This window comes from Mycobacterium sherrisii (genome assembly GCF_002102355.1).
Taxonomy (GTDB): domain Bacteria; phylum Actinomycetota; class Actinomycetes; order Mycobacteriales; family Mycobacteriaceae; genus Mycobacterium; species Mycobacterium sherrisii.
Genome location: NZ_LQPT01000020.1, coordinates 57,150 through 114,820, shown reverse-complemented (window position 1 = coordinate 114,820; position 57,671 = coordinate 57,150). Strand labels below are relative to the sequence as shown.

40 protein-coding genes and 1 pseudogene (2 of these 41 cut by a window edge) are annotated in these 57,671 nt (G+C 68.7%); 25 read left to right on the top strand and 16 right to left on the bottom strand.

Annotated features, from left to right (window positions below; translation table 11 throughout):
• The 3 genes from AWC25_RS03835 to pheT form a co-directional block, all read left to right on the top strand.
• Positions 1 to 426 carry part of the coding region annotated (locus tag AWC25_RS03835) for an integrase core domain-containing protein (RefSeq protein ID WP_142278678.1) on the top strand (this coding region is incomplete at its 5' end). Its footprint begins 24 nt before the window's first position, so 426 of the 450 annotated nt are shown.
• Between the two features lie 169 nt (positions 427 to 595).
• Complete coding sequence (gene pheS / locus AWC25_RS03830; protein ID WP_085166372.1) at positions 596 to 1,639, top strand: phenylalanine--tRNA ligase subunit alpha; 1,044 nt, start codon at positions 596 to 598, stop codon at positions 1,637 to 1,639.
• Complete coding sequence (pheT, locus tag AWC25_RS03825; protein ID WP_069400369.1) at positions 1,639 to 4,155, top strand: phenylalanine--tRNA ligase subunit beta; 2,517 nt, start codon at positions 1,639 to 1,641, stop codon at positions 4,153 to 4,155. The genes pheS and pheT overlap by 1 nt, the downstream gene beginning before the upstream one ends.
• A 40-nt stretch (positions 4,156 to 4,195) precedes the next feature.
• On the opposite strand, the gene AWC25_RS03820 is transcribed toward pheT, so the two are convergent.
• Both AWC25_RS03820 and AWC25_RS03815 read right to left on the bottom strand, forming a co-directional pair.
• Complete coding sequence (locus tag AWC25_RS03820) at positions 4,196 to 5,467, bottom strand: glycerate kinase (RefSeq protein ID WP_069400368.1); 1,272 nt, start codon at positions 5,465 to 5,467, stop codon at positions 4,196 to 4,198.
• 31 nt (positions 5,468 to 5,498) lie between these two features.
• The gene (locus tag AWC25_RS03815; protein ID WP_158089721.1) at positions 5,499 to 7,013 is read right to left on the bottom strand and encodes an SLC13 family permease; all 1,515 of its coding nucleotides are present in this window, start codon (positions 7,011 to 7,013) and stop codon (positions 5,499 to 5,501) included.
• 178 nt (positions 7,014 to 7,191) lie between these two features.
• Between AWC25_RS03815 and AWC25_RS26375 the strand changes: the two genes are divergently transcribed.
• From AWC25_RS26375 to AWC25_RS03735, 16 genes are all read left to right on the top strand, one after another.
• Positions 7,192 to 7,539, top strand: a complete 348-nt coding sequence (locus AWC25_RS26375; RefSeq protein ID WP_069400367.1) for a hypothetical protein — start codon at positions 7,192 to 7,194, stop codon at positions 7,537 to 7,539.
• A complete protein-coding gene (locus AWC25_RS03805; protein ID WP_211281015.1) occupies positions 7,529 to 9,004 on the top strand; it encodes a sensor histidine kinase in 1,476 nt (491 codons plus the stop codon). The genes AWC25_RS26375 and AWC25_RS03805 overlap by 11 nt, the downstream gene beginning before the upstream one ends.
• Positions 9,001 to 9,669 carry a response regulator transcription factor gene (locus AWC25_RS03800; protein ID WP_069400366.1) on the top strand — a complete coding sequence of 223 codons (669 nt, stop codon included), beginning with the start codon at positions 9,001 to 9,003 and terminating at the stop codon, positions 9,667 to 9,669. The genes AWC25_RS03805 and AWC25_RS03800 overlap by 4 nt, the downstream gene beginning before the upstream one ends.
• Before the next feature lie 122 nt (positions 9,670 to 9,791).
• A complete protein-coding gene (gene argC, locus AWC25_RS03795) occupies positions 9,792 to 10,835 on the top strand; it encodes an N-acetyl-gamma-glutamyl-phosphate reductase (RefSeq protein ID WP_085166371.1) in 1,044 nt (347 codons plus the stop codon).
• A gap of 5 nt (positions 10,836 to 10,840) precedes the next feature.
• Positions 10,841 to 12,070 carry a bifunctional glutamate N-acetyltransferase/amino-acid acetyltransferase ArgJ gene (gene argJ, locus AWC25_RS03790; protein WP_085166375.1) on the top strand — a complete coding sequence of 410 codons (1,230 nt, stop codon included), beginning with the start codon at positions 10,841 to 10,843 and terminating at the stop codon, positions 12,068 to 12,070.
• Positions 12,067 to 12,957 carry an acetylglutamate kinase gene (gene argB, locus AWC25_RS03785; RefSeq protein WP_069400364.1) on the top strand — a complete coding sequence of 297 codons (891 nt, stop codon included), beginning with the start codon at positions 12,067 to 12,069 and terminating at the stop codon, positions 12,955 to 12,957. The genes argJ and argB overlap by 4 nt, the downstream gene beginning before the upstream one ends.
• A gap of 26 nt (positions 12,958 to 12,983) precedes the next feature.
• Complete coding sequence (locus AWC25_RS03780) at positions 12,984 to 14,201, top strand: acetylornithine transaminase (protein WP_085166374.1); 1,218 nt, start codon at positions 12,984 to 12,986, stop codon at positions 14,199 to 14,201.
• On the top strand, positions 14,198 to 15,124 hold the full coding sequence (gene argF / locus AWC25_RS03775) for an ornithine carbamoyltransferase (protein ID WP_069400363.1): 927 nt from the start codon (positions 14,198 to 14,200) through the stop codon (positions 15,122 to 15,124). Before AWC25_RS03780 ends, argF begins: the two co-directional genes overlap by 4 nt.
• Positions 15,121 to 15,618, top strand: a complete 498-nt coding sequence (locus AWC25_RS03770) for an arginine repressor (protein ID WP_069400362.1) — start codon at positions 15,121 to 15,123, stop codon at positions 15,616 to 15,618. The genes argF and AWC25_RS03770 overlap by 4 nt, the downstream gene beginning before the upstream one ends.
• 27 nt (positions 15,619 to 15,645) lie before the next feature.
• A complete protein-coding gene (locus AWC25_RS03765; protein ID WP_085166370.1) occupies positions 15,646 to 16,866 on the top strand; it encodes an argininosuccinate synthase in 1,221 nt (406 codons plus the stop codon).
• Positions 16,863 to 18,287 (top strand): argininosuccinate lyase, encoded by a 1,425-nt coding sequence (argH, locus tag AWC25_RS03760; RefSeq protein WP_069400360.1) that lies wholly within the window; start codon positions 16,863 to 16,865, stop codon positions 18,285 to 18,287. The genes AWC25_RS03765 and argH overlap by 4 nt, the downstream gene beginning before the upstream one ends.
• 144 nt (positions 18,288 to 18,431) lie before the next feature.
• The gene (locus AWC25_RS03755; protein WP_069400359.1) at positions 18,432 to 19,493 is read left to right on the top strand and encodes a type III polyketide synthase; all 1,062 of its coding nucleotides are present in this window, start codon (positions 18,432 to 18,434) and stop codon (positions 19,491 to 19,493) included.
• A 60-nt stretch (positions 19,494 to 19,553) separates the two neighbouring features.
• The gene (locus AWC25_RS03750; RefSeq protein ID WP_085166369.1) at positions 19,554 to 25,964 is read left to right on the top strand and encodes a type I polyketide synthase; all 6,411 of its coding nucleotides are present in this window, start codon (positions 19,554 to 19,556) and stop codon (positions 25,962 to 25,964) included.
• 17 nt (positions 25,965 to 25,981) lie between these two features.
• Positions 25,982 to 32,335, top strand: a complete 6,354-nt coding sequence (locus tag AWC25_RS03745) for a type I polyketide synthase (protein ID WP_085166368.1) — start codon at positions 25,982 to 25,984, stop codon at positions 32,333 to 32,335.
• Complete coding sequence (locus AWC25_RS03740; protein WP_085166367.1) at positions 32,335 to 35,403, top strand: type I polyketide synthase; 3,069 nt, start codon at positions 32,335 to 32,337, stop codon at positions 35,401 to 35,403. The genes AWC25_RS03745 and AWC25_RS03740 overlap by 1 nt, the downstream gene beginning before the upstream one ends.
• Before the next feature lie 142 nt (positions 35,404 to 35,545).
• Entirely contained in the window at positions 35,546 to 36,616 is a 1,071-nt protein-coding gene (locus AWC25_RS03735; RefSeq protein WP_069400355.1) for a type III polyketide synthase, read from the top strand.
• Here AWC25_RS03735 and AWC25_RS03730 read toward each other — a convergent pair.
• From AWC25_RS03730 to AWC25_RS03685, 10 genes are all read right to left on the bottom strand, one after another.
• Positions 36,599 to 37,912 (bottom strand): cytochrome P450, encoded by a 1,314-nt coding sequence (locus tag AWC25_RS03730; RefSeq protein ID WP_069400354.1) that lies wholly within the window; start codon positions 37,910 to 37,912, stop codon positions 36,599 to 36,601. The two genes, AWC25_RS03735 and AWC25_RS03730, sit on opposite strands and share 18 nt — an antisense overlap.
• A 4-nt stretch (positions 37,913 to 37,916) precedes the next feature.
• On the bottom strand, positions 37,917 to 39,707 hold the full coding sequence (locus AWC25_RS03725) for an ABC-F family ATP-binding cassette domain-containing protein (RefSeq protein WP_069400353.1): 1,791 nt from the start codon (positions 39,705 to 39,707) through the stop codon (positions 37,917 to 37,919).
• A 7-nt stretch (positions 39,708 to 39,714) separates the two neighbouring features.
• A complete protein-coding gene (locus AWC25_RS03720; RefSeq protein ID WP_069400352.1) occupies positions 39,715 to 40,359 on the bottom strand; it encodes a PAS and ANTAR domain-containing protein in 645 nt (214 codons plus the stop codon).
• A gap of 87 nt (positions 40,360 to 40,446) precedes the next feature.
• Complete coding sequence (locus tag AWC25_RS03715; protein WP_069400351.1) at positions 40,447 to 41,565, bottom strand: enolase C-terminal domain-like protein; 1,119 nt, start codon at positions 41,563 to 41,565, stop codon at positions 40,447 to 40,449.
• Positions 41,562 to 42,023: a hypothetical protein gene (locus AWC25_RS03710; protein WP_069400350.1), complete on the bottom strand. Its 462-nt coding sequence runs from the start codon at positions 42,021 to 42,023 to the stop codon at positions 41,562 to 41,564. The genes AWC25_RS03715 and AWC25_RS03710 overlap by 4 nt, the downstream gene beginning before the upstream one ends.
• On the bottom strand, positions 42,020 to 43,027 hold the full coding sequence (locus AWC25_RS03705; RefSeq protein ID WP_069400349.1) for an SDR family oxidoreductase: 1,008 nt from the start codon (positions 43,025 to 43,027) through the stop codon (positions 42,020 to 42,022). Before AWC25_RS03705 ends, AWC25_RS03710 begins: the two co-directional genes overlap by 4 nt.
• Positions 43,028 to 43,044: 17 nt before the next feature.
• Positions 43,045 to 44,829, bottom strand: a complete 1,785-nt coding sequence (locus AWC25_RS03700; RefSeq protein ID WP_069400348.1) for a glycoside hydrolase family 15 protein — start codon at positions 44,827 to 44,829, stop codon at positions 43,045 to 43,047.
• Positions 44,822 to 46,516, bottom strand: a complete 1,695-nt coding sequence (locus AWC25_RS03695) for a GMC family oxidoreductase (RefSeq protein WP_069400347.1) — start codon at positions 46,514 to 46,516, stop codon at positions 44,822 to 44,824. Before AWC25_RS03695 ends, AWC25_RS03700 begins: the two co-directional genes overlap by 8 nt.
• Complete coding sequence (locus tag AWC25_RS03690; protein WP_069400346.1) at positions 46,516 to 47,262, bottom strand: gluconate 2-dehydrogenase subunit 3 family protein; 747 nt, start codon at positions 47,260 to 47,262, stop codon at positions 46,516 to 46,518. The genes AWC25_RS03695 and AWC25_RS03690 overlap by 1 nt, the downstream gene beginning before the upstream one ends.
• Positions 47,263 to 47,277: 15 nt before the next feature.
• Positions 47,278 to 47,766 (bottom strand): hypothetical protein, encoded by a 489-nt coding sequence (locus AWC25_RS03685; protein WP_069400345.1) that lies wholly within the window; start codon positions 47,764 to 47,766, stop codon positions 47,278 to 47,280.
• Positions 47,767 to 48,200: 434 nt separating this feature from the next.
• Between AWC25_RS03685 and AWC25_RS03680 the strand changes: the two genes are divergently transcribed.
• Positions 48,201 to 51,167, top strand: a complete 2,967-nt coding sequence (locus AWC25_RS03680; RefSeq protein WP_232326993.1) for an acyl-CoA synthetase — start codon at positions 48,201 to 48,203, stop codon at positions 51,165 to 51,167.
• Positions 51,160 to 51,387 (top strand): Trm112 family protein, encoded by a 228-nt coding sequence (locus tag AWC25_RS03675; protein ID WP_069400343.1) that lies wholly within the window; start codon positions 51,160 to 51,162, stop codon positions 51,385 to 51,387. The genes AWC25_RS03680 and AWC25_RS03675 overlap by 8 nt, the downstream gene beginning before the upstream one ends.
• On the opposite strand, the gene AWC25_RS03670 is transcribed toward AWC25_RS03675, so the two are convergent.
• The 4 genes and pseudogenes from AWC25_RS03670 to AWC25_RS03655 all read right to left on the bottom strand — a co-directional run bounded on the left by AWC25_RS03670 (position 51,353) and on the right by AWC25_RS03655 (position 54,889).
• On the bottom strand, positions 51,353 to 51,976 hold the full coding sequence (locus AWC25_RS03670) for a TetR/AcrR family transcriptional regulator (RefSeq protein WP_069400342.1): 624 nt from the start codon (positions 51,974 to 51,976) through the stop codon (positions 51,353 to 51,355). The two genes, AWC25_RS03675 and AWC25_RS03670, sit on opposite strands and share 35 nt — an antisense overlap.
• A 1-nt stretch (position 51,977) precedes the next feature.
• A complete protein-coding gene (locus tag AWC25_RS03665) occupies positions 51,978 to 52,808 on the bottom strand; it encodes an ABC transporter permease (protein ID WP_085166366.1) in 831 nt (276 codons plus the stop codon).
• The gene (locus AWC25_RS03660; RefSeq protein ID WP_085166365.1) at positions 52,730 to 53,506 is read right to left on the bottom strand and encodes an ABC transporter ATP-binding protein; all 777 of its coding nucleotides are present in this window, start codon (positions 53,504 to 53,506) and stop codon (positions 52,730 to 52,732) included. Before AWC25_RS03660 ends, AWC25_RS03665 begins: the two co-directional genes overlap by 79 nt.
• Positions 53,507 to 53,621: 115 nt before the next feature.
• A pseudogene (locus tag AWC25_RS03655) lies at positions 53,622 to 54,889 on the bottom strand (ammonium transporter).
• A 65-nt stretch (positions 54,890 to 54,954) separates the two neighbouring features.
• On the opposite strand from AWC25_RS03655, the gene AWC25_RS03650 reads away from it, so the two are divergent.
• The 4 genes from AWC25_RS03650 to AWC25_RS03635 all read left to right on the top strand — a co-directional run.
• Positions 54,955 to 55,566: a DNA-3-methyladenine glycosylase gene (locus AWC25_RS03650; protein WP_069400339.1), complete on the top strand. Its 612-nt coding sequence runs from the start codon at positions 54,955 to 54,957 to the stop codon at positions 55,564 to 55,566.
• Between the two features lie 11 nt (positions 55,567 to 55,577).
• Positions 55,578 to 56,849, top strand: coding sequence for a tyrosine--tRNA ligase (gene tyrS / locus AWC25_RS03645; protein ID WP_085166364.1), 1,272 nt, complete (start codon positions 55,578 to 55,580; stop codon positions 56,847 to 56,849).
• A 304-nt stretch (positions 56,850 to 57,153) separates the two neighbouring features.
• Positions 57,154 to 57,552 (top strand): DUF732 domain-containing protein, encoded by a 399-nt coding sequence (locus AWC25_RS03640; RefSeq protein ID WP_069400337.1) that lies wholly within the window; start codon positions 57,154 to 57,156, stop codon positions 57,550 to 57,552.
• Positions 57,553 to 57,620: 68 nt separating this feature from the next.
• Positions 57,621 to 57,671: the 5' portion of a tetratricopeptide repeat protein gene (locus AWC25_RS03635; RefSeq protein ID WP_084229322.1), read on the top strand. 810 nt of this gene lie beyond the right edge of the window; only the first 51 of its 861 coding nucleotides appear in the window; it begins with the start codon at positions 57,621 to 57,623; the stop codon falls past the right edge of the window.

Here is a 57,671-nt window from a genome sequence, read left to right as displayed (position 1 = left end):
GGGTTCTCCCGACTGTCCTACACCGAAGCCCTTGACAACGAAAAAGCCGTCACCGCAATCGGATTCATGCACCGCGCCCAGGTATGGTTCGCCGTCCATGGCATCGACCGCATCCAGCGGATCGTCACCGACAACGGCGCCTGCTACCGGGCCAAAGACTTCGCCCACGTGCTCCACGGCGCACGCCACCAATTCATCACGCCCTACACCCCGCGCCACAACGGCAAAGTCGAGCGCTACAACCGCATCCTGGCCGAAGAGTTCCTCTACGCCAGGACATGGACCTCAGAAACCCAACGCGCCGAAGCACTCAAAGTCTGGAACATCCACTTCAACTACCATCGACCACACTCTGCCGCCGCAGGCCAGCCACCAGCATCACGACTCGCCACCGGCGTCACCAATGTCATGGCCTCATACAGCTAGCAACCACTCTTACCCGCGCGCCCCGAGCGCGCCGAAGGCAACTGCGCGCCCAGCGGCCACCGCCGGGTCACATATGATCGGCTCTCGACCCGCGCCGGGTTGTCAGAGCGGACCCACCGGCCCTGCGGGCAGCCCGTACAGCCTCGTCAGTAAGGGAGAGTGTCGCCGCGTGGGTGAGCAACCCGTCGACCTGTCGCCGGAAGCATTGGCCGAAGCGGTCAGCGCCGCCCGGGAGGCGATCCGCCGTGCCGAAACCCTCGATGCGCTGGCCCTGGTCAAGACCGAGCACCTGGGCGACCGCTCGCCGGTGGCGCTGGCCCGGCAGGCCCTGGGCGCGCTGCCTAAGGCGGAACGCTCCGACGCGGGCAAGCGGGTCAACACGGCCCGCGGCGACGTGCAGCGCTGCTATGACGAGCGGCTGGCGGAGCTGCGAGCCGAGCGCGACGCGGCGGTGCTGGTCGCCGAGAGCATCGACGTCACGCTGCCGTCCACTCGGCAGCCGCTCGGTGCCCGGCACCCGATCACGATCCTGGCCGAGCATGTCGCGGATACGTTCATCGCGATGGGGTGGGAGCTGGCCGACGGTCCGGAGGTCGAGGCCGAGCAGTTCAACTTCGACGCGCTCAACTTCCCGCCCGACCATCCCGCGCGCAGCGAGCAGGACACCTTCTACATCGCGCCGGAGGATTCCCGGCAGTTGCTGCGCACCCACACCTCACCGGTACAGGTGCGCACCCTGCTGGAACGCGAGCTGCCGATCTACATCATCTCGATCGGCCGCACCTTCCGCACCGACGAACTCGACGCCACCCACACCCCGGTGTTCCATCAGGTCGAGGGGCTGGCGGTGGACCGCGGCCTGTCCATGGCGCACCTGCGCGGCACGCTGGATGCCTTTGCACGCGCGGAGTTCGGCCCCGAGGCCCGCACCCGCATCCGGCCGCATTTCTTCCCGTTCACCGAGCCGTCCGCCGAGGTCGACGTGTGGTTCGTCGGCAAGAAGGGCGGCGCGGGCTGGGTGGAGTGGGGCGGCTGCGGCATGGTCCATCCAAACGTGTTGCGCGCCGCGGGGATTGACCCCGAGGTCTATTCCGGCTTCGCGTTCGGGATGGGCCTGGAACGCACCCTGCAATTCCGCAACGGCATCCCCGACATGCGTGACATGGTCGAGGGTGACATCCGCTTCTCGCTGCCGTTCGGGGTGGGCCTGTAATGCGAATCCCGTACAGCTGGTTACGCGAAGTCTTGAATGCCGGGGCCCTCGGGGCACCGGCATGGGATCCCGGCCCGGACGAGGTCGAACAGACGCTGGTGCGCATCGGGCACGAGGTGGAGGACGTCGTCGGGCTCGGACCGGTCGACGGCCCGCTGACCGTAGGGCGGGTCACCGCCATCGAGGAACTCGCCGGATTCAAGAAGCCCATCCGTGCCTGCCTGGTGGCTGTCGGCGCCGACGCAGATCGCGAGATTGTTTGCGGTGCAACCAATTTCACCGTCGGTGACCTGGTGGTGGTGGCGCTACCGGGGACCACCTTGCCCGGTGATTTTGTGATCACCACCCGCAAGACCTACGGCCGCACCTCCGACGGCATGATCTGCTCGGCGGCCGAATTGGGTTTGGGCGCCGACCATTCCGGTATTTTGGTGCTGCCGCCCGGCACGGCCGAACCGGGCGCCGCCGCGGCCGAGGTGCTCGGCCTCGACGACGTGGTCTTCGACCTCGCCATCACCCCGGACCGGGGTTACTGCATGTCGGTGCGCGGGGTGGCGCGCGAACTCGCCTGCGCCTACGACCTGGACTTCGTCGACCCGGCCTCCGAGGCCGTGGTGAAGCCGCTGCCGGCCGACGGCGAGGCCTGGCCGCTGACCGTGCAGGCCGAGACCGGTGTCCGCCGTTTCGCGCTGCGCCCGGTCACCGGGATCGACCCGGCCGCGGTGTCGCCGTGGTGGCTGCAGCGTCGCCTGCTGCTGGCCGGCATCCGCGCCACCTCCCCGGCGGTCGACGCGACGAATTACGTGATGCTGGAACTGGGCCACCCCATGCACGCCCACGACCGCAACCGGATCACCGGCGGTTTCGCCGTGCGGTGTGCACGGCCCGGCGAGACTGTCGTCACGCTCGATGATGTTGAGCGCAAACTCGATCCGGCGGATGTACTGATCGTCGACGACGTCGCGACGACCGCGATCGGCGGCGTGATGGGCGCGGCCAGCACCGAGGTGCGCGCCGATTCGACCGACGTGCTGCTGGAGGCGGCGGTCTGGGATCCGGCCGCGGTGTCGCGCACGCAGCGCCGCCTGCACCTGCCCAGCGAGGCCGCCCGCCGCTACGAACGCTCCGTCGACCCGGCCATCTCGGTGGCCGCGCTGGACCGCTGTGCCGCGTTGTTGGCCGACATCGCCGGGGGAACGGTGTCGCCGACCCTGACCGATTGGCGCGGCGATCCGCCGGTCGGCACCGCAGCCGACGACTGGGCCGGAGCGCCGATCACCATCGCCATCGATTTGCCGGACCGCGTTGCCGGGGTGAGCTACCCGCCGGGGACCGCGGCCCGCCGCCTGGCCCAGATCGGTGCCGCCGTCGACACATCCGGTGACGTGCTGACGGTGACGCCGCCCAGCTGGCGGCCCGACTTGCTGCAGCCGGCCGATCTCGTCGAAGAGGTGCTGCGACTGGAGGGGCTGGAGATCGTACCGTCGGTGCTGCCGCAGGCGCCCGCGGGCCGGGGTCTGACGGCGGTGCAGAAGCGCCGCCGGGCCATCGGCAAGGCGCTGGCCCAGTCCGGATTCGTCGAGATCCTGCCCACGCCGTTTCTGCCCGCCGGCGTGTTCGACCTGTGGGGGTTGCCCGCCGAGGACCCGCGGCGCACCACCACCCGGGTGCTCAACCCGCTGGACGCCGATCGCCCGGAGCTTGCCAGCACCCTGCTGCCCGGTTTACTGGAAGCGTTGAGCCGCAACGTGTCTCGCGGTCTGGTCAATGCGGCGCTGTATGCGATCGCCCAGGTGGTGCAGCCGACCGCGCACACCCGCGGCATCGAGCTGATTCCCGTCGACCGGCGCCCGACCGATGCCGAGATCGCAACCCTCGACGCGTCGCTGCCCCGTCAGCCGCAACACGTCGCGGCGGTGCTCGCCGGGTTGCGCGAACCGCGCGGACCGTGGGGCCCGGGCCGGGCGGTCGACGCCGCCGACGCCCTGGAGGCGGTGCGGACCATCGCGCGCGCCGGCGGCATCGACGTCTCGCTGCGGGCGGCGCAGCACCTGCCGTGGCATCCCGGCAGGTGCGCCGAGGTGCTGGTCGGCCAGACCGTGGTCGGTCATGCGGGCCAGCTGCATCCCGCCGTCATCGAGCGGGCCGGGCTGCCGCGGGGTACCTGCGCTTTGGAACTCAACCTCGACGCGCTGCCCGTCACCCTGTCCCTGCCCGCGCCCCGGGTGTCGCCGTTTCCGGCCGTGTTTCAGGATCTCAGCCTGGTGGTGGCCGCCCAGGTGCCGGCGCAGGCGGTGGCGGACGCCGTCCGCGCGGGTGCCGGCGAGTTGCTGGAGGACCTGCAACTGTTCGACGTTTTCACCGGCCCGCAGATCGGCGAGGGGCGCAAGTCGCTGACGTTCGCGCTGCGGTTCCGGGCGCCGGACCGCACGTTGACCGAGGACGACGCCAGCGCTGCCCGCGACGCGGCGGTCCGCCGCGCCGCCGCGGCCGTCGGCGCCGAACTGCGGGCCTAAACATCGCATTTCAGAGCAGGCGCCATGCCGTGGGCGTGACCTACATCAACCGCCGATAGTCAACGTCGGCGAAGTCTGGAACGTCGCCATTCAGTGGATAGGGATAGGCGTATTTGTTGGATGTGTTCTGGGTGGTGCGCATCTGGGCCAGTCGCATGCCGAGGAGCACGGTATGCAGCGCTCGCTCGGTGCTGTCGGTGAGGAACTCCGCCCCGCGGGCGCATGCTTCTTCGAGAGTGACTGGCGCCGGCAGGATGCATTGGATGGCGTCGATACCGACCGCCCGGAGCGAGGACGTGCGCGCACCGACGGTGCCGGTGAGTGCGAGCACGGGTTTGCCCCACCGTTTGGCACGCTGGGCGACTTCGGCAGGAACCTTGCCGTGCGGCGTCTGACTGTCGGTGGCTCCTTCTGCGGTGATCACCAGGTCGGCCTCCCGGATGGCTCCATCGAGGTCGACCCGCTTAAGTAGCAGCTCAAAGCGGGGAATGAGGATGGCGCCTATGGCCGCCAGCCCGGCGCCGAGGCCGCCGGAGGCACCGGTGCCGGGAGCGTGGCGCAGGCTGTGTCCGGACGCGCCGGGCACGTCAGCTTCCAGCACCTCGACCCAGCGTTCCAAGGCCTTGGCGAGCTCGTCCACCTGCACGGGTGTAGCGCCCTTTTGTGGTGCGAACACGCGGGCGACGCCGTGGGGACCGGTCAATACGTTGGTGGGGTTGCACACGACGCAGAGTTTGGTGTCGGCAAGACGGTCATCGAGGCCGGACATGTCGATGCGGGCCAGTCGGCGCAGATGCCGCGCCCCGTCGGCCAATTGGCAGCCCTGATCGTCGAGCAGCCTTGCACCGAGTGCCGTGAGCGCTCCGGCGCCGCCGTCGGAGGTGCCTGAGTCGCCACAGCCGACGAGTATTCGACGGTAGCCGCGGTCGAGGGCGGCGGTGATCAGCTCGCCTACCCCGCGGGTGGTGGTGTGCAGCGGGTTGCGCTGACCCCTGGGGACGAGCCGAAGTCCTGCTGCGGCCGCCGTCTCGACGACCGCGGTGGTGCCGTCGCCCAGCACAGCGAAGTGGCTGGCCACGGGCTCGCCGACGGGTCCGGTGACGCTGACCGGTACCAGCTTGCCGCCGGTGGCTGCGGCCATGGCGGCCGCTGTGCCTTCGCCTCCGTCGACCAGCGGGAGGCAGTGGGTGTGGGCGGATGGGATGACGCGCCGCACTCCGTCGGCAATCGCGCGGGCGACGGCGTCGGCGTCGAGCGACTCTTTGAAGCCGCTTGGCGCGATGACGACGTTCAGCGGGCGGGTGGCGTTCATGGGAGTACTCCTTGGTGGGGCGGGATGTGGCTTATTGCGTAGTGAGGGGGATGCCGAGCAACGGCCATAGCCAGCCAGCGGCGAGCAGGGTCGCTCCAACCATCAGGGGGGCGAGCAGCGCGGCGAAGGTGAGCAGGGTGTGGCGGTCGAAGGTGGCGACGTCCTCGACGCGCGAGAACATCGCTACCGGTTTGGCCGAGGAGATGTGGGTCAGGCAGAAGCCCGCGGCGGCGGTCGAGGCCAGGGCGGCGGCGACCGGGTTGAGCCCGGCGGCGGTCGCGGTCACCAGGACCATAGGGATAAGTACCGTTGAGCGCGCTGAGCGCGAATGCAGGGCGAGATGCGCTGCCGCCGAGACGATCACCACCACCAGCAGCGTGACCATGGGACCCGTGCCGGACAGGGTTGCTAGCGCGCCGGTCGCGATCCGGCCGGCGGCACCCGATCCGATGAGGGCGTTGCTGAACGTCATGGTGCACGTCAGCAACAGCAGCAGCCGCCAGGGCACGGCCGCCAAGGCCCGTCGCGGGGTAGTTGCACCCACCGTGGGCAGCATCATGACGGCGGCGCCGGCAATCGCGACCAGTGCCGGGTTGAGTGCGTGCAGTGGCTCGGTGAGCCAAAGGCCCGTGATCACCGCCACCGTGGCCGCCGCCCGCCGTTCGCGGCTGGTCAAGCTCGACCCGTGCGCCATGAGGTGTTGTGTTCGGACGGCCTTGGCGACGGCCCGGACGGGGTGTCGCCGATCCTTTTTGCTCAAGAACCCGACCAGGATCACCTCGGCGGCAAGATGCGAGGTGACGATTGCGACCGGCGCCCCGAGGGCAATCCACTCCAGGAATGAAATCTTCACCCCGGTGGCGGCGGTGATGAGGTGGGCGGTGATGAGGTGGGCTCCCGCGCCGAGAATGGAGGCGAACGCCGACAGCAAGATCACGGCGGGGAACAGCAAAGACAATGCGACCTGCAGGCGGCGGCTGGAAAGCGATCGGCCCACCATCCGGAAGACGGGGATGGACAGGGCGGCCCGACCGCCGGTCGAGGGTATGGCGAAGGCGGTGAGCGTGAGCGCCAGTGTTGTCCGGTGGGCCAGGCCGCGCACCGATCGTGAACCGCCGATGAGCTGCACGGCGGTGCGCTCGGCGAGCCCGGATGCCGACACCCCGGCCGCGATCACACACGAGCCGATCAGGAACCAGATCGTGGGGCCGCTGAGGGTGCCGAGCAGTTCTTCGGTCGAGACGCTGCCGGTGCCGATAAGCGCCGCGGCGGCAGCGAGCGCGACTAACGTATTGTCAAGCCGAGTGACGAGCCAGGCGGCCGTCACCAGGGCCACCACGACGGTTACGGTGTGCGGCCGGCTCGGCCAGGTTGCTGTCACCGACCACACACCCGCGCCGGCCGCGATGACCGCGGCCGCACGCAGCGTCGACCCGATGCGCTGCAGTGGCAGCGCGGCCGGTATGGCGACGGCCAGAGCACGCAGTGTCGACCCGATCCGTGGCGATGTGAAGGCGCCGAGAGTGGAGACGGTGAGCGTGGTCATATCTCCAACCATCTCGAGCCGCCGTGAGCCAGATATGAGCCGTACATGAGAGACGTCTCATCCGGGTACTCGTGATGCGATCGATCCCGGTGGGCTTTTCCGGGATGCGATGCGAAGATGAGAACTTTCTCATCTTCTGTCAATCTGAGTCTTCGCCGAGGATCACAGACTGGTGAGCATGCGTACCTCGCGGGCGATTTGCCTGGCCATCGCCGTCGTCGGCCTGGTCGCAGCGATGGCCTTGCCGGGCTGGCTCGTCCGGCGGTCGGCACCGGAGCTGGGCGGTGTGGTGATCATTCCCGCTGGCGGCCCGGCGAGTGCACCCACGGCCACACCGGTTCCGGTCCCTGCCGAGCGACCGTCACTACTCCCGCCGCCGAGCAGCAAGACGCCGGCGCCCGGCGGCGGGGCCCTGCAAATCTCACCCAGGCCACCGCTGGGCGCCGGGCACGACGATGACACTGACCACGAACCGGACGACGATCTTGACATCGGCGACCACGGCGAACACGAACATGGCGGCTGATCAGGTGCGACCACGTCTGGCGGGTCTGGCCGCAATGATTAGCCACCGGTTGGTGGTCAGCGCGCGAGTCAAGATCATCGGTTGGACGGTAGGTGTGCTGGCGCTGGCGCTGACCGTGCTGGTCATCGCCGCCTGGCAGGTGTTGTCGGCCCGCGCGGACGCGATGGTCGATGACGAACTGACCCACGAGGCTTTCAAGTTCCACTCGTTCGCGACGTCTGAGTCGGCCCGTTATCCTCGCCCGGAGGATCTGCTGACGGCCTGGTTGCGGCGCAACTTGCCGGACGGCGCCTCGGAGGAGTTCTTCACCATGGTCGACGGTGTTCCGCAGCGCCGCAGCCCCGGTGTCCCCCCGGCCCGGATGGACATCGACCAGGCATTCGTGGCGATGGCGGCGAACGCCAGGCAACCTATCCATGGCTGGGCGAACAGCAGTGCCGGAAGGGTCCGCTACGCGGTGCTGCCGGTGCGGGTCGGTGACTCACCGCCGCGGGCCTCGCTGGTGATGCTGGAGTTTCGCGACGTATTGGCCCGGCCGCTCAACCGTGCGGTCACTGCGATCGCCGCCGTGGCCGCGGCTGCCCTGTTGATGGCAGCGGTGGCGTGCTGGCTGGTTGCCGGGCAAGTGCTGGGGCCGATCCGACTGGTACGGGCCACCGCCGAGGGCATCAGCGAATCCGACCTGAAAGACCGCATCGATGTGGTCGGCAATGACGACGTGGCTCAGCTGGCCCGCACCTTCAACCACATGCTCGACCGACTGGAGACAGCGTTCATCGCGCAGCGCGAGTTTCTCGACGACGCCGCGCACGAACTACGTACGCCGATCACCGTCATCCGCGGACATCTGGAGCTGATGGGCGATGACCCGGCGCAACGCGCCGAGACCACCGCGCTGGTGCTTGACGAGCTGCAGCGAATGAACCGGTTCGTCGACGATTTGCTGCTGCTGGCCAAAAGCGCACGCCCGGACTTCCTCACTGTTGGCCCGGTGAACCTGACCGACCTGGTGGTCGACGTGGTGGCCAAGGCACGCCCCCTGGCCGATCGCCAATGGCGGGTCGACGAGGTGGCAGACGCAGTGATCGTCGCCGACGGCCAACGACTGACCCAAGCGCTGATGCAGCTCGTCGCCAACGCCGTCCGGCATACACAGAACGGTGACCGGATCGCGGTCGGAGCACGAGCTGCACACGACGGTACCCAGTTGTGGGTCTCCGATGCTGGCACCGGCGTCCCGCAAGCCGAGCGCAGCCGGATATTCGAGCGCTTCGCCCGCGGTAACGACCAGCGCCGCACCGAGGGCTCCGGACTCGGGCTTGCCATCGTCGAGTCGATCGCCCGCGCGCACGGCGGCGACGTCCGGCTGACCGACGGCCAGAGCCGCGGGGCCACCTTCGTGCTGGAACTGCCACCCGCCGCACCGGCGGTAATCGATCACGAACCGAGGAGGATAAGCCAGTGAACCGCATCCTGATCGCCGAGGACGAAGAACGCATCGCTTCCTTCCTGGAGCGCGGACTGCGCAGCAACGGCTTCGTCACCACCACGGTCGGCGATGGCGAGTCCGCCTACATCCGCGCGGTTCACGGAGACTACGACCTGCTACTGCTGGACATCGGCTTACCCCTGGCAAACGGGTTCACCGTGCTGCGTCGCATTCGCGAAGCGCGGTCCACCCTGCCGGTGGTGATCTTGACCGCCCGGGACAGCGTGCCGGACACGGTAGCAGGACTCAGCAGCGGCGCAGACGACTACATCACCAAGCCGTTTGAGTTCGAGGAGCTGCTTGCGCGAGTGCGGCTGCGGTTGCGCACCGAAAGCGCCACACCGGCGGAAGCGAACGTCCTCATCGCCGGGGACCTTCGTCTTGATCTGCGCACCCGGCGGGCCTATCTGGGAAACACCGCAATCGACCTGACCGCCCGGGAGTTCCTGCTCGCCGAGCTGTTCTTCCGACACCCGGACCAGGTGCTCTCCCGCGAACAGCTGCTATCACACGTTTGGGGATTCGATTTCGACCCCGGCTCTAACATCGCCGATGTCTACGTCCGTTACCTGCGGCGCAAACTCGGAGCGGACCGGATTCAAACTGTCCGCGGGATGGGCTACCGACTGTGCACCGGCTGATGCCGACGTGCATCACAACGGTTTTGCCGCCGCGCCGCCGCGGCCGTCGGCGCCGAACTGCGGGCCTGACACCAGGCAGCATGGATTTGCAATCGACTGCATAACCATGCAGAATTGCTGAAATGGCCGACGGAATTCGGGTGGCGGTGGCCGGTGCCACCGGCTATGCGGGCGGGGAGATCCTGCGCCTGTTGTTGGGACATCCGGCATACGCCGACGGCCGCCTCACGATCGGAGCGGTAACCGCCGCGGCGAGCGCCGGCAGCACTCTCGGCGAGCACCATCCGCACCTGGCGCCGCTGGCCGCCCGGGTGGTCGAGCCCACCGAGCCGGATGTACTGGGCGGCCACGATGTCGTGTTTTTGGGTTTGCCGCATGGACATTCCGCGGCGTTGGCAGAACAACTGGGCCCCGAGACGCTGATCGTCGACTGCGGGGCCGACTTCCGGCTCACCGATCCCGCGGCGTGGGAGCGGTTCTACGGGTCCCCGCACGCCGGCAGCTGGCCCTATGGCCTGCCGGAGTTGCCGGGCGCCCGGGATCGGCTACGCGGCGCCCGCCGCATCGCGGTGCCGGGCTGTTACCCGACCGCGGCGCTGCTGGCCCTGCTGCCCGCCGTGGCCGAGGACCTGGTCGAGCCCGCCGTCACCGTCGTCGCCGTCAGCGGCACCTCCGGCGCGGGCCGCGCGGCCAAGACTGACCTGCTCGGCTCCGAGGTGATCGGCTCGGCCCGGGCCTACAACATCGCCGGCGCCCACCGGCACACCCCGGAGATCGCCCAGGGACTGCGGGCGGTCACCGGCCGGGACGTCACGGTGTCGTTCACCCCGGTCCTGATCCCGACCTCCCGCGGCATCCTGGCCACCTGCACCGCCCCCACCCGGGCGCCGCTGTCGCAGCTGCGCTCGGCATACGAAAAGGCTTACGACGCAGAGCCATTCATCCACCTGCTGCCGGCAAGGCAGTTGCCCCGCACCGGGTCCGTCATCGGCAGTAACGCCGCACAGATCGCCGTCGCGGTGGACGAGGACGCCGCGACGTTCGTCGCGATCGCCGCGATCGACAACCTCACCAAGGGCACCGGTGGCGCGGCGGTGCAGTCGATGAACCTGGCGCTGGGTTGGTCCGAGACGGACGGCCTTTCGGTGGTCGGGGTGGCGCCGTGACGAATCTGGTCCCTGCCAGCGAATCGGCGGCTTCCGGGACCCGGCTGGTGCGCACGCAGGGGGTCACCGCGGCGGCCGGTTTCCGCGCCGCCGGTATCGCCGCCGGCCTCAAGAAGTCCGGCCGCCGCGACCTTGCACTGGTGTTCAACGAGGGACCGGACTACGCGGCCGCCGGTGTGTTCACCCGCAACCAGGTGAAGGCCGCGCCCGTGCTGTGGAGCCAACAGGTGCTCACCACCGGCCAGTTGCGCGCGGTGATCCTCAACTCCGGTGGGGCAAATGCGTGCACCGGGCCGGGCGGCTTCCAGGACACCCACGCGACCGCCGAGGCGGTCGCCGCCGCGTTGTCGGATTGGGGCACCGAGACCGGGGCCATCGAGGTCGCGGTCTGTTCCACCGGCCTGATCGGCGACCGGTTGCCGATGGACAAGGTGCTCCCCGGGGTCACCCAGGTAGTGCACGAGATGCACGGCGGCCTGTCCGGCGGCGATGAGGCCGCCGAGGCCATCATGACCACCGACACGGTGCCCAAACAGGTTGCGCTGCATCACCAGAACAACTGGACCGTCGGCGGCATGGCCAAGGGTGCGGGCATGATGGCGCCCTCGCTGGCCACCATGCTGTGTGTGCTGACCACCGACGCCGTCGCCGACGCGGCCGCGCTGGACGCCGCGCTGCGCCGCGCGTCCGCCCGCACCTTCGATCGGCTCGACATCGACGGCTGTTGTTCCACCAACGACACGGTGCTGCTGCTGGCCTCCGGCGCGAGCGGCATCGCGCCGCCGCAGGACGAGCTCGACGACGCGGTGCTGCGCGTCTGCGACGACCTGTGCCTGCAGTTGCAGGCCGACGCCGAGGGCGTCACCAAACGGGTGACGGTCACCGTGACCGGGGCCCGCTCGGAGCCCGACGCGGAACTGGCCGCCCGCGCGATCGCCCGCGACAGCCTGGTCAAGACGGCGATGTTCGGCTCGGATCCCAACTGGGGCCGGGTGGTGGCGGCCGTCGGGCTCGCCCCCCGGGTGTTCGTCGATCCCGATCGAATCACGGTGTCTTTCAACGGGTTCGTCGTGTTCACCAACGGCACCGGCACGCCGAATTCGCGCGAGGTGGACCTGTCGGGCCCCGACATCGCGGTCGACGTCGACCTGGGCCTGGGCGATGGCCGGGCCACCATCCGGACCACCGATCTGTCACATGCCTACGTCGAAGAGAACTCGGCCTACAGCACATGACGACCAACACCGGTGAACTACCCACCCAGGTCAAGGCCCAGGTGCTGGCCGAAGCGCTGCCGTGGCTTCAGCAGCTGCACGGGCGGATCGTTGTCGTCAAGTACGGCGGCAACGCGATGACCGACGAGTCCCTGCGCCGAGCGTTCGCCGCCGACATGGCCTTCCTGCGCAACTGCGGAATTCATCCCGTCGTCGTGCACGGCGGCGGCCCCCAGATCACCGCCATGCTGCGCCGTCTCGGCATCGACAAGGGCGGCTTCAAGGGCGGATTCCGGGTCACCACACCGGAGGTGCTCGACGTCGCGCGGATGGTGCTGTTCGGCCAGGTGGGCCGCGAGCTGGTCAACATGATCAACGCGTACGGGCCCTACGCCGTCGGCATCACCGGTGAGGACGCGCAGCTGTTCACCGCGGTGCGGCGCAGCGTCACGGTCGACGGCGTGGTCACCGACATCGGCCTGGTCGGCGATGTCGACAAGGTCAACGCCGCCGCGGTGCTGGATTTGATTGCGGCACGGCGCATCCCGGTGGTGTCCACACTCGCGCCGGACGCCGAGGGCGTGGTGCACAACATCAACGCCGACACCGCCGCGGCCGCGCTGGCCGAAGCGCTCGGTGCCGAAAAGCTGTTGATGCTCACCGATGTGGAGGGCCTCTACACCAGCTGGCCGGACCGCGACTCCCTGGTCAGCGAAATCGACACCGCCACGCTGGCGCAACTGCTACCGACTTTGGAGGCGGGGATGATTCCCAAAATCGAGGCGTGTCTGCGCGCCGTCTCGGGGGGCGTGCCCAGCGCCCACGTCATCGACGGCCGGGTCGAGCACTGCGTGCTGGTGGAGCTGTTCACCAACGCGGGCACCGGCACCAAGGTGGTGCCCGCGTGAGCGCGCCCGCCACCGCGACGGACGCCATGCGGCAGCGCTGGGAAGCCGTGATGATGAACAACTACGGCACCCCGGCGGTGGCGCTGGCCAGGGGCGACGGTGCCGTGGTCACCGACGTGGACGGCAGGAGCTACCTGGACCTGCTCGGCGGCATCGCGGTCAACGTGCTCGGGCATCGGCACCCGGCGCTCATCGAGGCCGTCACCGAACAGATGGCCACGTTGGGCCACACCTCCAACCTGTATGCCACCGAACCGGGCATCGCGCTGGCCGAGGAGCTGGTCGCGTTGCTGGGCGCCGACACCACCACCCGCGTCTTCTTCTGCAACTCCGGCACCGAAGCCAACGAGATGGCGTTCAAACTTTCGCGGCTCACCGGACGCACGAAACTGGTTGCGGCGCAAGAGGGATTCCACGGCCGAACGATGGGCTCGCTGGCGCTGACGGGTCAGCCGGCCAAGCAGGCGCCGTTCGCGCCGCTGCCTGGCGATGTCAGGCATGTGCCGTACGGTGACGCCGACGCGCTCGCCGCCGCCGTCGACGACGACACCGCGGCGGTCTTCCTGGAACCGATCATGGGGGAGAGCGGCGTCGTCGTCCCGCCCCCGGGCTACCTGGCCGCGGCCCGCGACATCACCGCGCGCCACGGCACGCTGCTGGTGCTCGACGAGGTGCAGACCGGAATCGGGCGCACCGGTGCGTTTTTCGCCCACCAGCACGACGGCATCACCCCCGACGTGGTGACCCTGGCCAAGGGCCTGGGCGGTGGGCTGCCGATCGGGGCGGTGCTGACCATCGGCCCCGCCGCCGACCTGCTGACCCCCGGCCTGCACGGCAGCACCTTCGGCGGCAACCCGGTGTGCACCGCGGCGGCCCGCGCCGTGCTGCGCGTGCTCGTCGACGACGACCTGCTGCGGCATGCCGACGAAATGGGAAAGGTGTTGCGGCACGGCATTGAATCGCTCGGCCACCCGCTGATCGACCACACCCGCGGCCGTGGACTGCTGTGCGGGGTGGTGCTGACCGCGCCGCGCGCCAAGGACGTCGAGGCCGCCGCGCGTGACGGCGGATTCCTGGTCAACGCCCCCGCGCCCGACGTCATCCGGCTGGCACCGCCACTGGTCATCACCGAGGCCCAGATCGATGCCTTCCTGACCGCGCTGCCCGGGGTCCTCGACACGGTGGCTGCTCATGCCCGCGTCGCGACGATGCAGGGCGGAGCCAATGAGGTGGGGCGCAAGTGACTAGACATTTCCTGCGCGACGACGATTTGTCCCCGGCCGAGCAGGCGGAGGTGCTCGAGCTGGCCGCCGAGCTCAAGAAGAGCCCGTTCAGCCGGCGCCCCCTGGACGGGCCGCGCGGCGTCGCGGTGCTGTTCGACAAGAACTCCACCCGTACCCGGTTCTCCTTCGAGGTCGGCATCGCACAGCTGGGCGGTCACGCGGTGGTCGTGGACAGCGGCGCCACCCAGCTGGGCCGCGACGAGACCCTGCAGGACACCGCGCAGGTGCTGTCCCGCTACGTCGAGGCCATCGTGTGGCGCACCTTCGGCCAGGACCGGCTCGAGGCCATGGCGCAGACCGCGACGGTGCCGGTGGTCAACGCGCTGTCCGATGACTTCCACCCCTGCCAGGTGCTGGCGGATCTGCAGACGGTCGCCGAGCACAAGGGGCCGCTCGACGGCCTGCGGCTGTCCTACTTCGGCGACGGCGCCAACAACATGGCGCACTCTTTGATGCTGGGCGGGGTGACCGCCGGGATGCACGTCACGGTCGCCGCCCCGGACGGTTTTACACCCAACCCGGCCATCGTGGCCGCCGCCGAGCGGCGCGCGTCGGAAACCGGCGCGTCGATCACGGTCACCACCGACCCCGCCGCGGCCGCCGCCGGCGCCGACGTCTTGGTGACCGACACCTGGACGTCGATGGGGCAGGAGGACGACGGACTGGACCGCCTGACGCCGTTTCGACCATTCCAGCTGAACAGTGGGCTGCTCAGCCTTGCGGATTCGAAAGCCATTGTGCTGCACTGCCTTCCGGCTCACCGCAATGAGGAGATCACCGACGAGGTGATGGACGGCCCGGCCAGCGTCGTCTTCGACGAAGCCGAGAACCGGCTGCACGCCCAAAAGGCGCTGCTGGTGTGGCTGCTGGAGCGCTCCCGATGACCCGCAACACCAAGGCCGTCTCCGACATCACCCGCGCGGGCCGCCAGGCCCGCATCGTGGCGATCCTGTCGTCGTCGTCGATCAGCAGTCAAAGCGAATTGGCCGCACGGCTGGCCGACGAGGGCATCGACGTCACCCAGGCCACGCTGTCGCGCGACCTCGAGGAGCTCGGCGCGGTGAAGCTGCGCGGCGCCGACGGCGGCGTCGGGGTCTACGTGGTCCCCGAGGACGGCAGCCCAGTGCGCGGCGTGTCCGGGGGTACCGCGCGGCTGTCGCGACTGCTGAGCGAGCTGCTGGTGTCGACCGACGCCAGCGCGAACCTGGCGGTGCTGCGCACCCCGCCCGGGGCGGCCGACTATTTGGCCAGCGCAATCGACCGTGCGGCGTTACCGTACGTCGTCGGCACCATCGCCGGCGACGACACTCTTTTCGTGGCTGCTCGGGAGCCGATGACGGGCGCCGAGCTGGCCAGGACCTTGGAAGAACTCAAGTAGCACTGGAAAAAGACTGGAGATTGATTCATGTCAGAACGCGTCATCCTGGCGTATTCCGGCGGTCTGGACACCTCGGTGGCGATCAGCTGGATAGGCAAGGAGACCGGCCGCGAGGTCGTGGCGGTGGCGATCGACCTTGGCCAGGGCGGCGAGGACATGGAACTCGTGCGTCAGCGGGCGCTGGACTGCGGCGCCGTCGAGGCGGTCGTGGTCGACGCCCGGGACGAATTCGCCGAGGAGTACTGCCTGCCGACGGTGCTCAACAACGCGCTGTACATGGGCCGCTACCCGCTGGTGTCCGCGATCAGCCGGCCGTTGATCGTCAAGCACCTGGTCGCCGCGGCCCGCGAACACGGCGGCACCATCGTTGCGCACGGCTGTACCGGTAAGGGCAACGACCAGGTCCGGTTCGAAGTCGGATTCGGTTCGCTGGCACCGGATTTGGAGGTGCTGGCGCCGGTCCGCGACTACGCCTGGACGCGGGAGAAGGCGATCGCCTTCGCCGAGGAGAACGCGATCCCGATCAACGTCACCAAGCGCTCGCCGTTCTCCATCGACCAGAACGTGTGGGGCCGGGCCGTGGAAACCGGCTTCCTGGAACACCTGTGGAACGCGCCCACCAAGGACATCTACGCCTACACCGAGGACCCCACCCTCAACTGGAGCACGCCCGACGAGGTCATCATCGGTTTCGAGCGCGGGGTGCCGGTGAGCATCGACGGCAAACCGGTGTCGATGCTGGAGGCCATCGTCGAACTCAACGCCCGCGCCGGCGCCCAGGGGGTCGGCCGACTTGACGTCGTCGAGGACCGGCTGGTCGGCATCAAGAGCCGCGAAATCTACGAGGCGCCGGGCGCGATGGTGCTGATCACCGCCCACGCCGAGCTCGAACACGTGACCCTCGAGCGCGAACTGGGCCGGTTCAAACGGCATACCGACCAGCGCTGGGCCGAGCTGGTCTATGACGGGCTGTGGTATTCCCCGCTCAAGGTGGCGCTGGAAAGTTTCGTCGCCAAGACGCAGGAGCATGTCACCGGGGAGATCCGAATGGTGTTGCACGGTGGGCACATTGCGGTGAACGGACGGCGCAGCGCCGAATCGCTCTACGATTTCAACCTGGCCACCTACGACGAGGGCGACAGCTTCGACCAGTCCATGTCCAAGGGCTTCGTCTACGTGCACGGCCTGTCCTCGAAAATCGCCTCCCGGCGGGATCTGCAAGCCCAAGCCGGCCCGGCCGACGCGTGAGCACTCGCGAGGGATCGTTGTGGGGCGGGCGGTTTTCCGACGGGCCGTCCGACGCGCTCGCCGCGCTGAGCAAGTCCACTCACTTCGACTGGGTGCTGGCCCCCTACGACATCACCGCGTCGCGCGCCCACATCGTCGTGTTGTTCCGGGCCGGGTTGCTCACCGAGGAGCAGCGTGACGGCCTGCTGGCCGGGCTGGACAGCCTCGCCGAGGACGTGGCCGACGGCAGCTTCACACCGCTGGTCACCGACGAGGACGTGCACGCCGCGCTGGAACGCGGCCTGATCGACCGGGTCGGCGAGGAGTTGGGTGGCCGGCTGCGAGCCGGTCGGTCGCGCAACGACCAGGTGGCGACCCTGTTCCGGATGTGGCTTCGTGACGCGGTCCGGCGGGTCGCGGCCGGGGCCCTGGATGTCGTTGCCGCGCTGGCTGAACAGGCCGGGGCGCACCCGGCGGCGATCATGCCCGGTAAGACCCATCTGCAGTCCGCCCAGCCGATCCTGCTGGCGCATCATCTGCTCGCGCACGCCCACCCGCTGCTGCGCGACGTGGAACGCATCGCCGACTTCGACAAGCGGGCGGCGGTGTCGCCGTACGGCTCGGGGGCTTTGGCCGGCTCGTCGCTGGGCCTGGACCCCGACGCGATCGCCGCCGATCTGGGCTTTGCCGCCGCCGCGCCCAATTCCGTCGACGCGACGGCCGCCCGTGATTTCGCGGCCGAGGCGGCGTTCGTGTTCGCGATGATCGGTGTCGACCTGTCCCGACTGGCCGAGGACATCATCTTGTGGAGTTCGACGGAGTTCGGCTATGTCACGCTGCACGACTCCTGGTCGACCGGCAGCTCCATCATGCCGCAGAAGAAAAACCCCGACATCGCCGAGCTGGCCCGGGGCAAATCCGGGCGGCTGATAGGCAATCTCGCAGGATTGCTGGCCACGCTGAAGGCCCAGCCGCTGGCGTACAACCGGGATCTGCAGGAAGACAAGGAGCCGGTCTTCGACTCGGTGGCCCAGCTGGAGTTGCTGTTACCCGCGATGGCCGGGCTGGTGGCCAGCCTGACCTTCCACGTTGAGCGGATGGCGGCGCTGGCTCCGGCCGGCTACACATTGGCCACCGACATCGCGGAATGGCTTGTCCGCCAAGGTGTTCCATTTCGCTCCGCGCACGAGACGGCCGGCGCCGCGGTGCGCGCTGCCGAGGGGCGCGGGGTCGGGCTCGAGGAGCTGACGGACGACGAACTGGCCGCCATCAGCCCCGAGTTGACGCCCCAGGTTCGCGAGGTGCTGTCCATCGAGGGCTCGGTGTCGTCACGGGACTCGCGCGGCGGCACCGCGCCCGGCCGGGTCGCCGCTCAGTTGCGTGACGTGCTGGATAGCTGCGACCAGCTGCGGGCCCGGTTGTCCGATCAATTCCGGCGCTGAGTCCCACCGCGCAACCTGCGGTTTGCTGGCGCCGTCTTGTTGGGCCCGCTGGTCTCGGCATTGGTCCGCCAAGAGGGCTAAACTCCCAGCTAATCGCGTTAAGGTTGAACGGCTGAACATGTCTGTTATTACCAAGGGGGGCCGATGAGCGTCATCGCCGGCGTCTACGGTGCCTTGCCTCCGTATCGCTACTCGCAGCGCGAACTCACGGATTTCTTCGTCAGCATCCCCGAGTTCGAGGGCTACGAGGACATCGTTCGGCAGCTGCACACCAGCGCGAAGGTCAACAGTCGTCACTTGGTGATTCCGCTGGAGCGGTACCCGTCCCTGACCGACTTCGGGGTGGCGAATCAGATCTATATCGACAACGCCGTTGAGCTGGGCTGTGAGGCGCTGACGGGCGCACTCGACGAGGCCGGGGTGCATCCGCGCGATCTCGACGTGCTGATCACGACGACGGTCACCGGGCTGGCCGTCCCGTCGATCGACGCCCGGATCGCCGGGCGGGTCGGACTGCGCGAGGACGTCCGCCGGGTCCCGCTGTTCGGGCTGGGCTGCGTCGCCGGCGCGGCCGGTGTGGCCCGCCTCAATGACTACCTGCGCGGCGTTCCCGACGGTGCGGCCGCGCTGATCTCGGTGGAACTGTGCTCCTTGACCTATCCGGGCTACAAGCCGTCGCTCGCCGGGCTGGTCGGCAGCGCGTTGTTTGCTGACGGGGCCGCGGCGGTGGTCGCGGTCGGCGACCGCCGCGCCGCGGAGATCGACGCACACGGCCCCGACGTCCTGGATTCGCGCGGCCACCTGTACCCCGATTCGCTGCGCACGATGGGCTACGACGTCGGCACCACCGGCTTCGAGTTGGTCCTGTCGAAAGACGTCGCCGCCGTCGTCGAGCAATACATCGAAGACGACGTCACCGCGTTCCTTGGGTCGCACGGGCTGACCACGACCGACATCGGCGCCTTCGTCAGCCATCCCGGCGGCCCCAAGGTCGTCGAGGCGATCAACGCCGCGCTCAGCCTGCCCCCGGAGGCGCTGGAACTGACCTGGCGCTCGCTCGGCGAAATCGGCAACCTGTCGTCGGCGTCGGTGCTGCACGTGCTGCGCGACACCCTGGCCAAACCACCGCCCAGCGGCAGTCCGGGCCTGATGCTTGCGATGGGACCCGGCTTCTGTTCGGAGCTGGTATTGCTGCGCTGGCACTGATGCAAGTCGAGCGTGAGTCGCTGCACCGCGCGGCCGGGCAGCACGAGAGGGTCGGGTCGCATGACTAGCAGTTCCGACGAGCTGATCGGGGCCCTGCGGGCATCGCTGAAGGACAACGAGCGGCTGAAGCGGGAAAACCGCGAGTATCTGGCCGCGGCCAGTGAACCGCTGGCGCTGGTGGGCATGGCCTGCCGCTATCCGGGCGGCATCGATTCCCCGGAAGCCTTGTGGGACATGGTCGCCGAGGGCCGCGACGTGGTGTCGGAGTTCCCGGCCGATCGCGGCTGGGACCTGGCCGCACTGTTCGACCCCGATCCCGACGCGACGGGAAAGTCCTACACCCGCAGCGGCGGATTCCTCTCGCACGTAGCCGATTTCGACGCGGCGTTCTTCGGGATCGCGCCGAGCGAGGCGCTGGCGATGGATCCGCAACAGCGATTGCTGCTGGAAGTGTCGTGGGAGGCGCTGGAGCGGGCCGGCATCGACCCGCTCGGCCTGCGCGGCTCGGCGACGGGCGTGTTCGCCGGCATTTTCCACGGCTCCTACGGCGGCCAGGGTCGGGTGCCCGGGGACCTGGAACGGTACGGGCTGCGCGGTTCGACGCTGAGCGTCGCCTCCGGACGCGTCGCGTATTCGCTGGGCCTTCAGGGTCCGGCCGTCTCGGTGGACACCGCGTGCTCGTCGTCGCTGGTGGCATTGCATCTGGCCGCCCGCGCACTGCGATCAGGCGAATGCGACCTGGCGCTGGTCGGCGGTGTGACGGTGATGGCCACGCCGGCGATGTTCGTGGAGTTCAGCCGGCAGCGCGCGCTGTCTCCCGACGGCCGATGCAAGGCGTATGCGGGGGCCGCCGACGGAACCGGGTTCTCCGAGGGGGTCGGCGCGCTGGTGCTGGAGCGGTTGGCCGACGCGCGGCGGTTGGGCCACCGGGTGCTGGCGCTGGTACGCGGCTCGGCGGTCAACCAGGATGGTGCCTCCAACGGACTGGCCACGCCCAATGGACCCGCACAGCAACGCGTGATCCGCGCGGCACTGGAAAGCGCCCGGCTGGGCACCGCCGACGTCGATCTGGTCGAGGGCCACGGCACCGGGACCACGCTCGGCGATCCCATTGAGGCCCAAGCGATCCTGGCCACCTACGGACAGGACCGGCCCGCCGGCCGGCCGTTGTGGCTGGGGTCGATCAAGTCCAACATGGGCCACACGTCGGCAGCCGCCGGGGTGGCGGGCGTCATCAAGATGGTGCAGGCGATGCGGCACGGCGTCATGCCCAAGACGCTGCACGTGGATGTGCCGACGCCGCATGTGGATTGGTCGCCCGGCGCGGTGGCCCTGCTGACCGATCAACAGCCGTGGCCGGCGCGGGACCGGCCGCGCCGCGCCGGGGTGTCCTCGTTCGGGATCAGCGGCACGAACGCGCACGTCATCCTGGAACAGCCGCCGGCCGTCCCTACGCCTTCGAAAGGCGTTGACAGTACTGCAAATAACGATTCGCGCCCGGTTCCGTGGGTGCTGTCGGCGCGTTCCCCGGAGGCGCTGGCCGGGCAGGCGCAGCGGTTGCTGGAGCGTGTGCAGGCCGAACCCGACCTCGACGTCGACGATGTCGGGTTCTCGCTGGTGTCGACGCGGTCGACGTTCGAGCACCGGGCGGTGGTCGTGGGCGACCGCGACCTGCTGGCCGCGGGGCTGGCCGGACTCGCCGCCGGTGAGCCGGGCCCCAACGTCGTGGCCGGTCGCGCCCGTGGCGTCGGCAAGACGGTGTTCGTGTTCCCCGGCCAGGGATCGCAGTGGCTCGGCATGGGCGCCCAATTGCTCGACACCGCACCGGTATTCGGCGAGCACGTGAACCGCTGCGACAAGGCGCTCGGCGAATACCTGGACTGGTCGTTGATCGACGTGATCCGCGGCGCGCCGGGCGCGCCGGGTCTGGACCGGGTGGACGTGGTGCAGCCGGTGTTGTGGGCGATGATGGTGTCGCTGGCGGCGTTGTGGCGTTCGGTCGGTGTGCACCCCGACGCGGTCATCGGACATTCACAGGGCGAGATCGCCGCGGCCTATGTGGCCGGCGCGCTGTCCCTGGACGACGCCGCCCGGGTGGTGGCGCTGCGCAGCCGCCTGTTACTGCGGCTGTCGGGGTCGGGCGGCATGGTCTCGCTGGCCTGCGGGGTGACGCGGGCCCGTGAACTGCTGGAGCCCTCCGATGGCCGGCTCAACATCGCTGCGGTCAACGGCATTTCGGCCGTCGTCGTGTCCGGTGCGGTCGAAGCGCTCGACGAGTTGATGCGGCGTTGCGAGAGCACCGACATCCGCGCCCGACGCATCGACGTCGACTACGCGTCGCATTCGGCGCAGGTCGAGCCGATCCGCGAACCGCTCACCCAGGCGCTGGCCGGTATCGCGCCGCGCTCGTCGCCGGTGACCTTCATCTCGACCGTCACCGGTGAACCCATCGACACCGCCGACCTGGACGCCGACTACTGGTACCGCAGCATCCGCCAGACGGTGCAGTTCGAACAGGCGCTGCGCACCGCCGGCGGGGCCGGGTATCAGGTTTTCATCGAGTCAAGCCCGCATCCGGTGCTGATCGCCGGGATCGAAGACACGATCGCCACGCGAAACACCATGGAACCGGTCGTGATTCCGACGCTCGGTCGCGACGACGGCGGGCTGGACAGGTTCTGGCTGTCCGCGGGCCAGGCGCACGCCACGGGCGTGGCGGTCGATTGGCTCTCGGTCTTCCCCGGTGCCGCGCCGGTCGACTTGCCGACCTACGCCTTTCAGGGCCGGCGATTTTGGTTGCCACCGGTTCAGGCCGGCGGCGGCGATCCGCACGCGCTGGGTGTGACCGGCGCCGAACACGGCTTGCTGGGTGCCGTGGTCCAGCGACCCGACTCCGGCGGCGTCGTGCTGACGGGTTCACTGTCGGTGGGCGGCGCGCCGTGGCTGGCCGACCACATCGTCGACGGAGTGATGCTGTTCCCCGGTGCGGGTTTTGTCGAATTGGCGTTGCGGGCCGGGGACGAGGTCGGCTGCTCGGTGGTGGAAGAGCTCACCCTGCTGGGGCCGCTGGTATTGCCGTCGGGAGTCAACGCCCGCGTGCAGGTCGTCGTGGATGCCGCGGGCGAGTCCGGCGCGCGGGCCGTGTGGGTGTATTCGCGTGGCGCGGCGCCGGATTCGGCCTGGGTGCTGCACGCGCAAGGCACGCTGAGCGCAACAGAACCCGAGCCCGCCGCGGACCTGTCGGTGTGGCCCCCGGTCGGGGCCGCCGCGGTGGACGTCACCGACGCCTACCCGCAGTTGACGCAACGTGGTTACGAATACGGTCCGGCCTTCCGGGGTCTGCACGCCATGTGGCGCTTGGACAACGCCGTTTTCGCCGAGGTCGGCGTGCCCGAGGGGGTGACGGTCGGCGGCTTCGGGATTCATCCCGTGCTACTGGACGCGGCCCTGCACGCGATGGGCGTCGTCGGTGACCAGGCCGAGACGATGTTGCCGTTCTCGTGGCAGGGCGTCTGTTTGCATGCCGCGGGCGCGTCGCGGGTCCGGGTGCGGATCGCGCCGGTTGGCATCAGCGCGGTGTCGGTGGATCTCGCCGACGGATCCGGGTTGCCGGTGTTGTCGGTGCGCGAATTGGTGGTCCGGCCGATCTCGATCGGCGCGCTGTCGGCCGCATTGGCCGCCGCGGCCGGCGGCGCCGGGGGCCTGTATGAGCTTGCCTGGTCGCCGGTGTCGGTGGAGGTCAATGGGGTTGGTGTTGGGGGGGTGTGGGTGTGGGAGCCGCCGTTGGGGGATTCGGTGGCGGGGGTGTATGCGGCCACGCATGAGGCGTTGGGGGTGTTGCAGTCGTGGTTGGCTGGTGCGGATGGTCGTGTGTTGGTGGTGTTGACGCGTGGTGCGGTGGGGTTGGCCGGTGAGGGTGTGGTGGATTTGGCGGGTGCGGCGGTGTGGGGGTTGGTGCGGGCGGCGCAGGCTGAGCAGCCGGGTCGGGTGGTGTTGGTCGATTCGGACGGTTCGTTGGAGATTGGCGATGTGATCGGTTGTGGGGAACCGCAGTTGGTGGTGCGTTCCGGTGTTGCCCACGCCGCGCGACTGGTAGCGGTCGGGGCCGGAGCCGTGCTCGAATTACCGGCCGGCGGCTGGCGTTTGGCCGCCGGTGGGGGTGGCACTTTGGAGGACGTCGTGGTCGTTCCGGCGCCTGGCACCGAGTTGGGGTCGGGGCAGGTGCGGGTTGCGGTGGCTGCGGTGGGGGTCAACTTTCGGGATGTGTTGGTGGCGTTGGGGATGTATCCCGGTGGTGGTGAACTCGGTGCTGAGGGTGCTGGCGTGGTGGTTGAGGTGGGTTCTGGTGTTGGGGGGCTTGCCGTGGGTGATGTGGTGATGGGTTTGTTGGGGGTGGTGGGTTCTGAGGCGGTGGTGGATGCGCGGTTGGTGACGGTGGTGCCGGCGGGGTGGTCGTTGGCGCAGGCGGCTGGGGTGCCGGTGGTGTTTTTGACGGCGTTGTATGGGTTGTCGGTGTTGGCCGGGGTGCGGGCTGGGGAGCGGGTCTTGGTGCATGCGGCTACCGGTGGGGTGGGTATGGCGGCGGTGCAGTTGGCGCGGTTTTGGGGTGCGGAGGTGTTTGTCACTGCCAGTCGGGGTAAGTGGGATGTGTTGCGGGCGTTGGGTTTTGATGATGATCACATTGGTGATACCCGTAGTGTGGAGTTTGAGCAGAAGTTTTTGGTGACCACGGGTGGGGCCGGGGTGGATGTGGTGCTCAACTCGTTGGCGGGGGAGTTTTTGGATGCGTCGTTGCGGTTGTTGGTCGGTGGTGGGCGGTTCATCGAGATGGGTAAGACCGATCTGCGCGACCCTGCTGCGATGCCCGAGGGTGTGCGCTACCGCGCTTTCGACCTGATGGAAGCCGGACCCGACCTCATCGCGTCGATGCTGACCGAGTTGATGAGTCTGTTCGCTGCGGGGGTGTTGAAGCCGTTGCCCAGCAAGGCCTTTGACGTGCGTTCGGCGTCCGCGGCGTATCGGTTTGTCAGCCAGGCCCGCCAGATCGGCAAGGTGGTTCTGACACTGCCGGACGGTCCGGGGGATCGGGTGCTTGCGACGGCGGGGGGCAGCCTGGCTGGCGGCAGTGTGGTGGTGACTGGGGGTACCGGGATGGTCGGTGCGGCGGTGGCTGCGCATCTGGTGGCTCGGTATGGGGTGGGGCATGTGGTGTTGGTTAGTCGTCGCGGTGGGGAGGCTGACGGTGTCAGCGCGGTGGTGGAGGGGTTGACCGGGGCGGGGGCGCAGGTGTCGGTGGTGGCCTGTGATGTGGCCGATCGTGTGGCGGTGGCTGAGTTGATTGCGGGGTTGCCGGCGCGGTTTCCGTTGCGGGGGGTGTTTCATGCTGCGGGTGTGCTCGATGATGGGTTGATTGGTTCGTTGTCGGCGGATCGGGTGGATGCGGTGTTGCGGGCCAAGGTTGATGGTGCCTGGAATTTGCACGAGTTGACCCGTGATCGTGATTTGTCGGCGTTTGTGTTGTTTTCGTCGATGGCCGGTATTGTCGGTTCGCCCGGGCAGGGCAATTATGCGGCGGCCAACAGTTTTCTTGATGCGCTGGCTGCCGCGCGGCGGGCGCAGGGTCTGCCGGGGTTGTCGGTGGCGTGGGGGTTGTGGGAACAGGCCAGCGGCATGACCGCACACCTCGACGAGCGCGACAAGGCCCGCATGAGCCGAATCGGGCTGGCGCCCATGGCAACCGAGCAGGCGCTGCGACTCCTCGACGCCGCCATGCTCACCGAGCAGCCGACGATGGTAGCCGCGCGCATCGACGCCGGCGCATTGGCGGACAACAGCGCGTCGCTGCCGCCGCTGCTGAGCCAGCTGGTCACCCGCCCGATTCGCCGCATCATCGACGACAGCGAGACCAGCTCGGCATCGATGACCAGCCTGGTCGCACGCCTGCAAGGGCTGTCGGCCGGGCAGCGCCACGTCGAACTGGTGGAACTGGTCTGCCGCAACGCCGCCACGGTGCTGGGCCGTCCCAACGCCGGAGACATCAACGCGGGCAGTGTCTTCCAGGATCTCGGCTTCGACTCCCTGACCGCGGTCGAACTACGCAACCGGCTGAAAACCGCTACAGGACTTACCCTTTCACCCACGCTGATCTTCGACTACCCGACCCCGGCGGCGCTGGCGGAACACCTCGACTCCCGCTTGGCGGCGTCCACCGCTCCCGACACCGGGTCCGCCAAACCCGCCGACCTGATGGCTCGGTTCAATCACATCACCCGGGAGCTGCACACACTGCTCAATCAACCGGATTGGCAGCCCGAGGACAAGCCGCATCTCGCCACCCGTCTCCAAGCGCTGCTGAGCACGTTTGGTCCCGGCCCGGACCCCCTCAACCTGCACGGAACCGATGACGAAGACATTCACACGGCTACCGAAAGTGAACTCTTCGCAATCCTCGACGAAGAACTCGGCTCGTAAGAGCCCAAGGAGCGCCAGTGTCGGACACCGACAAACATCTTGATTACCTCAAGCGGCTGACCGCAGATCTGCGGCGCTCGCGTCGTCGGGTGGCCGAGTTGGAAGGCCGGCTGTCCGAGCCGGTGGCGGTGGTGGGCATGGCGTGCCGGTATCCGGGCGGTGCCGATTCGCCGGAGGCACTGTGGGACATGGTCGTTAAGGGCCGCGACGCCGTCTCGGATTTCCCGGCCGATCGCGGCTGGGATATCGCGGGACTCTACGACCCCGACCCCGACGCACCCGGGAAGATGTATGTCAACCAGGGTTCATTTCTCGCCGACGCGGGTGATTTCGACGCCGGTTTCTTCAACGTCGGCCCCAGCGAAGCGCTGGCGATGGATCCGCAACAACGTCTGATGCTCGAGCTGTCCTGGGAAGCATTGGAGCGCACCGGGATTGACCCGCTCGGCCTGCGCGGCTCGGCGACCGGTGTGTTCGCCGGTGTGATCCACGCCGGGTATGGCGGTCAGGTCGAGGGCGAACTGGAAGGGTACGGGCTCACCGGCTCGACACTGAGCGTCACTTCGGGCCGGGTCTCCTACGTGTTGGGACTGGAAGGCCCGGCGGTGTCGATCGATACGGCGTGCTCGTCGTCATTGGTGGCGCTGCATCTGGCGGCACAGTCGCTGCGATCCGGCGAATGCGACCTGGCGCTGGTCGGTGGTGTCACGGTGATGGCGACGCCCGCCGCGTTCGTCGAGTTCAGCCGTCAGCGAGCGTTGGCGCCGGATGGCCGGTGCAAGGTGTACGCCGGGGCCGCCGATGGGACGGCGTGGGCGGAGGGCGCCGGAGTGCTGGTGGTGGAGCGCCTCGCCGATGCGCGCCGAGCCGGTCATCCCGTGCTGGCGCTGGTACGCGGCACCGCCGTCAACCAGGATGGCGCCTCCAACGGACTGACCGCGCCGAACGGGCCTTCCCAGCAACGGGTCATCCGCACGGCGCTGGCCAACGCCGGATTGACCGCCGCCGACGTCGACGTCGTCGAGGGACATGGCACCGGCACCGTGCTGGGTGATCCGATTGAGGCGCAAGCCTTGTTGGCCACCTATGGCCAGGACCGGACCGTCGACCGCCCACTGTGGCTGGGCTCGATCAAATCCAACATCGGCCACACCTCGGCCGCCGCCGGCGTGGCCGGCGTCATCAAGATGATTCAGGCCATCCGGCACGGGGTGCTGCCGCAGACGCTGCACGTGGATGTGCCCTCACCCCACGTGGATTGGTCGGCGGGAGCGGTGTCGGTGCTCACCGAGTCCCGAGACTGGCCCCAGCACGACGGGCCGCGCCGCGCCGGGGTGTCGTCGTTCGGGATCAGCGGTACCAACGCCCACGTCATCATCGAACAGGCGCCCGACACTGAACCCGTTGCGGCCCAACCCGATCCGGGTGCCACCGCATGGGTACTGTCGGCCCGTACCGAACAGGCGCTGACCAGCCAGGCCGCACGGCTGCTCGTGCACGCGTCCGAACACGCGGACCTGAGTCCCCGCGACATCGCCTGGTCGCTGGTGACGACCCGCGCGGTGTTCGACCATCGGGCCGTGGTGGTCGGCGCCGGCCGTGACCGGCTACTGCAAGGACTGCGCGAACTGGTGGCCGTCGAGCCCGGCGCCGGTGTGGCCGCCGGGCGGGTCCGCTCGGCGGGCAAGACGGTGTTCGTCTTTCCCGGCCAGGGTGCCCAATGGCTCGGGATGGGACAGCAGCTTTACGACCGCTACGGCGAGTTCGCGGACGCGTTCGACGACGTCGCCGCGGCGCTCGACCCGTTATTGAGACTGCCGCTGCGACAAGTGATCTGGGGTAGCGACCCCGACCTGCTGGAGAACACCGAATTCGCTCAGCCCGCATTGTTCGCCGTCGAGGCGGCCGCAGCGGCGCTGCTGCGGCACTGGGGGGTGGACCCCGACATCGTCACCGGCCATTCCGTCGGTGAGATCACCGCGGCCCACGTGGCCGGCGTGCTGTCGCTGCCGGACGCCGCGCAGGTGGTCGCCGCCCGGGGCCGCATGATGGCGGCGCTGCCGCCGGGTGGCGCCATGGTCGCGGTCGCCGCCGGAGAAGCCGACGTTTCGCCGCTGCTAACCGATCGGATCGACATCGCCGCGGTCAACGGCCCCAACGCCGTGGTGATCTCGGGCGCCGACGCCGCCGTCACCGCTGCCGCGGACCTGCTGGCGCAGCAGGGACGGCGAACTCACCGGCTGGCCGTGTCGCACGCCTTTCATTCCCCCTTGATGGAACCGATGCTCGACGAGTTCACCCGGCGGGTCACCGGGATCTCTCCGTCGCCGCCGCGAATCGCCTTGATCTCCAACCTGACCGGAGAGCTGGCCGGCCCGGGATACGGTTCGCCGCGATATTGGGTCGAACATGTGCGCCGGCCGGTGCGTTTCGCCGACGGTGTGCGAACCGCTGAGTCGCTGGGCGCCAAGGCATTCATCGAGGTCGGTCCCGGTCGTGGTCTGACCGCCGCCGTCGAACAATCGTTGACCAGCGGGAAAGCCACCTCGGTCGCCCTGCTGGCCAATAACCGCCCGGAAGTGGAATCGGCGCTGACCGCGCTCGGCCAGCTGTACACCATCGGCGTGGACGTCAAATGGCCCGCGGCAGTGGGCGAGGGGCGCCGGGTCGACCTCCCCACCTATGCGTTTACCCACCAACGGTTCTGGCTGCCGCTCGGGGCCGTGGCATCCGGAAACGTCAGCGGTGTCGGCCTGGCCCGCACCGCGCATCCCTTGCTCGGCGCGGTGATCGAACGGCCCGACTCCGGCGGCGTCGTGCTGACGGGTTCACTGTCGGTGGGCGGCGCGCCGTGGCTGGCCGACCACATCGTCGACGGAGTGATGCTGTTCCCCGGTGCGGGTTTTGTCGAATTGGCGTTGCGGGCCGGGGACGAGGTCGGCTGCTCGGTGGTGGAAGAGCTCACCCTGCTGGGGCCGCTGGTATTGCCGTCGGGAGTCAACGCCCGCGTGCAGGTCGTCGTGGATGCCGCGGGCGAGTCCGGCGCGCGGGCCGTGTGGGTGTATTCGCGTGGCGCGGCGCCGGATTCGGCCTGGGTGCTGCACGCGCAAGGCACGCTGAGCGCAACAGAACCCGAGCCCGCCGCGGACCTGTCGGTGTGGCCCCCGGTCGGGGCCGCCGCGGTGGACGTCACCGACGCCTACCCGCAGTTGACGCAACGTGGTTACGAATACGGTCCGGCCTTCCGGGGTCTGCACGCCATGTGGCGCTTGGACAACGCCGTTTTCGCCGAGGTCGGCGTGCCCGAGGGGGTGACGGTCGGCGGCTTCGGGATTCATCCCGTGCTACTGGACGCGGCCCTGCACGCGATGGGCGTCGTCGGTGACCAGGCCGAGACGATGTTGCCGTTCTCGTGGCAGGGCGTCTGTTTGCATGCCGCGGGCGCGTCGCGGGTCCGGGTGCGGATCGCGCCGGTTGGCATCAGCGCGGTGTCGGTGGATCTCGCCGACGGATCCGGGTTGCCGGTGTTGTCGGTGCGCGAATTGGTGGTCCGGCCGATCTCGATCGGCGCGCTGTCGGCCGCATTGGCCGCCGCGGCCGGCGGCGCCGGGGGCCTGTATGAGCTTGCCTGGTCGCCGGTGTCGGTGGAGGTCAATGGGGTTGGTGTTGGGGGGGTGTGGGTGTGGGAGCCGCCGTTGGGGGATTCGGTGGCGGGGGTGTATGCGGCCACGCATGAGGCGTTGGGGGTGTTGCAGTCGTGGTTGGCTGGTGCGGATGGTCGTGTGTTGGTGGTGTTGACGCGTGGTGCGGTGGGGTTGGCCGGTGAGGGTGTGGTGGATTTGGCGGGTGCGGCGGTGTGGGGGTTGGTGCGGGCGGCGCAGGCTGAGCAGCCGGGTCGGGTGGTGTTGGTCGATTCGGACGGTTCGTTGGAGATTGGCGATGTGATCGGTTGTGGGGAACCGCAGTTGGTGGTGCGTTCCGGTGTTGCCCACGCCGCGCGACTGGTAGCGGTCGGGGCCGGAGCCGTGCTCGAATTACCGGCCGGCGGCTGGCGTTTGGCCGCCGGTGGGGGTGGCACTTTGGAGGACGTCGTGGTCGTTCCGGCGCCTGGCACCGAGTTGGGGTCGGGGCAGGTGCGGGTTGCGGTGGCTGCGGTGGGGGTCAACTTTCGGGATGTGTTGGTGGCGTTGGGGATGTATCCCGGTGGTGGTGAACTCGGTGCTGAGGGTGCTGGCGTGGTGGTTGAGGTGGGTTCTGGTGTTGGGGGGCTTGCCGTGGGTGATGTGGTGATGGGTTTGTTGGGGGTGGTGGGTTCTGAGGCGGTGGTGGATGCGCGGTTGGTGACGGTGGTGCCGGCGGGGTGGTCGTTGGCGCAGGCGGCTGGGGTGCCGGTGGTGTTTTTGACGGCGTTGTATGGGTTGTCGGTGTTGGCCGGGGTGCGGGCTGGGGAGCGGGTCTTGGTGCATGCGGCTACCGGTGGGGTGGGTATGGCGGCGGTGCAGTTGGCGCGGTTTTGGGGTGCGGAGGTGTTTGTCACTGCCAGTCGGGGTAAGTGGGATGTGTTGCGGGCGTTGGGTTTTGATGATGATCACATTGGTGATACCCGTAGTGTGGAGTTTGAGCAGAAGTTTTTGGTGACCACGGGTGGGGCCGGGGTGGATGTGGTGCTCAACTCGTTGGCGGGGGAGTTTTTGGATGCGTCGTTGCGGTTGTTGGTCGGTGGTGGGCGGTTCATCGAGATGGGTAAGACCGATCTGCGCGACCCTGCTGCGATGCCCGAGGGTGTGCGCTACCGCGCTTTCGACCTGATGGAAGCCGGACCCGACCTCATCGCGTCGATGCTGACCGAGTTGATGAGTCTGTTCGCTGCGGGGGTGTTGAAGCCGTTGCCCAGCAAGGCCTTTGACGTGCGTTCGGCGTCCGCGGCGTATCGGTTTGTCAGCCAGGCCCGCCAGATCGGCAAGGTGGTTCTGACACTGCCGGACGGTCCGGGGGATCGGGTGCTTGCGACGGCGGGGGGCAGCCTGGCTGGCGGCAGTGTGGTGGTGACTGGGGGTACCGGGATGGTCGGTGCGGCGGTGGCTGCGCATCTGGTGGCTCGGTATGGGGTGGGGCATGTGGTGTTGGTTAGTCGTCGCGGTGGGGAGGCTGACGGTGTCAGCGCGGTGGTGGAGGGGTTGACCGGGGCGGGGGCGCAGGTGTCGGTGGTGGCCTGTGATGTGGCCGATCGTGTGGCGGTGGCTGAGTTGATTGCGGGGTTGCCGGCGCGGTTTCCGTTGCGGGGGGTGTTTCATGCTGCGGGTGTGCTCGATGATGGGTTGATTGGTTCGTTGTCGGCGGATCGGGTGGATGCGGTGTTGCGGGCCAAGGTTGATGGTGCCTGGAATTTGCACGAGTTGACCCGTGATCGTGATTTGTCGGCGTTTGTGTTGTTTTCGTCGATGGCCGGTATTGTCGGTTCGCCCGGGCAGGGCAATTATGCGGCGGCCAACAGTTTTCTTGATGCGCTGGCTGCCGCGCGGCGGGCGCAGGGTCTGCCGGGGTTGTCGGTGGCGTGGGGGTTGTGGGAACAGGCCAGCGGCATGACCGCACACCTCGACGAGCGCGACAAGGCCCGCATGAGCCGAATCGGGCTGGCGCCGTTGTCCACCCCGCACGCGCTACAGCTATTCGACGAGGCCATGTTGGCCGATCGCCCGCTGCTGGTGGCCGCGCGCATCGACGCGTCGGGATTGGGCGCACACGGCGCCGTGCCCCCGGTGCTGCGCGACCTGGTCGCCCGACCGGGCCGTCGGCTCATCAGCGATGCCGGCGCTGCCGTGTCGATGTCGGGGCTGGCCACCCGGCTGCAGGGGCTGAGCCCCGAGCAGCGTCACCACCAATTGGTGGAATTGGTGTGCACCAACGCCGCAACGGTGCTGGGTCGATCGAGCGTCGATCTCGAGGCCACGCTGCCGTTCCAGGATCTCGGCTTCGACTCACTGACCGCGGTCGAACTACGCAATCGGCTGAAAACCGCTACAGGACTTACCCTTTCACCCAATCTGATCTTCGACTACCCGACCCCGGCGGCGCTGGCCGAACATATCGATGGACATCTGAGCTCCGCGACCACCGGGTCAGCCGCCGCCGAACCCGATCGACTGGCTCGGTTCAACGACATCGCCCGCGAACTACAGACATTGGTCAACCAACCCGGCTGGACAGACGACGACAAGACCCGCCTGGCCGTCCGCATTCAGGCCATCCTGGCCGAGCTGGAAACCCCGTCGCCGGCCCCGCCCGACCAAACGCAGCTGCTCGACGACGACATCGCCACCGCCACCGAACGCGAACTGTTCGCCATCCTCGATGACGACTACGGCCCCTGATGTCGCCCACGGACGTAGCGATCATCGGCCTGGCCTGCCGGCTACCCGGGGCCAGCAGCCCGGATGAGTTCTGGAACGTGCTGCGGGACGGACGCGAAGAGAACCGGCTTCCCGGAAACGTCGCCGAGTTCGACGCGGACTTCTTCAACCTCTCGCCCCGCGAGGCCCGCGCGATGGACCCGCGCCAGCGGCTGGCGCTCGAACTGGCGTGGGAACTGTGCGAAGACGCTCGCCTGATCCCGGATAGCCTGCGCGGCCAACAGGTTTCGATCTATCTCGGCGCCATGAACGACGATTATGCCGTTCTCACGCTTCGCGCGGGCGCCGACCACCTCGACCACCATTCGTTCGGCGGGCTCAGCCGCGCCATGATCGCGAACAGGATCTCCTACGCCTTCGGTGTGCAGGGCACCAGCATGGTGATCGATACCGCACAGTCGTCGTCATTGGTCGCCGTCCACCTGGCCTGCGAGAGCGTCCGCTCGGGTGCGGCAGCGCTGGCCATCGCCGGGGGTGTCCACCTCAATCTGGCCGACGAAACGGCAATGCTGGAACAGGAATTTGGCGCCCTGTCCGCGTCCGGGCGCACCTACGCCTTCGATGGCCGTGCGGACGGCTACGTGCGGTCCGAGGGCGCCGGGATGGTGCTGCTGAAGCCGCTGCCCGCCGCCGTCAAGGACGGGGATCGAGTCCGCGCCGTCATCCGCGCAACAGCGGTCAACAATGCCGGACACAGCTCCGTCGGCCAGACCGTGCCGTCCCCCCAGGCGCAGGCCGCGGTCATCCGTCGCGCGCTGGCAGATGCCGGTCTCGGCAGCCGGGATATCGACTACGTCGAGGCGCACGGCACCGGAACCCAGGTCGGCGACCCGGTCGAGGCCGGTGCCCTGGGGGAGATCTTCGGCGAACGACGGGACGATCCGGTACACGTCGGCTCGGTCAAGACGAACATCGGCCACACCGGAGCCGCCGCCGGCGTCACCGGCCTGCTGAAAACGGTACTGGCCCTGGAAAACGACTTGATCCCGGCGAGCCTCAATTACGACGGAGCAGATGCCGGCGATCTGAAAGGCTATGGCCTGCAGGTCAATTCCGCGCCGGCCGGCTGGCCGGCACCGGGCCGGCCGCGGCGGGCAGGGGTGTCGTCGTTCGGCATGGGCGGGACCAACGCTCACGTGATCCTCGAGCAGGCGCCCGCCCCGCCGCCCGCGGACAGGCCGGCTCACCAGCGGACGCCGGTGGCCTGGGTGCTGTCGGCCCGCTCGACCCAGGCGTTGGCCAACCAGGCGGCACGGCTGGCCGCCCATGTCGCCGCCGACCCGGATCTGGCGGTCTCTGACGTCGCCTGGTCACTGGTCACCACCCGTTCGGTGTTCGAGCATCGAGCGGTACTGGTGGGTAGCGATCGGCAGGTGCTGACAACGGGTTTGACGCGGCTGGCCGCCGGTGACCCCGACGCGGTGGCACGGCGGGCCAGGCACCCGGGCAAGACCGTGTTCGTGTTCCCCGGGCAGGGTTCCCAATGGCCGGGCATGGGCCGGCAGCTCTACCGCCGGTGGCCGGTGTTCGCCGATACTTTCGACGACGCCGTCGCGGCATTGAATCAGCATGCGCGGACCGATTTGCGCGACGTCGTGTGGGGTGACGACGCGGAACTGTTGGCCAACACCGAGTTCGCGCAGCCCGCGCTGTTCGCCGTCGGCGTGGCATTGTCGGCGCTGTTGCGCAGCTGGGGAATTGAGCCCGATCTGGTGATGGGACATTCAGTGGGCGAGATCACCGCCGCGGCCGTCGCGGATGTGCTGACGCTCGAAGATGCAGCACGGCTGGTGGCGGCGCGGGGCCGGCTGATGGCCGGCCTTCCGGCCGGCGGCGTCATGGTCGCGCTCGCCGCCGGTGCGGACGCCGTCACCGCGGTGCTGTCCGACGGCGTTGCGATCGCGGCCGTCAATGCCGATGACTCCGTGGTGATTTCGGGAGCTGAGGGCCCGGTGAGCGCGGTGGCCGACAGGTTCGCGCAGCGCGGCGTTCGCGTGCATCGGCTGGCGGTGTCGCACGCGTTTCACTCGCCCCTGATGGAGCCGATGATGGACGAGTTCGGCGATCTCATCGCCGGCCTCACGCCTCGTGAGGCGCGGATTGGTTTGGTATCGAACATGACTGGACGGCTGGCCGGAGGCGGCTACGGATCGGCGGACTACTGGGTTGAACATGTGCGCCGGCCGGTCCGGTTCGTCGACGGTGTGCGGTCGGCCGAGTCGCTGGGAGCCGGGCTGTTCGTCGAGCTGGGTCCCGCGGCGGGCCTGAGCGCCGCGATTGGGCGGTCGCTGCGCGATGAACATGCGGCCGCGATCGCGACGCTGACCAAGGACAGGTCCGAAGTCGAAGCCATACTCGGCGCGGCCGGCGAGCTATTTTCCCAAGGGGCGCCGGTGAGTTGGCCCGTGGTGTTCAGCGGACTGGCTGCCCGCCGGGTCGCTCTTCCGACGTATGGCTTTGCCCGGCAACGGTTCTGGCTGAACTCCGGCGGTGAAACACCGGCGCCGGTGAGCCGGGCCGCGGGCCTGGCCGACGAGCTGCGGACATTGGCGCCCGACGAGCAGCATCGGCGGCTGCTGGAGTTGGTGTGCGCGCATGCGGCAACGGTGCTGGGGCACTCAAGTGGCCGCGACATCGACGTCGACCGCGCCTTCCAGGACTTCGGCTTCGAATCGCTGACCGGTGTGGAACTTCGCAATCGCCTCAAGGCCGCCACGGGATTGGCATTGTCGCGCACCCTGATATTCGACTTTCCTACTCCGTCGGGGCTGGCCGCTCATCTGCGTCAGCAACTGCTGCACGACGCGAGCGCAGAGTCCGAAGACGCCAAGATCTGGGCAACGCTGAGAAAGATTCCGCTGCGCGAACTTCGGCGCACCGGATTGCTGGACAAGTTGCTGGTGTTGGCCGGCGAGGACGAACCACTGCTGGCCGATTCGACGGTCAGTGCGGACGACATCGATTCACTGAGCGCCGATGCGCTGATCGCGCTCGCCCTGAAGTCCAACAACACCGACGACGTCGAATGACGAAATCCCGGTTGGCGGATGCTATTACGCACTCCACCACGGTCGTATCCGACATGTGTTGAATAGCCGAATCTTTGCGGGCCGCAACGGGGCCGCATACACTCTCGTGCAGTGGGGGAATCGTTCTGAGCAGAGGCTAGATATGAGCGTCATCGCAGGTGTGTTCGGTGCATTGCCGCCACACCGCTACAGCCAGAGCGAGATCACCGATCAGTTCGTCCGGCTCCCGGCGCTGCAGGAACACGAGGAAATCGTCCGGCGGTTGCATGCCGGCGCGAAGGTCAACAGCCGCCATTTGGCACTGCCGCTGGAGCAATACCTGTCGCTGACCGACTTCACCGAGACGAACGAAATCTTCATCGAAAAGGCGGTCGACCTCGGTTGCGAAGCGCTGTTGGGCGCCCTCGACGAGGCCGGCCTGCAGCCCCGGGACGTCGACCTGATCGCCACCACGACCGTCACCGGAGTGGCGGTGCCATCGCTGGACGCCCGCATCACCGGCCGCCTCGGTCTGCGCCCGGACATTCGTCGGATGCCGCTGTTCGGGCTGGGCTGCGCCGGCGGCGCGGCCGGCGTGGCCGCCTTGCACGACTACCTGCGCGGCGCCGGGCACGGCGTCGCGGCTCTGGTGTCGGTCGAGCTGTGTTCGCTGACCTTCCCGACGGTCAAGCCGACGGTTTCCGGACTGGTCGGTACCGCAATGTTCGGCGACGGGGCGGCCGCGGTGGTCGCGGTGGGGGACCGGCGCGCCGAAGACGACGAGCGGGGGCGGGCCGGCGGTCCCGACATCGTCGATTCACGCAGCCGCCTCTACCCCGATTCGCTGCAGGTCATGGCGTGGCAGGTCGGGACGTCGGGGCTGCAGCCGGTGCTATCGCCGGAGTTGGCCCCGGTGATCGAACGGAACCTGGCCGATGACGTCGATGAGTTCCTCAGCCGACACGGCCTGACCCGAGACGACATCGGGGCCTGGGTGAGTCATCCGGGCGGTCCCAAGGTGATCGAGGCGATCGGCAAGTCCCTCGGCCTGCGGCCCGAGGCACTGGAATTGACCTGGCGCTCGCTGGGCGAGATCGCCAATCTCTCGTCGGCGTCGGTGCTGCACGTGCTGCGCGACACCATCGCCAAACCACCGCCCACCGGCAGCCCCGGGCTGATCGTCGCGATGGGTCCCGGGTTCTCCTCCGAACTCGTGCTATTGCGCTGGCATTAACCCGTCGACGTCGACGATCAGCCCCGGCTTGGGACTAAGCGCGGCGAGGTTGGCCGCGCGGATGCGTTGCGCGGGCAGTCGCAGCGTCGTTCGGGTAACCAGCCGGGCCAGCATCGCCGTCATCTCCATCGTCGCCATCACCGACCCGACGCAGCGATGTAAGCCGGCGCTGAACGGAATGAACTCGTGCGGCGCGGGCTTGCGATACTGCGGGCCTTGCGGATCCCAACGTTCCGGCCGAAATTCGTCCGGATGCGGCCACACCTCGGGCAGTCGGTGGGTGACATAGGCGCTGAAGATCAGCAACCGGCCGGCGCGGATCGGGTGGCCATCGAAGTCGAGGTCGCGCACCACCCTGCGGGCCGAAATCACCGCCGGTGAGTACAGCCGAAGCGTTTCCTGCACCACGCCGTTGAGATAGGTCAGCGATGCCAGGTCGGCCGCCCAGCTCCCCGGCGGTCGATCGCCCAGAACCCGGCGCACCTCGTCGGCGGCCCGCTGCCAGGCGCCCGGCAGGCTCAGCAGCGTATAGATCGACCAGGCCAGCGCCCCGCTGGTGGTCTCGTAGCCGGCGGTGATGAGCGAGATGATCGAGTCACGAATCTCGTTGTCGCCCAGCGCATATCCCTCTTCACCTCGACCGGCGATGAGCATCGTGAGCAGGTTGTCGTCGGGCCGAGGCTGCGCGCGCGCCTGCGCAACCTGCGCGTCGATGAAATCGTTGAGGCGTTGCCGCGCCGCCAGTGCCCGCCGCCAGGCAGGGGCCCGCAAGCGTTGCTGCAGCGAAACCACCTGGGGCAGCTGATGAGTCAGGTCCAGCAACGGTTGCAAGTGCTCGCCCAAAAAGTCGGCATGCGCGGCCAGCCGCGGTCCGAACAGACTCTCGACGGTGCTGCGGCGCACCGCGCCGCGGCAGTGCCGGTAGATGTCCAGTCGTTGGCCGTGGTGCCAGTCGTCGATGACGCGGTCGATGTTGGCGACCATGGTCGGCAGGTAGTCCCGAATCTGGTGATGCCGCAACCCCGGCGCCACCACGCTGCGGCGGCGCCGGTGATCGTCGCCGTCACTGACGATCAGCGCCGTCGGCCCGTCGACGATCGCCAGGTTTTCGAACGTCTTCGCCCAGCTGAACGCGTCGGCGTTGGCAAACACGAACCTGTTCGCCTCTGGCCCGAGGAGATGGGTGTAGCCGCGCCGGCCGATCCCGGCATTGATCACCGGGCCGTACCGCCGGTACATCGCCAGTAACGCCTGCCCGGGTGGGTAGTGGACCGGTCGGTGCCTAGGGGTCGTCATGGCATCATTCGACCACCTCGGAGAGCTCCAGCCACCGGGTTTCCAGCGCGGCGACCTCGTCTTCCAGGTCGCGCAGCTCGCCGGTCAACCGCGTGATGCCGACGTGGTCGGACTGGTCGTGCTCGGCGAGCTCGACATGTTTGGCCGCGATGCGATCGGCCAGCCGGGCCAGCTGTCGGTCGACCGAGGCCAGCTCCTTTTCCGCGGCGCGGCGCTGCGCGCCGGACATCGCCGGGGCCGGCGGCGCCGAGGCAGGCCCGGATGGCGGCCCCGCGGCTTCCGATGCGCTGGTGGACCGTCCGGCCAGCCGCAAGTATTCGTCGACCCCGCCGGGCAGGTGGCGCAACCGGCCGTCGAGGATCGCGTACTGCTGATCGGTGACCCGTTCCAGCAGGTATCGGTCGTGCGAGACCACGATCAGCGTGCCCGGCCAGGAGTCGAGCAGGTCTTCGGTCGCGGTCAGCATGTCGGTGTCGACGTCGTTGGTGGGCTCGTCGAGCAGCAGCACATTCGGTTCGGACAGCAGCGTGAGCATCAGCTGCAGCCGACGCCGCTGGCCGCCGGACAGCTCGCCGACCCGCGCCGAGAGCTGACCGCGCCCGAAGCCGAGGCGTTCCAGCAGCTGGGTGGGGGTCACCTCACGCCCCTCGACCTGGTAGCCACCACGCAACCCGCTCAGCACGTCGGCGATGCGGTCGGCGGCGAACGGGGCCAACAGGTCGCCCTGCTGGTCGAGCACCGACAAGCGCACCGTCTTGCCGCGCTTGACCCGTCCGGTATCGGGCGTGACTGTGCCGGCGATCAACCCCAGCAGCGTCGACTTACCCGCGCCATTGGCGCCGACGATGCCGGTCCGTTCCCCGGGTGCGATGCGCCATTCGACGTCGCGCAGCACCGGGCGATCGCCGTAACAGACCGACACGTCCAGCAGGTCGATCACGTCCTTGCCGAGCCGGGCCGTCGCCAGCTTGGCCAACTCGACCGGGTTGCGCAGCGGCGGCACATCGGCGATCAGCTGGTTGGCGGCGTCGATGCGGAACTTCGGCTTGGAGGTCCGCGCCGGCGGCCCGCGCCGCAGCCAGGCCAGCTCCTTGCGCATCAGGTTCTGCCGTTTGGCCTCGGCCACGGCGGCCTGCCGGTCGCGCTCGACGCGCTGCAGCACATACGCCGCGTACCCGCCCTCGAACGGCTCGACGATGCCGTCGTGCACCTCCCACGTCGTCGTGGCGACTTCGTCGAGGAACCAGCGGTCGTGCGTCACCACCAGCAGGCCGCCGGTGTTGCGCGCCCAGCGCTGTCGCAGGTGACCGGCCAGCCAAGTGATGCCCTCGATGTCGAGATGGTTGGTGGGCTCGTCGAGGGCGATCACGTCCCACTCACCGATCAGCAGTTGGGCCAGCTGCACGCGCCGGCGCTGTCCACCGCTGAGCGTCGAAATCGTTGCGTGCCAATCCAAGTCGGAGACCAGCCCACTCACCACGTCGCGAATCCGCGGGTCGCCCGCCCACTGATGCTCGGCCGCCTCGCCGACCAGCGTCCACCCCACCGTGCGGGCTGGGTCCAGGACGTCGGCCTGGCTGAGCGCGCTGACTCGCAATCCGCTGCGCCGGGTGATCCGGCCGGAGTCGGGTTGCAGCTGGCCGGTCAGCAGGCGCAGCAGGCTCGACTTGCCGTCGCCGTTGCGGCCGACGATGCCGATCCGGGCGCCGTCGCTGACCCCCAGCGAGATCGACTCGAACACGACCTGAGTCGGGTATTCCAGGTGAACGGCCTCGGCCCCCAGTAGGTGCGCCACCGGGCAATTATTCGAGAGTGAGCAAGGCGTGGTCGACGTGGGTCCGAGTGTCCGGCGATGAGGTTCCGGCGACAGCCTTCAGAAAGCGCGCGGCCAGGTCGCGAACCTTGAGGTTGGTCTCCTGGGAGCGCCAGACCAAGACGTCGAAGGCGCGCTCGGCCGAGATGCCGTAGGCGGCGATCAGCACGCCCTTCGCCTGCTCGATGGTGGCCCGGGCGTCGACCACCGCCTCGAGGACCCGGGTGATATCGGAGTGCAGGGAATCGGTGACGTCGACGTAAAACCCCGATGTGCCGATCACGGCGCCGGCGTCGTCCCGCATTTCCTCGCCCGCGACGATGACGCATCGGGTGTGGCCGGCCTTGTCGACGATGCGGTGCCGGCTGCTGAACGGCTCGCCGCTGACCACCCGGTCCAGCACCGCCGCGACGCGCTCGCGATCGTCAGGATGTTTGTGCTGGAGCAGGAGTTCCGTGCTGGGCGTCACCGTTCCCGGTTCGTAGCCGTGCATGCGTGCCACCGCGTCCGACCACTCCCAGCGCTGCCCGTCCTGGAAGTACTTGAATCGGCCGACCCGCTGCGGTTCACCGACGCCGAGAACCAGATCCATGGCTCCCCGTTGAGCGGTTTCATCATCAAAGTTCACGGTCATCGCGGCCCCCGGAAGTACGTTGGTTGCACCTCGGTGATATTGCCCATTTCGACGGCCGTCAAGCAGACGGCGTCAGGTTATGACGGCTCAGCCAACTCGGAACCGCTCGGCGTCGCGGTGTTTGAACTCCAGACCCAGTCCGGGCCGCCCCTGATCGGGTCGCAGCGCCCCGCCTTCCGGCGACAGCGCGCCGTCGAAAAGCAGATGTTCGATGCGATGGTGGTCGTGGAAGTACTCCAGGTGCCGCAAATTTGGGATGGACGCGGCGACATGAGCATGCAGGTTCGGGGCGCAATGCCCGGACACCTCGACGTTGTTCGCGGCGGCAACCGCCGCGGCGCGCAGCCAATCGGTGATGCCGCCGCACCGGGTGACGTCGATCTGCAGGCAGTCGACCGCCTCGGCCGCCAGCATCCGGTTGAAATATGCCAAGTCGTAGCCGTATTCGCCGGCGGTGACGTCGGGGCGCACCTGCTCGCGCACCTGCCGCAGTCCGACAAGGTCGTCGGACGACACGGGTTCCTCGAACCAACTGACCTGGTGTTCATCCATGGCGTGGGCCACCCGGATCGCCTGCTTGCGACTGTAGCCGCCGTTGGCGTCGACATACAGCGCGATGTCGTGCCCAATAACCTTGCGCGCGAAGGCGATTCGCCGGATATCGCGGCGCACGGCAGAGCCCGACGACTCGCCGATCTTGATTTTGACGCGCGGAATCTTCCAGCTGTCCACCCAACGCTCGAGTTGGGTTCGGGTCGCCTGTTCGTCGTAGGTGGTGAACCCACCGCTGCCATAAATCGGTACCTCGGCACGCGCCATGCCGAGCAGCCGGCACACCGGTGTGTCCAAGAGTTTGCCCTTTAGGTCCCACAGCGCCGTGTCGACCGCCGAGATCGCGCAGGAGACCAGGCCCGGACGTCCATTGTTACGCATCGCCATGACCATGGACTGCCACGCGGCGGTGATGTCCAAAGCGCTGTGCCCGGCGACGGCATCGGCGAGCGGGCCGGCGATCAGCTCGCGGGCTGCACTGGTCGCATAGGTGTAGCCGATCCCTCGCCGACCGCCCGCGGTCACCTGCGCCAACACCAGCGTCGTCGACGTCCATTCGAAGGTGCCGTCGGCTTCGGGTGCGTCGGTGGGGATTTCGTACGCCTGGGCGGTGACCGCGTCAATGCAGTCGTCCAGGCGGCTGGTTGTGGTCATCTCAGCTCCTGCAGGTTCAACCGAGCCCGGACGGGGCTCGGCATGGTGCGCCGGACAACCGCTGCGGCCACCCGGTGCCGAAGGCGAACCAGGGTCTCCAGCGCGTCGGCGCGCCGCGCATGCGAAGGCGGGGGAGTTCGGCGAGCCTGGGCGGCGCCGACCGCGGCGAAAAGCGCCGCGAGGGTCGCGCTCAGCAACGTCAACCGGCGCGACTCGCGGTCGACGACCGCCCAGACGAGCATCGAGATGGCATGCACGAGATCGACTTCGGCGCCCAGGGCCACGGTCACGGCGGTGGGCCGAATGTCGGTTGCCGCGGCTTGTGCCAGCAGGCGCCCGCCCAGGATGCGGGTGGCGATGCGTTCTCGGGCGCTCACTCGGGGCGATACCAACCGCAGCACGTGGTCCGGCAGCGCCAGCAGCAGCACACCGTAACCGATTCGCGCCCAACCGATCATGCTCTGCGGCGGGCGGACATGGCGCTCAGCACGCCGACGCCGAGAGCCAGCGCGCCGGTGCCGCCGGCAACGGGATGTCGGGAGAACCACAGCTGTGGGCTGCGCCCGTGCGATTTGCCATCGAAGCCGCCGTGGGCGCCGTGATCGCTGCCCGGGGCGTCGTCGACCGGGCGCCATAAGTTGTCCGGTCGCTGGCGCTCGGCCTGTTGATCGGTCTGCTGGGAGTCATATCCCGTCCGGCCCAGATAACGGTCCAGCAGGGGCGCGATGAACTTCTGCGCCACCAGCGTGGCCACGGTGCTCTCCCCGACCCAGTACTGTTTGCGCTCCGGATGATCGGCGGCGTACGCGACGGCACGCGCGGCGACCTCGGGTTGGTAAATCGGCGGTACCGGCTGCGGATGCCGGGGCAATCGCGAAAGCACCCAGGAGAACTGCGGGGTGTTGACCGCCGGCAGCTGAACCAGGGTGACCCGGACCCGGGAGCCTTCGTGCAGCAGCTCGCAGCGCACGGACTCGGTGAAACCGTTGATCGCGTGCTTGGCCCCGCAATACGCCGACTGCAACGGGATGGCCCGCTGGCCCAGCGCGGATCCGACCTGGACGATCGCGCCGCGGTCCCGGGGCTGCATCTTTGCCAGCGCGGCCATGGTGCCATGCACGTATCCCAGGTAACTGACCTCGGTGACGCGCTTGAACTCTTCCGCGCTGATCTGGCGAAACGGCGCGAAAACGGAGGTGAACGCGACGTTGATCCAGGTGTCGATGGGCCCGAATGTGGCCTCGGCCTGATCCGCGGCATCGTGGACCGCGGAAAAATCGGCGACGTCCGTCGGAATGGGCAGCGCGTTGCCGCCGCCCGCCTCGACATCGCGGGCCGCGCCGCCCAGGCCCGCCGCGCCGCGGGCGAGCAAGGTGACGTTGGCCGCGCGGTGCCCGAACAGCACCGCGGTGGCGCGCCCGACGCCGGCGCTGGCTCCGGTGATTACGACGTGGGGTGCCATCGAACTGCCTTTCGTTGTCAACCGCCCGAATCCGAGTCATCAATCGTTGCTGCACATTCCAGCAGCAGTGCGTGGACGAACGCCTGGGGCAGGTTGCCGCGAAGCTGGCGTTGGGTGACGTCGTATTCCTCGCAGAGCAAGCCGGGTGGCCCGCAGGCGGATCGGTTGCGGTCGAACCAGCGCAGCGCCCGCAGCCGGTGACCTTGCTGATGCTCGGCAAGGGCCATCATGAAGCCGCACAACACGAACGCGCCCTCGGCATCGCCAAGCTCACGTTCGTCGTGGCGGAAGCGGTACACGAATCCGTCATCGGTGAGGTCTTGACGAACGGCGGTCAATGTGGCGCGGGTGCGCGGGTCGTCGGCGGGCAGGGCACCGCGCACCGCCGCCAGCACCAGTGCCGCGTCGACCTCGGTCAGCCGCGGGCTGCGCTGCCAGTGGCCGCGCCGGGGATGCACGCTGGCGGCGGCGGTATCGGCGAGGATGGCGTCGGCCAGCGACGCGCACGCGGCAACCTCCTGACCGGCGCCGGCCGCCTTGGCGATGGCCCGAAGTCCGGCGACACAGGCCAGGCGGCTATGCGTCCACTGCTGGTTGTCGAGTTCCCAGATTCCGGAATCTGGCTCGCGCCAACGGGTCTCGATCGCGCAGATCGCGGTTTGCGCGGCGCGCCAGCCCTCGGCGTCGAGCCGGTCGGCGGCCGCGGCCGCGGCTAGCAGTTGCAGCGTCTCGCCGAAGATGTCGAGCTGGAACTGCCGGTTGGCCCAGTTGCCGACCTTGTCCGAACCACCCGGGTAGCCGGGTAGGTCGAGTTCTTGCTCGCCGGGGATGCCCTGGCCGACAACGGTATAGGCGGGTTTCAGGTCCGCGCCGTCCTGCAGCAGCCGGGCGCCGACGAAGGCTACGGCGCGGTCGAGCAGCTCGGTTGTCCCGACCGCGGCGGCGGCCAGCCCGGCATAGACCTGGTCGCGGATCCAGGCGTAGCGGTAGTCGTAGTTGCGGTTGCCGTGGGCGCGTTCGGGCAGGCTCATCGTGGCGGCGGCGACCATTCCGCCGCCGCTGCTGGTCATTCCGCGCAGCACTGCGTAGGCGTGCTGCGCGTCGCGCGCCGCGACGGCGCACTGCAGGTGTGGCACGCTGCGCTGCCAGGACGACGCGGTGCCCTCCCAGGCGGTCTCCGGGTCGGGCGGACGGTCGGGCAGCGCGTTTTCGGACAACTCCAAGACAAAGTCGTGCTGCTGGCCCTCGTGAACGGTGAGCTCCTGGGCAAGCAATTGGCTGCGGTCCTCGGCCGAGCAGACCGGGCGCGCCTGGCCGCCGCCGGACCATCGCCAGTGCAGCGGTCCCGAGCGCCCGCTCCAGCTTCCCTCGTCACACCGCAGTCTGCCGGTGCCGCGCCGGCCGAACCCGGCGCGGGGCTGCAGCAATACCCGCAGCGTCGCCGTACCCTGACAGCCCACGACGCGCCGCAACAACACCACCCGGTCGGCCTCACCTGGAAAGGCCAGCGCCTCACGGCATTCCACCACTCCACCGCGGGTGACCCAACGGCTGCGCCAGATCAAACTGCCCGCCTCGTAGTAGCCGCCCCACACGTGCCGCGGTTCTAGCGGAGTGATGGCGTACACGCCGCCACCGCCGATCAGCCCCGAGAAGACGGCGTCGGAATGCCAGCGGGGCGCACACATCCAGGTGACCTCGCCCTGCGGCCCGATCAGGGCGCCGCGTTCGCCGTCGGCCAGCAATGCGTATTCGCGCAGCACTCGCGGCGCGAATGCCGTCTCGACCACCGCGTCAGACACGGGTCCCCGCTCGATCCCCGGGCCGGGACGTGTCGATCTTGCCGGTCGCCATTCGCTGCGCCAGCCGTGATGCCAGCGCCATGATCGTCAATGCCGGGTTGGCCGAACCCTGGGTGGGGCACACCGATCCGTCGGCGACGAGCAGGTTCGGTACCCCCCACACCCGGTGATCGGAGTCGACCACCGAATTTGCTGGGCTGGTACCCATCCGGGCGCCGCCGATCAGGTGCGCGAAGCGCTGGATGGTCAGAATGTCCTGGGCGTCGGCGGCGTGCAGGATGTCCCCGATGACCTTGGTGGAGTACGCCATGTTGGCTTTGTCGTTGTCGCACAACGTGTAGTCGAAGCGGGCGACGGGCAGGCCGTAGGGGTCGCGCTCGGTGGCCAGGGTGACCCGGTTGTCGGGTTGCGGGAGCAGCTCGTTGAGCACGCCGACGGTCGCCCAGTGGTTGTAGTCGCGCATGTACTCCCGCATGGCTCGGCCCCAAAGCCCCTCGGCGAGCACATGTTCGGCCCAGCCGATGGGCATGGGGGACACGGTCTGGATGGCGAATCCGCGAGCGAATCCCCGAGACGGGTCGGTCTCGTAGAACTGTTCGGAACTGACCTCCGGGGGCGGTGCCTTGTACATCCGAACCTCCTCGGACCATCGGCCCGCGGACTGGGTGGCGCCCTGCACCATCACATAGCGCCCGACCTGATCGTCGTTGTTTCCCAGTCCGTTCGGAAACCCCGGGCAGGCCGAGTTCAGCAGCAGGCGGGGCGTCTCGATCGAATATCCCGCGACGGCAACCACTTTCGCCTTCTGCAAGCGTTCGGAGCCGCCGACCGTGTCGTAGTACACCACGCCGCGCGCCGAGCCGCTCTCGTCGAGTTCGACACGGGCGGCCATGCAATTGGCGCGGATCTCGACGGCGTGCGCCAACGCATCGGGCAGGTGTGTGACGTAGGGGCTGGCCTTGGCGTGCACCTTGCAGCCCTGTAGGCAGTAACCGCGGTAGATGCAGTGCGGCCGGTTGCCGAAGGTGCCGTTGACGATGCCGACCGGCCCCACCCGCATCTGAATGCCGAGCTCCAGCGCGCCGCGCCAGATCTTTGCGGCCGATCCCGAAATAGGGTGTGGCGAAAAGGGATAACGGTGCGGGTCGCCCCACGGCCAGTTTTGCCCCGCCACCGGCAGCTCGAGTTCCACCCGCTCGTAGTGTTCGCGGAGGTCCTGGTAGCGGATGGGCCAGTCCGCGCCCACCCCGTCGCGCGTGTAGGTGGCGAAGTCGCTGGGATGAAACCGTGGACAGTAACCGGCGTAGTGGACCATGGAGCCGCCCACGCCGCGTCCCGAGTTGTTCTTGCCCAGCTCGATCGGGTCGTCACCGCCGATGATCCGTTTCTGTGTCCAATACAGCTCGTGCGCACCGGCCTCGTCGGAGACCCAGTCCTCGTCGGGGTGCCAGAACGGCCCGGCCTCCAGAATCACCACCCGCCAGCCGGCCCGCGCCAGCCGCTGAGCCAGGACCGAACCGCCCGCGCCGGCGCCGACGATCACCAGGTCGACCTCGTCGTCGTCGGCGTAGCGGCGCATCGTCTGCTCACCCGGCAGGTCACGGGAGTGAACGTCGAGCAGGAATCGGGAATCGTTGTCTCGCGGTCCGATTGCGCCCTTGAACACCCCACGCCACAAGTCGCCCATCACAGCTCACCGCTCTGCACGACCCGCACGGGGTCTTCGTCGGTGGCGCCGGGAGTCTCGAACGGTTCGCGCGCGGCGGCCGGGCCCGTGGCGCCGCCCAACCTCATGAATCCGCGCGGGTATGCCGGTCCGCCGAACCCGATCTCGTTCCACGCCCAGGGATGGGAGTAGAAGCCGGACAGCACCATGCGCATGCACACCGACCACGCCCGCTTGACGTTCAGGTTGTCCCAGGTCGCGCCGGTCAGCGAGCCGTGGGCGAAGTCCTCGATGATCGCCTCGCGTGTTTCGGGTTCGGCGGCGGCGAAGCAGTCCTTGCCGTAATCCCGGGTGGCGGTCTCGTCAAGTCCCCGCAGCACCATCCGGAAGGTGTCGCGGTCGTCGGGCATGTCGGCGTACTGGTAGCCGTCCAGGCGACCGTCGGCGAGCTTGCTGTCGACGGACTCGGCCACCGGCACCCGCGGTTCAACATCCTGTGCCAGCACCGTGTCGCAAAACGCGCGCAGACCCGGCTCCTCCGCCGCGGTGAAAAAGCGCAGCGGCCCCGGAGGTTCCAGTCGCGCCAGCACTACGTTCCGGGTGGCCTCATCCCAGGTGTCGGCCGTCGCCAGCACGTCGAAATCGGGATAGCGGCCGATCATCTGGGGTGTGATGCCAGCACGTTGGCGGGGGAGCCAGGACGGATGGGGCGGTTTGCGGTCGGGGCGCCGGTTGGGCAAATGGTCGGGGCGTGCGGTATCGGCCATCGTCGCGATCCTCCGTCAGCTCCGGAAGCGCTCGCGACGCAGGATCGACGCCAACAGCCCCATCCCCCCGACCATGCACATCAGGCCGGGGGCCGCGATGGGCGGTCCCATCGGGACGTTGTAGGACGCGTTCTTCCAGCCGCCGGGCTTGCGTGCGACGCCGCGGGCGTGCAGATATTCACCCATCAGCCCGTTGGCGGTGTAGATAGCCGCGGTGATCGGCAACCAGCTTTTGGCCCAGCGACGGGAGAACACCCCGCCGACGCCCGCGACGACCACCGGCGGGGTCACCACGATCGGGCTCCACATCCACTTGTTGCCGAAGCTGGCCTTGTAGTGCTCGAAGTAGATCTCCGCCGTCGTGACGAGCGCCGCGACCGCGGTCAATCCGGACAGCGACCGCTCGAAACGGCCGTGCGCGACGTCGTAGAGCGCCCGCTCGGTCAGATGTTCGGCCTTGGCGGTCCCCTCGGAACCGGAGCCGCCCTTGCCTACCAGCAACATCGGGTCTCCTCCCTGGCTTTGTCTGCTTGGCTGTGTGTGCCGGGCCGCGCAGCGGCACACATCGGCCTAGCCGTCCGCGAGGCAGTCATGACCGGAATTCGCGGTCGACTTGTCCATGCGGGCCACCTCCAGCACGCGGCACGGCGCACCACCCGGCGCTCGACGGCGTCGGCGAACAAACGCCTCGGCATGGTTGCCAGAACACTGGCGAGGCGCCCAGCTGCGTATTTCAACCGGGGTGGCCACGACGACGCGCCGCGACCATTGCGCACCTGCGGACGTACCCGCTTCCGGCGGCGCTAATCATCGGCGGCACGCGAGCCCGACCCACCCGCGTGAGCAAACTGCCTGACCAGAACCGCCAAGCCCCGCGATGTGCCATGATTGCCACGCTGTCGAGAGAGCGGGGAGCAGCGGTGGACCTGAACTTGTCGATGATCACGCGGCCGGTCGAACGGCTGGTCGCGACGGCACAGAACGGCCTGGAGGTCTTGCGGCTGGGCGGCCTCGAGACCGGCAGCGTTCCGTCGCCGTCGCAGATCGTCGAGAGCGTGCCGATGTACAAGCTGCGGCGCTATTTTCCGCCCGACAATCGGCCGGGTCAGCGTCCGGTCGGCCCGCCGGTGCTGATGGTGCACCCGATGATGATGTCCGCCGACATGTGGGATGTCACCCGCGAAGACGGCGCGGTCGGCATCCTGCATTCGCACGGGTTGGACTGCTGGGTCATCGACTTCGGTTCGCCCGACAAGGTCGAGGGTGGCATGCGCCGCAACCTCACCGACCACATCGTCGCGCTCAGCCAGGCCATCGACACCGTTCGGGACACCACCGGCAGCGACGTCCACCTTGTCGGCTACTCCCAGGGCGGCATGTGGTGCTACCAGGTCGCCGCCTACCGGCGCTCGAAGAGTCTGGCCAGCATCGTGACGTTCGGCTCGCCGGTGGACACCCTGGCCGCCCTGCCGATGGGCATCCCGGCAAACTTCGCGCCGCCGGTCGCCAACTTCATGGCCGACCACGTCTTCAGCCGGCTGGCCATCCCCGGCTGGATGGCCCGGGCCGGTTTCCAGATGCTCGACCCGCTCAAGACCGCGAAGGCCCGGGTCGACTTCGTGCGTCAGCTGCACGACCGCGAGGCGCTGCTGCCGCGTGAACAACAGCGCAGGTTCCTCGAGCGGGAAGGGTGGATCGCGTGGTCCGGCCCGGCCATCTCCGAACTCCTCAAGCAATTCATCGCGCACAACCGGATGATGACCGGCGGCTTCGCCGTGAACGGGCAGCTGGTCACCCTGACCGACATCAGTTGCCCGGTACTGGCTTTCGTCGGCGAGGTCGACGACATCGGGCAGCCGGCGTCGGTGCGCGGGATCCGGCGGGCGGCGCCCGACGCCGAGGTGTACGAGGCCCGGATCCGCACCGGGCATTTCGGTCTCGTGGTGGGAACCAAAGCGGCGGAGCAGAGTTGGCCCACTGTCGCGGCGTGGGTGGAATGGCTGTCCACCGGCGGCGACAAGCCGTCGGGTATCGACCTGATGGCCGATCAGCCCGAGGAACACACCGATAGCGGCGTCACCCTCAGTTCGCGCCTCACCCACGGCATCGGCGAGGCGTCGGACGCGGCGATCGAGTTGGTGCGCGGCGCAACGGGTGCGGTGGTCGCGGCGAACAAGTCGATGCGGACTTTGGCCGTCGAGACCGCACGCACGTTGCCCCGGCTGGCCCGACTGGGACAGATCAACGACCACACGCGAATCTCGTTGGGCCGCATCATCAGTGAGCAGGCACGAAGCGCTCCGCGCGGCGAGTTCCTGCTGTTCGACGGGCGGGTGCACACCTATGAGGCCGTCGACCGGCGGATCAACAACGTGGTGCGCGGCCTCATCCAGGTCGGGGTCCGTCAGGGCGACCGGGTGGGCGTGCTGATGGAGACTCGGCCCAGCGCCCTGGTTGCCATCGCCGCGCTGTCGCGGCTCGGGGCGGTCGCCGTGGTGATGCACCCGGAGACCGACCTGGCGGCGTCGGTACGCCTGGGGCGGGTCACCGAAATCATGACCGACCCCACCAATTTGGAGGCGCTGCGCGAATGGTCGGGCCAGGTTCTGGTGCTCGGCGGTGGCGAGGCGCGGGATCTGCACCTGCCCGAGGACGGGAACGTCATCGACATGGAGCAGATCGACCCGGACGCCGTCGAGCTGCCCGCGTGGTATCGGCCCAACCCGGGCCTGGCCCGCGATCTGGCTTTCATCGCGTTCAGCTCCGCCGGCGGCGAATTGGTCGCCAAGCAGATCACCAACTACCGGTGGGCGGTGTCGGCGTTCGGCACCGCGTCGGCGGCCGGCCTGGACCGCCGCGACACGGTGTACTGCCTGACCCCGTTGCACCACGAGTCGGCGCTGTTGGTTGCCCTCGGCGGCGCGGTCGTCGGCGGCGCCCGCATCGCGCTGTCCCGGGGCCTGCGGCGGGACCGCTTCGTTCACGAGGTACGCCAGTACGGCGTCACCGTCGTCTCCTACACCTGGGCCATGCTGCGCGACATTGTCGACGACCCGGCGTTCGTGTTGCACGGCAACCATCCGGTGCGGCTGTTCATCGGCTCGGGGTTGCCGACCGGTTTGTGGGAGCGCGTCGTCGATGCGTTCGCGCCCGCGCACGTGGTCGAGTTCTTCGCCACCACGGACGGCCAGGCCGTGCTGGCCAATGTGTCCGGCGCCAAGGTCGGCAGCAAGGGCCGGCCGCTGCCCGGTGCCGGGCGTGTCGAGCTGGGTGCCTACGACGCCGAGCATGACCTGATCCTGGAAGACGAACGCGGCTTTGTGCAGGTCGCCGACGTCAACCAGGTGGGCGTGCTGCTCGCGGCGTCGCGCGGGCCGATCGACCCCACGGCGTCGGTCAAACGCGGGGTCTTCGCGCCCGCCGACACCTGGATCTCTACCGAGTACCTGTTCCGCCGCGACGAGGACGGGGACTACTGGTTGCTGGGCCGGCGCGGCTCGGTGGTGCACACCGCGCGCGGGGTCGTCTACCCCGAGCAGGTGACCGACGCGCTGGGCATGATCAACGGCATCGACCTGGCCGTCACCTACAACGTCCCGTTCAAACAGATGGAGGTGGCGGTCTCGGCGGTGACGTTGCTGCCCGGCGCCAGCATCACGGCCGCGGATCTCACCGAGGCGTTCGCCGACCTGCCCATCGGGCTGGGGCCCGACATCGTGTGCGTCGCACCGGAGATGACGCTCAGCGCCACCTACCGCCCGACCGTCAGTGCGCTGCGCGCGGCCGGGATTCCCAAGTCCGGTCGCAACGCCTGGTACTTCGACGCCGCGACCGAGCAGTACCGGCGGTTGACTCCGGCGGTGCGGGCCGAACTGAGCACGGTGTATCAAGGAAACGATGATTGACCAGAACCTGCTGAACATTCTGGTGTGCCCGCAGGACCGGGGTCCGCTGCTGCTCGTCCCTCTGGACGGGGGAGCCGAGCTGCTGTACAACCCGCGCCTGCGCCGCGCCTACCGCATCGAGGACGGCATCCCGGTCCTGCTGATCGACGAGGCGCGGGACGTCGACGACGACGAGCACGCCCGGCTCATGGCGCGCAGCCGTCCGGCAGATCCCCGGTGAGGTAGCGCTGCAGCGTCGGCGCGATGGTCGCCGCGATCTGCTCGGCCGGCAACGACGCGAACGGCTCGATCTCCATGATGTAGCGAGCCAGCACCACGCCCATCAACTGCGACGCGACGAACTGGACGCGAACTTGCCCCGTCCCGGGCGGATTGTCAACGCGCGGACCAACTTCGGCGACGATGACGTCTTGCAGAAAGGTGCGCACCAGGCTTACCTCGGCCCCGGACAGCAGCGACCGCAGGGTGGCGATCAAACCCGCACCCAGCTCGGAATCCCAGATCGGCAACAGCAACCGGGGCAACCGGTGACCGAGTTCGGTCACCGGTGTTTCCCGCAGTGGCATCAGCACCGTCATCGGGTCGATCGGCAGCCGGATCGCGGCGGCGAACAGCTGCTGCTTGGTGCCGAAGTAATGGTGCACCAGTGCGGCGTCGACGCCCGCCGCGGCCGCCACCGCCCGGATCGAGGTACGGTCAATGCCGTTGCGGGCGAAGAGTTCTCGAGCATTGGACAGGATGCGATCGCGGGTGTCGGAGATTCCGGACGGGCGGCCGGGCCGGCGACGGCCGGTGTTGGCGGCCGTCACGCTATGCGGTCCGGCGCCGCAGCGTCGCGGCGGCCAGGCACAGCGCCGCGAAGGCGGAACCCGCGACGACGATCATGTCCCGCACGGCGACACCGGTCAGTTCGGTATGTGAATTGACCTGTTGCAGTGCTTCCAACGCGTAGCTGGCCGGCATGACGTTGCTGATCCATTGCAACCAGTCTGGCATCGCCGCGCGGGGGACGATGATGCCGGCCAGCAGCAGCTGCGGCACCATCACCAGCGGGATGAACTGCACTGCCTGAAACTCGGTGCGCGCGAAAGCGCTACACAGCAGGCCCAGTCCAACACCCAGTACCGCGTTGACGATCGCGATGAGGAACACCCATACCCAGCTGCCGGCGGTGTCGAAGCCAAGGAACCAGAACGACACGATGCACGCCAGGGTCGCCTGCGTGGCCGCGGCGATCGAGAAGGCGGTGCCGTAGGCGATCAACAGGTCGAGCCGGCGCAGGGGCGTCGTCAGGATGCGTTCCAGGGTGCCCGACGCCCGTTCGCGCTGCATCGTGATCGCGGTGATGATGAACATCACGAACAGCGGGAACAGGCCGAGCAGGATCAGGCAGGCGCTGTTGAACGGCGACGGCGTGCCCGGAAGATGCCGCGCATTGTGAAACATGAAGTACATCAACGTGATAACCAGGATCGGTACCACGAGGATCATGGCGACGCTGCGGTGATCGGCGATCAGCTGGCGCAGGATCCGCGACGTGGTCGCGGTGTAGCCGTCCAGGCTCAGCCAGCTCTCGGACCCGCGTTCTGCATGATGCTGCGCTTGATGATGGACAGAAATGCGTCCTCCAGTGACGTGCATCCGGTGTCCTCTCTGAGTTGGGTGGGCGTGGTGTGGGCGACCAGGGCGCCTTCGCGCATCAGCAACAGGTCTTTGCAGTGATCGGCCTCGTCCATCACGTGGCTGGAGACCAGCAAGGTGGTCCCGGCGTGGGCGAGATCGGTGAACTGCTCCCACAGATCGGCCCGCAGTACCGGGTCCAAACCGACCGTGGGCTCGTCGAGCACCAGCAACTCCGGTTCGCAGACCAGTGCGCAGGCCAGCGAGACCCGGGTGCGCTGGCCCCCGGAGAGGTTGGCGCAGATCGCGGTCCGGTGGTCGGTGAGCCCGACTCGTTCGATCGCGGCGTCGGCGGCGCGGTTGTCGAAGCCGTAGAGCGCCGCGAAGTACCGAACGTTGTCGACGACCCGCAGGTCGTTGTAGATGGTCGGATCCTGCGGCAGATACCCGACGCGGCGGCGTAGCGCCGCGCAGCCCGCGGGTTTGCCGAGCACGGTGACCGTGCCGGCGTCGATGATCTGGGTGCCGACGATGCTGCGGATCAGCGTGGTCTTACCGCAGCCGGAGGGGCCGAGCACGCCGGTGATGCTGCCCTTCGCGATCTGCACGGAGAAGTCGTGCAGGGCGGGACGACGGCCCCGTATCACCCGCAGGTGGCGGATGTCGACGGCCGGCTCAGCGCCGCCCGGAGCTAATTCATCATGAGATGAAATCATCATGTAATGAATATCCGCCCCGCGGCGCGGTGCTGTCAAGGGTCTGCCGGCCGTGAGACCGTCACTGCCGACGCTGCTACTCGCGCGATGCGTCGCTAGTTGCAGCCTCGCGGGGTCGTCATCGAGGCCCTTGGCCGGGGCCGCGCGGCAGATGCCCCTGCACGCCCTCGGCATACGCGGTCTCGGCGTGCTGGCTGAAGTCGACGCCGGTGGTCTCGTCCTCGGGGCTGACGCGGAAGCCCATGAATCGGTCGATCAACTTCGCCAGCGCGTACGACACGCTGAACGCGTAGATCGCGACGACGACGATCGCGAGCGACTGCTTGCCCAGTTGAGCCAGGCCGCCGCCGTAGAACAAGCCTTGCGGTCCGGCCGTCATGACGGCCGTGGCCAGCAGCCCGATCAAAAACACCCCGACGACACCGCCGACGAAGTGCACACCGACGACATCGAGCGAATCGTCGTAGTTGAAGCGGAATTCGCGGCCACCGCGAAGGAACACATCACCCCGGCAGCCAGCCCCACCACCGTGGCCCCGAGGGTGTTGACGGTGCCGCACGACGGCGTGATCGCGACCAGGCCGGCCACCACGCCGGAGGCCGCACCGAACGTCGTGGGTTTGCCGTCGCGGATCCGTTCGACTGCCAGCCAGCCCAGCATGCCGAGGCAGCCCGCGACCAGGGTGTTCAAAAAGATCGCCGCGGCAGTTCCGTTGGCGGCCAACGCGGATCCGGCGTTGAAGCCGAACCAGCCGAACCACAGCAGCCCGACGCCGAGCAGGACGAGCGGCAGGTTGTGCGGGCGCATGGCGTCCTTCTTGAAACCGATCCTGGGCCCCAGCACCAGCGCCAGGGCCAGCGCCGAGGAGCCGGACACGATCTCGACCACCAGGCCGCCCGCGTAGTCGAGCACCCCCAGCCTGGCCAGCCAGCCGCCAGGCCCCCACACCCAGTGCGCGACAACCGAATACACGGCGATCGCCCAGAACGGCACAAACACCATCCAGGCGGCGAACTTGGCGCGGTCCGCGATCGCGCCGCTGACCAGGGCGGCCGTGATGATCGCGAAGGTCAGCTGGAAGGTCGCATACAGCAGCTCGGGCACCGCGCCGTGGACGGTGCCCGGGGTGATGCCCAGCATCCCGATGTGGGCCAGCCCGCCGAGCAGGCCACCGGCCCCGCCGTCGGTGAAGGAGATGGTGTAGCCGACCAGCAGCCAGGCCACCGTGACCAGGGGGATCGAGATGAAACTCATCATGATCATGTTCAGCACGCCGGTGGTGCGGACCATGCCGCCGTAGAAGATGGCCAGGCCCGGGGTCATCAACAGGACCAGCGCGGTACTGGCCAGCAGCCACGCGGTGGCGGCGGGGTCGATTGCATGCATATTTGGGCTCCTTCGCCACGGACACCGGGATATTGCCATGGCGGTGTTGCCGGTACGTTCGCTGGGTGTCCGCAGGCCAGCTCGTCGTCGACCCGGTCGAGGCCGCGCATCGACTGCTGGGCGCCACCCTCACCGGGCGTGGCGTCCGCGGGGTCATCGTCGAGGTCGAGGCGTACGGCGGAGTGCCCGACGGACCCTGGCCGGACGCGGCGGCGCACTCCTACCGCGGCCCCAGCGGCCGCAACGCGGTGATGTTCGGTCCGCCCGGCCGGCTGTACACCTATCGCAGCCATGGCATCCACGTGTGCGCGAACGTCTCATGCGGGCCCGATGGCACCGCCGCCGCCGTGCTGCTGCGCGCGGCCGTCGTCACCGAGGGCGTCGATGTCGCGCAGGCCAGGCGTGGGCCGGCCGTGCGGACGGTCGGGTTGGCGCGGGGCCCCGGAAACCTGTGCTCCGCACTCGGAATCACGATGGCCGACAACGGAATTGACCTGTTCGACGCCGACAGCCCGGTGCGCCTGGCCCTGAATGCCGCCGACGGGGCGGTCGCGGGCCCGCGGGTCGGCGTCAGTCAGGCGGCGGATCGACCGTGGCGACTCTGGCTTGCCGGGCGGCCGGAAGTCTCGGCGTACCGGCGAAGTCCGCGGGCACCCGCCCCCGGTGCCAGCGACTAGCCTCTTACCCCATGATCCTCGACGAGCTGGGCTGGCGTGGACTGATCGCGCAGTCCACCGACCTCGACGCCCTGGCCGCCGAAGTGCGGCGCGGGCCGATCACCGTGTACGCCGGCTTCGACCCGACCGCGCCGAGCCTGCACGCCGGCCATTTGGTGCCGCTGCTGGCGTTGCGCCGCTTCCAGCGGGCCGGTCACCGCCCCATCGTGCTGGCCGGCGGGGCCACCGGCATGATCGGCGACCCGCGCGAGGTCGGGGAGCGCAGCCTCAACGAGGCGGACATCGTCGCCGAGTGGACGGAGCGGATTCGCGGTCAGCTGGAGCGTTTCGTCGACTTCTCGGCCGACGGCCACTCGCCGACCGGCGCCATCGTCGCCAACAACCTCGACTGGACCGGCCCGATGTCGGCGATCGAGTTCCTGCGCGACCTCGGCAAGCACTTTTCGGTCAACGTGATGCTCGATCGCGACACCATCCGGCGGCGGCTCGAGGGTGAGGGCATCTCCTACACCGAGTTCAGCTACATGCTGCTGCAGGCCAACGATTACGTCGAACTGCACCAGCGGCACGGCTGCACGCTGCAAATCGGGGGCTCCGATCAGTGGGGCAACATCATTGCGGGGGTGCGCCTGGTGCGCCAGAAGCTCGGGGCGTCGGTGCACGCGCTGACGGTCCCGCTGGTGACCGCGGCCGACGGCACCAAGTTCGGCAAGTCCACCGGCGGCGGCAACCTCTGGCTGGACCCACAGCTGACCAGCCCGTATGCCTGGTATCAGTACTTCGTCAACACCGCCGACGCCGACGTGATCCGGTACCTGCGCTGGTTCACCTTCCTGACCGCCGAGGAGCTTGCCGAGCTGGAACAGGCCACCAACGAGCGCCCGCAGCAACGCGCCGCCCAACGGCGCCTGGCGACCGAGCTCACCGTGCTGGTGCACGGCGAACAGGCCACCGCGGCCGTCGAACACGCCAGCCGAGCGCTGTTCGGCCAGGGCGAATTGGGTCGCCTCGACGAGGCCACGCTGGCCGCCGCGCTGCGCGAGACGTCGGTCGCCGAGCTCAAACCGGGCGGCCCCGACGGGATTGTCGACCTGCTGGTGGCCACGGGACTGTCGGCCAGCAAGGGGGCGGCCCGGCGCACCATCGGGGAGGGCGGTGTGTCGGTCAACAACGTGCGGATCGACAGTGACGAGTGGACGCCGCAGGATTCGGATTTCCTGTACGGGCGGTGGCTGGTCCTGCGGCGCGGCAAGCGCAACATCGCCGGAGTCGAGAAGGTCTAGGAGGGTATCAGCGGGGATCTCGTCATCGGTGGGGAAGCCGATTTGTCGAGGAGGGGAAGTCTCGTGGAGGAGCGACGAGATCCCCGCTGTGCCAACGAGTTTTCTGGGTCCGGCGGCATGCCGCCATCCCACGACCGGAGGGATTGGCGGTGGATTCGGATGTCCTCCGGTCGGGGGACAACGCCGTCAAATCGCCTGCCCGAAAAGGGGCGCGGCATATTGCCCCCGTCCGTGTCAAGAACCTCGGAGCAAAACGCGTTGGTGGGCAAACCTTTACCGGGCCGTGCCCTGAACGTGACACTCGATGGCCACTGTAGTCACAGTGATTTCGCGCACCCACCGAGCCGTACCCGCAGCGGGACGGGCCAAGGCCGTCGGGCTTGTCGTATTGACCGCGAGCTTGATCACCGCCGCCGCCAGCATGGCGGCCCCCATCCGTGCCGATATGGCCGGCAACCGGTTCCTGTCCGCGCTGACGAATGCCGGCGTCGCGGTCACCCAGCCGGCCACGGCCCTCGCCGCCGGTCAATCGGTGTGCCCCATGCTGGTCGAGCCGGGCCAGTCGTTCGATTCGGTCGTTTCGGAAATGGCCTCCGACAGTGGCATGACCGAGAAAAACGCCGGCATCTTCACCATCGTCGCCATCGCGACGTTCTGCCCTTCGATGATTGCGCCGCTGGTCCCGGACCGGTTCAAGGCGTAGCGGGATCGCCGCCCGGGTGCCCGTATCCTTTCGGGGTAGTCCGGGAGCAATCGAGGTGAACGACACGAGTGGGCGACGACAGGCAGCGCCACAACGGCGAACGACGCCCGCGACCGGCG

Coding starts and splice junctions, on each gene's coding strand:
- tyrS (WP_085166364.1), top strand. CDS start 55,578: ATGATCCTCGACGAGCTGGGCTGGCGTGGACTGATCGCGCAGTCCACC.
- pheT (WP_069400369.1), top strand. CDS start 1,639: ATGCGAATCCCGTACAGCTGGTTACGCGAAGTCTTGAATGCCGGGGCC.
- AWC25_RS03820 (WP_069400368.1), bottom strand. CDS start 5,467: ATGAACGCCACCCGCCCGCTGAACGTCGTCATCGCGCCAAGCGGCTTC.
- AWC25_RS03710 (WP_069400350.1), bottom strand. CDS start 42,023: ATGATCGGTTGGGCGCGAATCGGTTACGGTGTGCTGCTGCTGGCGCTG.
- AWC25_RS26375 (WP_069400367.1), top strand. CDS start 7,192: ATGCGTACCTCGCGGGCGATTTGCCTGGCCATCGCCGTCGTCGGCCTG.
- AWC25_RS03740 (WP_085166367.1), top strand. CDS start 32,335: ATGTCGCCCACGGACGTAGCGATCATCGGCCTGGCCTGCCGGCTACCC.
- AWC25_RS03750 (WP_085166369.1), top strand. CDS start 19,554: ATGACTAGCAGTTCCGACGAGCTGATCGGGGCCCTGCGGGCATCGCTG.
- AWC25_RS03720 (WP_069400352.1), bottom strand. CDS start 40,359: ATGACCGTGAACTTTGATGATGAAACCGCTCAACGGGGAGCCATGGAT.
- argC (WP_085166371.1), top strand. CDS start 9,792: ATGGCCGACGGAATTCGGGTGGCGGTGGCCGGTGCCACCGGCTATGCG.
- AWC25_RS03815 (WP_158089721.1), bottom strand. CDS start 7,013: ATGACCACGCTCACCGTCTCCACTCTCGGCGCCTTCACATCGCCACGG.
- AWC25_RS03730 (WP_069400354.1), bottom strand. CDS start 37,912: ATGACGACCCCTAGGCACCGACCGGTCCACTACCCACCCGGGCAGGCG.
- AWC25_RS03640 (WP_069400337.1), top strand. CDS start 57,154: ATGGCCACTGTAGTCACAGTGATTTCGCGCACCCACCGAGCCGTACCC.
- AWC25_RS03665 (WP_085166366.1), bottom strand. CDS start 52,808: ATGCACGTCACTGGAGGACGCATTTCTGTCCATCATCAAGCGCAGCAT.
- AWC25_RS03765 (WP_085166370.1), top strand. CDS start 15,646: ATGTCAGAACGCGTCATCCTGGCGTATTCCGGCGGTCTGGACACCTCG.
- AWC25_RS03755 (WP_069400359.1), top strand. CDS start 18,432: ATGAGCGTCATCGCCGGCGTCTACGGTGCCTTGCCTCCGTATCGCTAC.
- AWC25_RS03675 (WP_069400343.1), top strand. CDS start 51,160: ATGATTGACCAGAACCTGCTGAACATTCTGGTGTGCCCGCAGGACCGG.
- AWC25_RS03705 (WP_069400349.1), bottom strand. CDS start 43,027: ATGGCACCCCACGTCGTAATCACCGGAGCCAGCGCCGGCGTCGGGCGC.
- AWC25_RS03735 (WP_069400355.1), top strand. CDS start 35,546: ATGAGCGTCATCGCAGGTGTGTTCGGTGCATTGCCGCCACACCGCTAC.
- AWC25_RS03685 (WP_069400345.1), bottom strand. CDS start 47,766: ATGTTGCTGGTAGGCAAGGGCGGCTCCGGTTCCGAGGGGACCGCCAAG.
- AWC25_RS03660 (WP_085166365.1), bottom strand. CDS start 53,506: ATGATGATTTCATCTCATGATGAATTAGCTCCGGGCGGCGCTGAGCCG.
- AWC25_RS03770 (WP_069400362.1), top strand. CDS start 15,121: ATGACCCGCAACACCAAGGCCGTCTCCGACATCACCCGCGCGGGCCGC.
- argB (WP_069400364.1), top strand. CDS start 12,067: ATGACGACCAACACCGGTGAACTACCCACCCAGGTCAAGGCCCAGGTG.
- AWC25_RS03780 (WP_085166374.1), top strand. CDS start 12,984: ATGCGGCAGCGCTGGGAAGCCGTGATGATGAACAACTACGGCACCCCG.
- AWC25_RS03715 (WP_069400351.1), bottom strand. CDS start 41,565: ATGACCACAACCAGCCGCCTGGACGACTGCATTGACGCGGTCACCGCC.
- AWC25_RS03680 (WP_232326993.1), top strand. CDS start 48,201: ATGATCACGCGGCCGGTCGAACGGCTGGTCGCGACGGCACAGAACGGC.
- AWC25_RS03690 (WP_069400346.1), bottom strand. CDS start 47,262: ATGGCCGATACCGCACGCCCCGACCATTTGCCCAACCGGCGCCCCGAC.
- AWC25_RS03805 (WP_211281015.1), top strand. CDS start 7,529: ATGGCGGCTGATCAGGTGCGACCACGTCTGGCGGGTCTGGCCGCAATG.
- AWC25_RS03695 (WP_069400347.1), bottom strand. CDS start 46,516: ATGGGCGACTTGTGGCGTGGGGTGTTCAAGGGCGCAATCGGACCGCGA.